Raw genomic sequence first — 55,029 nt, forward strand, 5'->3', positions numbered from 1 at the left:
GCGCCAGCCTAGGGCGGTCAGCCCCGCTTGGCGTTGGCCTTCTGCTGCATGCCGCGCGTCTTCGCGGCGGACGTCTGCATGTCCCTGTTCGCGGCCTTGGCTCGGGCCTCCGCCGCCGTGTTCTTCGCGATGGCCCGCTCGGAATCCTGGTGGCTGTGGTGGCCGGTGTGGGCCTTCTTCGCCATGATCGTTCCTCCTTGGGGTGCGAGTTCCACTGTGCGCCCGTATGGAGCAGTCGGCATCCCGGGGCCCGTGGCGGCCACAATGGGCGCATGACCAGCGACAGCGAGATCACCCCCGAGATGCCCGACTGGGAGAAGCGTTTCCGGGCGCCCCGCGTCGGCCTGCCCGACTGGGCCGAGGACGCCCCGGACCGGTCCCTCTTCGTGTCCAACGCGACCGGAACCTTCGAGCTCTACGCCTGGGACCGCGCCACGGGCGCACAGCGGCAGGCCACCGACCGCCCCAACGGCACCACCGACGGCACCCTCTCCCCCGACGGCGAGTGGATCTGGTGGTTCTCCGACACGGACGGCGACGAGTTCGGCACCTGGGTCCGCCAGCCCTTCGCGGGCGGCGCCGACGAGCCCGCCACTCCGGGGCTGGAGCCCTCCTACCCGGCCGGGCTGGCCATCGGCCGCGACGGGACGGCGGTCGTGGGGCGCTCCACCGACGAGGACGGCTCGACCATCCACGTGGTCCGCCCGGACGGCACCGCGCCCGCCGTGATCTACCGGCACCGCGAGTCGGCGGGCGTCGGCGACCTCTCCTACGACGGGACGCTCATCGCCGTCGAGCACACCGAGCACGGGGACGCCATGCACTCCGCGCTGCGCGTGCTCACCCTCGACGGGACCACCGTCGCCGAGCTGGACGACTCCCTGGGCGGTACGGAAGAGCTGGGCCTGGAGGTGCTCGGCTTCGCGCCGGTCGCGGGCGACACCCGGCTGCTCGTCGGCCACCAGCGGCGCGGCCGCTGGGAGCCGATGGTGTGGGACGTGGCCACCGGCGCCGAGGAGGAGCTGGCGATCGACCTGCCGGGCGACGTGAGCGCCGAGTGGTATCCGGACGGGTCCGCGCTGCTGGTCGAGCACGGCTACGAGGCGCGCAGCGAGCTGTGGCGCTACGACCTGGCCGCGCGGGAGCTCGTACGCGTGGACACGCCCGCGGGGACGGTCTCGGGCGCGACGGCGCGGCCCGACGGGACGGTGGAGTACCTGTGGTCCTCGGCCGCGGAGCCCTCGTCGGTGCGGTCCACCTCGGGCGGGGTCGTCCTGGACCCGCCGGGCTTCCGGCCGCCGGGCTCGGTGCCGGTGGAGGACGTGTGGGTCGAGGGCCCGGGCGGGCGGATCCACGCGCTCGTACAGCGGCCGGCGGGCCGCGGGGAGGGCCCCTTCCCGACGGTCTTCGAGATCCACGGCGGGCCGGCCTGGCACGACAGCGACGCCTTCGCGGCGACGCCGGCGGCCTGGCTGGACCACGGTTTCGCGGTGGTCCGGGTCAACTACCGGGGCTCGACGGGCTACGGCCGGGAGTGGACCGACGCCCTCAAGCACCGGGTCGGCCTGATCGAGCTGGAGGACATCGCGGCGGTCCGGGAGTGGGCCGTGTCCTCGGGCCTCGCGGACCCGGCGCGGCTGGTGCTGTCGGGCGGCTCCTGGGGCGGGTACCTGACGCTGCTGGGGCTGGGTACGCAGCCGGACGCCTGGGCCGTGGGCCTGGCCGCGGTGCCGGTCGCCGACTACGTGACGGCGTACCACGACGAGATGGAGGCGCTGAAGGCGCTGGACCGCACCCTCTTCGGGGGCACGCCGGAGGAGGTCCCGGACCGTTTCGAGGCCTCCTCTCCGCTGACGTACGTGGACGCGGTGAAGGCCCCGGTGCACATCGCGGCGGGCGTCAACGACCCGCGCTGCCCGATCCGGCAGATCGACAACTACGTCGACCGGCTGGCGGCCCGCGGGGCGGTGCACGAGGTGTACCGCTACGACGCGGGACACGGCTCGCTGGTGGTGGAGGAGCGGATCAAGCAGGTCCGGATGGACCTGGAGTTCACGCTGAAGCACCTGCCCCGCTAGGGGCCGCCCGGTGGTGACCGGTGCGCCCCCCGTACCGTGGTGGGGTGCACCGGTTTCTCCTGACCCCGCGCTGGTGGGGGATCAACGTCTTCGTCGCGCTCGCCGTCCCCTTCTGCCTGTTCATGGGGTCCTGGCAGCTCGGCCGCTTCGAGGACCGCGTCGACAGCCACCGGGAGGCGAGCGCCGAGCGGCCCGCCGACCGGGTGGCCGCACCGCTGGACTCGCTGCTGCCGGTGGACACGAAGACCTCCGGACGGCTGGCGTCCGCCTCCGGGGAGTACGGGGAGCAGCTGCTGGTCCCCGAGCGGCTGCTCGGCGGCGAATCCGGCTTCTACGTGCTGACCCTGCTGAAGACCGATTCCGGCAAGGCCGTCCCGGTGGTCCGGGGCTGGCTGCCGGGGGCGGCGGATCCGGCGAAGGCGCCGGCCGCGCCGACGGGCCGGGTCGAGGTCACCGGGGCGCTGCAGGCCTCGGAGAGCTCCAGCAGCAAGGGCGTGCACGCGGCGGGCGGTCTGCCGGCCGGGCAGCTGGGCGTGATCGGTGCCGCCTCGCTGGTCAACATCGTCCCGTACGACCTGTACGACGCGTGGCTGACGGTGCAGACGCCGACGGACGGCATGGTTCCGGTGCCGGCGCAGGCGCCGGTCAACACGGGGCTGGACCTGAAGGCCTTCCAGAACCTCGGGTACACCGGCGAGTGGTTCGTCTTCGTGGCCTTCGTGCTGTTCATGTGGGTACGGCTGTACCGGCGCGAGGTGGAGACCCTGCGGGACGCGGAGGCCGGACTGCTGCCCGCGGAGCCTGCGGCTCTGCCGGCCGAGGCGTCGGCCGAGCGGGGCTGAACCGGCCGGTCCCGTAGTGGCCCGGCTGCGGCGCCGCTGCCGGGGCTCCGCCCCGGACCCCGCGCCCCGATCGCCGGCGGGGCTTGATCGGGCTACGGCTTCGGCGCGTCCACCGGGATCGGTGCCGTGCGGTAGATCGTGCCGCCGCAGGCCTGGGGGATGGTCGTCTGGGTCGTCGGGGAGCCCGGCTGCGGGGTGTGCGAGACCTCGACGCCGGCCGGGGCCGCCGGGGGCGTGTTACCCGTCTGCGCCTGTCCGGGCGCGTCCGTGCCGCCGGGCGCCGTGACGGCGTCGGCCGGGGGCTTCGGATTGCCGCCCGAGGTCGCCACCGCGCAGGGCTCGCCGTTCGGCACCCACGCGAAGCGGACCTCGTACGCCGTGTTCGGCGGCAGCGTCAGCACCGGCGTCTGGTTCGCCGGGTCGGGCAGCAGGCTGCTCGCCGGGTCCCCCGCCGTGTGGCCGACCACCGGGACCGCAGCCCCCGGGCCGGTGGCTGCGCCGGCCGCGGTGACGGTGTCCGGGCCGGTGACGGAGCAGCCCTGCGCCGACACGTTGGTGACCTTGAAGCTGCCGTACACCTTGCCGTCGGCCTCCGGGGTGCGGGCCGAGCCCACCACGCCCAGCTGCGCGGCCCCGCATCCCGGCAGGCCGGGTGCGGCCACCGGGGGCAGCGGGCCCGAGCCCACGACCGCGCCGCCCGAGCCGACGCGTCCGGCCGAGCCAGCGCTGCCCGACGGGCCCGCCGTCACGCCGCCCGCCGAGGCGCCCGCGGTGGCGTCGGGCTGCCCGGTGGTGCCGCCGGCGACCGGGCCGATTCCGGTGGAGTGGGAGGACTTCGGGGTGGCTCCCGAGCCGTTCTGGTGCGGATCGGAGGGCTTCATGCCCGGCTTGGCGCCGGAGGAGGAGTCGTGCCCCGCCATCGTCGAGTGGTCCGGGGCGGCGCCCTCGCCGGAGGTCAGGTGCAGGGCCACCGGGATCGCGGTCCCGGCCAGCAGCGCCACCGACGCCGCGCCGATGAGGACCTGCCGCTTCAGGACCCGGCGGGCGGGGACCGCGTACCGCAGCCGCTCCAGTGCGTCCGCGGAGGGTTCGAGGCCCTCGACGGCTCCGCGCAGCAGGCCCCGCAGGGCCTGTTCCTCGCTCGCGCCGGCCGGCGCGGTGTGGTCGTCCATCATGACTGCGCAGCCTCCATCGCCACCCGCAGCGCGGCAATGCCCCGCGATCCGTACGCCTTCACCGAGCCGAGGGATACCCCCAGCGTCTCGGCGACCTGGGCTTCCGTCATGTCCGCGAAGTAGCGCAGCACCAGCACCTCGCGCTGGCGGCGCTGGAGTCCGCGCATCGCCTTGATCAGGTCGTCCCGTTCCAGCTGGTCGTACGCGCCCTCTTCGGCGCTCGCCATGTCCGGCATCGGCTTCGACAGCAGCTTGAGGCCGAGGATGCGCCGGCGCAGGGCGGACCGCGAGAGGTTCACGACGGTCTGGCGCAGGTACGCCAGGGTCTTGTCCCGGTCGCGCACGCGGTTCCGGGCCGAGTGCACGCGGATGAACGCCTCCTGGACGACGTCCTCGCAGGAGGCGGTGTCGTCGAGGAGCAGCGCGGCGAGGCCGAGCAGCGAGCGGTAGTGCGCCTGGTAGGTCTCGGTGAGGTGGTCGACGGTGGTGCCGGCCACCACTTCCTTCGCCTCGCCGGTGACGCCCTCCCCGGCGCCGCTCCCGTCCGTGCCGCTGCCGCCCGTGTCAGCGCTTTCGCGCGGTGCGGGCACGAGGCCGCTCCGGGTCGGGACGGCGGGCCGCACGGGCACCTCTGAGGGTCCGGCGGGCGGGACGGGCACGATCACGGAGACCCCACCGAGGGTCTTGCCGGGTGTGCGCAGACCCCGGGGCGACGGGATGAGCCCGGTGCGCACCGGCGGGACTGCCAGTTCGAGGAGTGCCTCTGCCACGCCTGTAGGACACCCGTCCCCCCGTCAGGGTTGTACGCGCGAGGCGGCCGGCCCGGCGAAATCCCTATTGCCCTCATGCGTACCCGCTCTTCCCGATTGCCCCGTCTTATCGAGACGGCAGTCGGGCCATCACCTTGATCAAGGGATCAGGTCCGATCCTACAAAGCGAATTACGCAAATTCACCTGTGATCAGTTCCGCGATCTGAGTGGCATTCAGAGCGGCCCCCTTGCGGAGATTGTCGGCGCACACGAAGAACTCCAGCGAGTGCGGGTCGTCGAGCGAGGCCCGTACGCGTCCCACCCAGGCGGGATCGGTCCCGGCGGCGTCCGCCGGCGTCGGGAACTCCCCCGCCGCCGGGTCGTCGACGAGCACCACGCCGGGGGCCGCGTCCAGGATCTCCCGGGCGTGTGCGGCGTCCACCACGTGCTCGAACCGGGCCCGTACCGTCAGCGAATTCCCGGTCAGCACGGGCACCTGTACGCAGGTCACCGCGACCGGGAGCCGGTCCAGTCCGAGGATCCGGCGGGTCTGCGCCCGTACGGCCAGCTCGTGCGAGGACCAGCCGCCCTCGCGCAGCTCGCCGGACCACGGGACGACGTTGAGGGCGAGCGGCGCCGCGAAGGGGCCGGTGTCCTCGCCGACGGCAGCGCGTACGTCTCCGGGCTGTTCGCCCAGGGAGGTCCCCGCGACCAGCGACAGCTGGCGGCGCAGCGTCTCGGTGCCGGCCCGGCCGGCGGCGCTCGCGGCCTGGTACGTGGAGACGGCCAGCTCGACGAGGCCGTACTCGGCGTGCAGCGCGCCGAGGGAGGCGATCATCGCGGCGGTCACGGTGTCCGGAGCGGCGACGATCCCGCGCGGCCGCATCCGTACGGCGTGGGCGTTGATCTCGGGCACCACCAGGGGCACCTCGGGATCCTCCCGGAAGGCGTCGGACTGGTCCACGACGACGGTGCCGCGCGCGGCGACCACGGGAGCCCAGCGCGCCGAGATGTCGGCCGGGGTCAGGAAGAGGGCGACGTCGCCCACGCCGAAGCCGTCGAAGGCGTCCTCGGTGAGGGCGAACACCTCGGTCTCCTCCGCACGGACGGCCAGCATGCGGCCGGCCGAACGCGCGGAGGCGATCAGGCGGATCTCGCCCCAGACGTCCGCCCTCAGGGAGAGCATCCGGAGCAGGACGGTGCCGACCGCTCCGGTCGCCCCGACCACGGCGAGCGCCGGGCCGGAGGACCGGGCGGAGGTCATCGTCCGGTGCCTCCGTAGACGACGGCTTCGTCGCTGTCGGAGTCCAGGCCGAAGGCCGTGTGCACGGCGCGGACGGCCTCGTTGACGTCGTCCTGGCGGGTCACGACCGAGATACGGATCTCGGAGGTCGAGATCAGCTCGATGTTGACGCCCGCGTCGGACAGCGCCTGGAAGAAGGAGGCGGTGACGCCCGGGTTCGTCTTCATGCCCGCGCCGACCAGGGAGATCTTGCCGATCTGGTCGTCGTAGCGCAGGGAGTCGAAGCCGATCTGGCCCTTCGCCTTCTCCAGGGCGTCGATGGCCTTGTGGCCCTCGGCCTTGGGGAGCGTGAAGGAGATGTCGGTGAGGCCCGTCGAGGCCGCCGACACGTTCTGCACGATCATGTCGATGTTGATCTCGGCGTCCGCGATGGCGCGGAAGATCGCCGCGGCCTCGCCCGGCTTGTCCGGGACGCCGACGACCGTGATCTTGGCTTCGGAGACGTCGTGAGCGACTCCGGAGATGATGGCGTGCTCCACCTGCTCGTCCCCTTGAGGCTGTTCGTTGCTGACCCAGGTTCCGCGCAGTCCGGAGAAGGACGAGCGGACGTGGATCGGGATGTTGTATCGGCGTGCGTACTCGACACAGCGGTGGAGCAGCACCTTGGAACCGGAGGCGGCGAGCTCCAGCATGTCCTCGGAGGAGATCCAGTCGATCTTCTTGGCCTTCTTCACGACGCGGGGGTCCGCGGTGAAGACGCCGTCGACGTCGGTGTAGATCTCGCAGACCTCGGCGTCCAGCGCCGCGGCGAGCGCCACGGCGGTGGTGTCCGAGCCGCCGCGGCCCAGGGTGGTGATGTCCTTCGAGTCCGCGGACACGCCCTGGAAGCCGGCGACGATGGCGATGTTGCCCCCGTCCAGCGCGGTGCGGATACGGCCCGGCGTGACATCGATGATGCGCGCTTTGTTGTGGACCGAGTCGGTGATGACGCCTGCCTGGCTACCGGTGAACGACTGGGCCTCGTGGCCCAGGTTTTTGATCGCCATGGCCAGCAGGGCCATGGAAATCCGCTCTCCGGCGGTCAGCAGCATGTCGAATTCGCGCCCGGCCGGCATCGGGGATACCTGCTCGGCGAGATCGATCAGCTCGTCCGTCGTGTCGCCCATCGCGGAAACCACGACGACCACTTGGTGGCCGTCCTTCTTGGTGTCCACGATCCGCTTGGCGACGCGCTTGATGCCTTCGGCATCGGCTACGGAGGAGCCTCCGTACTTCTGCACGACAAGGCCCACGTGCGCTCCTCGCTCAGTCCGTCTCATTGCTGGTGCAGTCTAACGAGCGACCGCGATCCGACCGCCTCGTACCACATCATGAGACGAAAGGATCAAATGGCGGCTACTTGCGGCCGAGACCGCCCAGTTCCTCCGCCATGACCTGCCCCGCCTGCTCCGCCAGATCGTCCTCGGTCAGGTCCTCGTCCGTGTCCAGGCCGTCCAGGGCGGCGAGCGGCTGGTCCAGCCGCACGTGCGCGATCAGCGACTGGAGGGCGCGCAGGGTGGCCGAGGCCGTCGGACCCCAGTTGGTGAAGTACGAGAACTGCCACCACCACAGGGCCTCGGTGATCCGGCCCGACTGGTGGTGGATGAGCCCGTGCCGCAGGTCGGCGACCACGTCGGCCAGGTCGTCGGAGATCCGGTGCGCCACCGGGGCCTTGCGCGGCTCGTACGGGTCGAAGACCTCGGAGTAGACGTCGACCGGCTCCAGCATGATCGCGAACCGCTCGCGCAGCTCGTCCACGTCCGGCTCCGGGCCCAGGTCGGGCTCGTAGCGTTCCTCGGGGAGCACGTCCTGGTACGCGCCCAGCCGGCCGCCCGCCAGCAGCAGCTGGGACACCTCCAGGAGGAGGAAGGGCACCGCGCTGTCCGGGTCCTCGCCCTTGGCGACCTCGGTGACCGCGACGATGAAGGACTCGATCTGGTCCGCGATCGAGGCCGCGAAGTCGTCCGGATCCTGTCCCAGGGCGTGCAGCGTTGCGTCAGACATCGAGAAGTCGCCTTCCTTCAAAGGCCCGCCCGAGCGTGACCTCGTCCGCGTACTCCAGATCTCCCCCGACGGGGAGCCCGCTGGCCAGGCGGGTGACCTTCAGGCCCATGGGCTTGATCATGCGGGCGAGGTAGGTGGCGGTCGCCTCGCCCTCCAGGTTCGGGTCGGTGGCCAGGATCAGCTCGGTCACCTCGCCGTCCGCCAGCCGCGCCAGCAGCTCGCGGATGCGCAGGTCGTCGGGGCCGACGCCCTCGATCGGGCTGATCGCGCCGCCGAGGACGTGGTACTTGCCCCGGAACTCGCGCGTCCGCTCGATCGCGACGACGTCCTTCGGCTCCTCGACGACGCAGATGACCGTGGTGTCGCGGCGCGGATCGCGGCAGATGTTGCACCGCTCCTCCTGCGCCACGTTCCCGCACACCGCGCAGAACCGGACCTTCTCCTTGACCTCCAGCAGCGCGTGCGCGAGGCGGCGGACGTCGGTGGGCTCGGCCTGCAGGATGTGGAAGGCGATCCGCTGCGCGCTCTTGGGCCCGACGCCGGGCAGCCTGCCCAGTTCGTCGATCAGGTCCTGGACCACGCCTTCGTACAACGGACTGCCTTCTTTCTCTGCGGCTTCTCTGGCTCGGGTGCTTGCTGGTCTGTGACGGTCGGTACCGGGCCGGTACCGACCGGTGCTAGAACGGGAGGCCGGGGATCCCGCCGCCGCCCAGACCCTGGGCGAGGGGTCCCAGCTTCTGCTGCTGGAGCGCCTGCGCATTCTCGTTGGCCGCCTGGACCGCCGCCACCACCAGGTCGGCGAGGGTCTCGGTGTCGTCCGGGTCCACGGCCTTCGGGTCGATCACCAGTGCGCGCAGCTCGCCGGAGCCGGTCACGGTCGCCTTGACGAGACCGCCGCCGGCCTGGCCCTCGACCTCGGCCTGCGCCAGCTCCTCCTGGGCCGCGGCGAGGTCCTGCTGCATCTTCTGGGCCTGCTGGAGCAGCTGCTGCATGTTGGGCTGGCCACCACCGGGAATCACAGGTAACTCACTCCATACCGTCGGGACGCTTGGTCAATCCGAGCCTACGTGCTCCCCGCGCGCCGCGCCCTACGCCGTGAGGACCAACTCTTTCGAGTGAGGGACGGGGCGCACACGTACCTGATGGAGCCCTCCTTGTGGGCGGAAATCCCGGGATTCGGCGCCCACTGCGCGCCATTCGAAGGTAGGAAGAGCATGCGCACCATTGCGCACACGCGCACCACCACACGTCAGCGCAGGCAGAGGGAGTGCCGGGTGAGCCAGCCGGAGATGCAGCCCGAGGGGCCACCCCGGGATCCCCGGGAGGAAGGCGGCGGGCCGATGGCGGCGGGCGATCTCACCGGCCGACCCTTCCCCCTGGGCGACTGGGGCGAGCCCGCGGAGCGGCTGGACGAGCTCTACCGGCGGGTCGAGGCCGACGCGCTGCGCACCGCCGAGTGGTACCTGTCGGACCGGGCGTGGAAGCGCCGTGGTGCGCGGGTGATGCGCGTCGGCGCGGCCGCAGGGGCGATCACGGGCGCCGCGATGCCGCTGCTGGAGCTGACGGGCTCGGCCCCGGGCGCGTCCTCGTACGGCTTCCTGGCGCTGCTGCTGGGCGCCGCCTGCCTGGCCTGCGACCGGTTCTTCGGCCTGACCTCGGGCTGGATGCGGGACGTCGCCACCGCGCAGGCCGTGCAGCGGCGCCTGCAGACCCTCCAGTTCGACTGGGCTTCGGAGAACGTGCGCGAGGTGCTCGGCCCGACGGAGGGCACGGCCAGCGAGGCCGCGGAGCGTTGCCTGACGGTGCTGCGGCGGTTCTCGGAGGACGTGACGGAGCTGGTGCGCTCGGAGACCGCGGAGTGGATGGTGGAGTTCAGCTCGGGCCCCGCACCGCTGGTCATGCAGTCGCTGGGCGGCGGCGGCTCGCGGCCGGACGCGTACATCCCCCCGGCCCGCTTCCCCCTCCCCCCGGGCACCCGCCCGAACATGCCCCGCCAGCGCCCCCCGGAGCAGCCCCGCTGAGGGGCCCGCGGGGGCCTGCCCTGCCCGTCCGGGGCCTCTCCAGCCCGTCCGGCGTTCGAGGACCGGGGTCCGGGGCGGAGCCCCGGGAAACGGAGAAAGGGCGGGGCGGGGAGCAGCTCCGCGCAGCGGAACCCGCACGCACCCCACCCCACCCCACACCCACACCCCGCACCCCACGGGGTCGGCCGCCCTCAGCTGAAGATGATCATCGAGCCCTGCCCGAGGCTCCGCGTGGCCGCCGCATGCAACCCCAGCCACACGTGCCGCTCCCGCGCGAAGGGACTGTCGTCGTACGGAATCGGCCCCGCCGGCTCCTCCAGCGACGTCGGCCGCCCCGGCGGCGCCGGCGGCGCCGGCGGGTTCCCCGGGTCTATCCCGATGGAGGGCGCCACGAACAGCAGCTCCCGCAGCAGCCCCTGCGCGGACCCCAGCGGCCCGCCCCCCGCGAGCAGCTCCTCATTGGCCAGCGGCGCCGCGAAGTCCACCGGGACGTACGCCCCCGCGTGGTCGTAGTGCCACACCAGGTGCGACTGCTGCGCCGTGGGCTCGAACATCTCCAGGAGCTGCTCGTAGTCCCCGCCCAGCTCGTCCACCGGGGTCACCGGCAGCCCGCAGAGCTGGAGCAGGTACGCCCGCCTCAGGAAATGCAGGGCGTCGTAGTCGAAGCCGGCCACCGGGGCCACGTCCCCGCTCAGGCCCGGCATGTACGCGAACACCGGCACGGACGGCAGTCCGGCCTCGCCCAGCGCCTTGTCGTACGAGGCGATCTCTTCCGCGAAGGGGTTGTCGGGGCTGTGGCACAGCACGTCGACAAGGGGGACCAACCACAGGTCACAGGCCACGCGGGCTCCGATCAGTCGTTGCCGCCGATCCGGCCAGAGTAATGCGCCGAACACCCTCCGCGAAGGGCTGCGGAAAACCTCGGCGAAGCAAGCCCCCGCGCAGGCCCGCCGCAGCCCCCGGCACGCGCGGACACCGCCCCGGCGCCGCCCGGGCCGGCTACAGCCTCGCGGCCCAGTCCAGCCCGTGCTGGTTGTACGCGTGCACGATGCCCCGCACCGCATCGGCGTCCGCCAGCGTCACCGCGTCCACCAGGTCGGTGTGCCCGTCCCACAGCGCGTCCCGCAGCCGCGGATCGCGCTGGAGGTGCGGTACGGCGAAGACCCAGCACTGCACCCGGATCCGGTGCAGGAAGTCGGAGATGTAGGCGTTGCCGACCAGCGCGCTCAGTTCCCGCCAGAAGCGCAGGTCGTAGCCGATCAGCACTTCGAGTGAACCGCTGCGCGCGGCCTTCTGCGCCTCCTCGGCCCGGCGGCGCACGGACACGAGCTTCTCGCCGCAGCCGGATCCGGTCCCCCGCTCGGCGAGCTGGCGGAATATCCCGTCGACGACCAGCGAGCGGGCCTCGACCATTCCGCGGAAGTCGTCCACGGAGAAGATCCGTACGCGGAAACCGCGGTGCTGGACCAGTTCGAGCAGCCCCTGCGCCGAGAGGTCTACCAGCGCCTCGCGGACCGGGGTCGCCGAGACCTCGTACTGCTCGGCGATCTGCTTGACGGTGAACTCGGTCCCCGGCGGCAGGCGTCCCGCCAGCACCTCGTCACGCAGCGCGTCCGCGATCTGCTGGCGAAGCGTGTTGCGGGTGACAGCTCCACTGCCTGGCATAAGGGTCCGTCTCCTGTAGTAGAACTCCGGACACCTTAGGCCAGACAGCGCGGCCGAAACCGATCGGTGGGCGGTCGATATGCGGATCCACCGCCCACCGGCCGCCCGCTACACGGACGTGGCCGACGTGGTGTGCCGGTCGGCGACCGTCAGCGCCTCGTCCAGGATGGCCAGGCCTTCCTTCGCCTCCGCCTCGGAGATGGTGCACGGGGGCACGACGTGGGTGCGGTTCATGTTGACGAACGGCCACAGGCCGGAGGCCTTGCAGGCCGCGGCGAATTCGGCCATGGGCGCGTTGTCCGCCCCGGCGGCGTTGTAGGGGACGAGCGGCTCGCGCGTCTTCTTGTCCCGTACGAGTTCCAGCGCCCAGAAGGTGCCGAGCCCGCGGACCTCGCCGACGGACGGGTGCCGCTCGGCGATCTCGGCGAGCGCGGGGCCGATCACGTTCTCACCGAGGTGGGCGGCGTGCTCGACGACGCCCTCCTCCTCCATCGTGTTGATGGTGGCGACGGCGGCGGCGCAGGCCAGCGGGTGGCCGGAGTACGTCAGTCCGCCCGGGTAGGGGCGGGTGGCGAAGGTCTCGGCGATGGCGCCGGAGATGGCGACGCCGCCGAGCGGCACGTAACCGCTGTTGACGCCCTTGGCGAAGGTGAGCAGGTCGGGGGTGACGTCCCAGTGCTCGGCGGCGAACCACTTGCCGGTGCGGCCGAAGCCGGCCATGACCTCGTCCAGGATGAAGACGATGCCGTGGCGGTCGCAGAGCTCGCGCACGCCGGCGAGGTAGCCGGGCGGCGGGGTCATGATGCCGGCGGTGCCGGGCACGCTCTCCAGGATGATCGCGGCGATGGTCCCCGGACCTTCGAAGGCGATCGTGTCGGCGAGGTGGGCGAGGGCGCGCTCGCACTCCTCGGCCTCGGTGGTGGCGTGGAAGGGCGAGCGGTAGAGGAACGGGCCCCAGAAGTGCACGACGCCGGCGGCGGCCGTGTCGGAGGGCCAGCGGCGCGGGTCGCCGGTGAGGTTGATCGCGGCGGCGGTGGCGCCGTGGTACGAGCGGTAGGTGGAGAGCACCTTGGCGCGGCCGGTGTGCAGACGGGCCATGCGGACGGCGTTCTCGACGGCCTCGGCACCGCCGTTGGTGAAGAAGATCTTGTCGAGGTCGCCGGGGGTCCGCTCGGCGATGAGGCGTGCGGCCTCGGAGCGGACGTCGACGGCGAAGCCGGGCGCCAGGGTGCAGAGCCGGGCGGCCTGCTCCTGGATCGCGGCGACGACCTTGGGGTGCTGGTGGCCGATGTTGGTGTTGACCAGCTGGGAGGAGAAGTCGAGGAAGCGCTTGCCGTCGTAGTCCCAGAAGTACGACCCCTCGGCCCCGGCGACGGCGAGCGGGTCGATCAGGGCCTGGGCGGACCAGGAGTGGAAGACGTGCTTCCGGTCGGCGTCCTTGACTTCGGCAAGGGTGTGCGGGGCGGCATGAGGGGTCATGTCGTCACGCTAGAAGTGCGCAGGTGGGGAGGGATATCGGCGGACTGTATGGGGGTGGGGGGCGGGTCTCGGCAGTCTGTCTGCGCCGCACCGCCGGATTCCTTGATTGACAGCATTCTGTCGATACGACAGAATGCTGTCATAAGGCAGTCGGTTGCTTCTCATACCTCTTGTCCCTCTCGCACCTCACCGGAGGCGAAGAACATGAACGAGACGACGCACGGATCCGGGCACGCTTCGCAGCAGGCGTCGGCGCACGCAGCGGCACAGGCACCGGAGCACGCAGCGGCACAGGCACCGGAGCACGCAGCGGAGCGCGATTCCGGGCGGAAGCCGGTCCGGAAGCCGGTCCACCTCGCGGTCTACGACACGTACGCGGACTGGGAGACCGGCCACACCACCGCCCACCTCACCCAGCGCGGCCACCGGATCCGCACCGTCGGCCCGGCCGCCGGGCAGCCGGTGACCACCATGGGCGGCGTGCGGGTCCTCCCCGACATGGCGCTGGCCGAGCTGCGGCCGCAGGACTCGTCGCTGCTGATCCTCACCGGCGCGGCCCTGTGGGACGAGGGCGACGAGCTGGCGCCGTTCGCGGCGAAGGCGGCGGAGTTCCTGGCCGCCGGGGTCCCGGTCGCGGCGATCTGCGGGGCCACCGCCGGGCTCGCGCGGGCGGGCGTACTGGACGGCCGGGCCCACACGAGCGCGGCCTCCTTCTACCTGGCGCCGCAGCCGGGGTACGGGGGCGCCGAGTGCTACGTCGAGGCCGACGCGGTCACGGACGGGGACCTGATCACGGCGGGCCCGACGGAGCCGGTGGCCTTCGCCCGGGAGGTCTTCGCGCGCCTGGACGTCTACAAGCCGGACGTGCTGGACGCGTGGTACCGGCTCTTCCACGACTCGGACGAGAGCGCGCACCCCGTGCTGATGGCGGCCGCGGAGTCGGGCGATGCCTGAGTCCGGGTCCCCGCGGGCCCGCCAGGACCTGCTGAGCCGCACCGCCCTCGGGGTGTTCCGGCTGAACGGCCAGTTCCTCGCCCTGTCGGAGGAGCTGGCCCGGCCGGCCGGGCTGACCGCGGCCTGGTGGCAGGTGCTGGGCGCAGTGCTGCGCGAGCCCCTCCCGGTGGCGGGCATCGCCCGCGAGATGGGCATCACCCGGCAGAGCGTCCAGCGCATCGCGGACCTGCTGGCCGCGAAGGGCCTGGCGGAGTACGCCCCGAACCCGGCCCACCGCCGGGCGAAGCTGCTCCGCCCCACGGAAGCGGGCCGCGCGGCCGTCGCCCGCATCGACCCGGGCCACGCCTCCCTGGCCACCCGCCTGGAAGCAAAACTGGGCGCAGCCGCCTTCGCGGAGACAGCCCGGGTCCTGGAACGCCTCTCGGCGGCCCTGGACGCGGTGGACCACGCCTCCACGGCAGCGGACGCGGCCGGCGGCTCCGACGTCTCCGACCCGTCCGGCCCGTCCGGCCCCTCTGGCGTGTCCGGCCCCGCTGGCCTGTCTGGCCTGTCCGACCCCGCCGGCCCCTCTGGCCCCTCTGGCCCGTCCGGCCCCTCCGGCCCCGTCGGCGGTTGAGGCGGGCGCGGGGGTCCGGTCCGGCGGCTCCAACAGGGCGCTGCCCGCGGGGGCTTGGAGCTCTCAGGTAGCCCCTGTCATACCTGAGAGCTACGCACAAACACGGCTCCCCAGCGTGACGCCGACGACGGGCCCCGATTTCTAACTTCGGATCAAGAGAAGGGCGCCGAGGGCTCTTCCGGACCGAAGGAAGACACCATGGCGGGGCGGACGACGGGAACGGCGCGAAGGACCGGCACGACGGGGAGGCCGGACACCACCGCATCGGCCGACCCCCGCATCAGCACGGCACGGCGCGGCAACGGCCGTGCGCGTCGCACCCTGCTGGCCGCGCTGGTCGCCGCGGCCGTCGCGCTCCCCGTCTCCGCCGCCGCCTCCGCCGACGTTCCCGCTCCCCCGCCCGCGGCGTTCGCCGCGGATGCCGCACCGCACAGCCGGTACGCGGCCAACCGGGCCGGTATCGCCGAGGCGGCCCGGATGGCCGAGGAGGCAGGCCGGACGGGCCGGGCCGCCAAGCTCCGCACCATGGAGGCGGCCGGGACCGCTCAGTTCCTCGCCTTCGACGGCCGCGGCAGGGGCAGGGCGGTCGAGGTGCTCGGGGAGCTGGAGACCGCGGACCGGATCGCCGTTCTGGTGCCCGGCTCCGATACGACCCTGGACACCTACCCAAGGTTCCGTGCCGGGGCTGTCGCCCTTCAGCAGCGCCTCCAGGCCGAGCATCCGCGCTCCGCCGTGGTCGCCTGGCTCGGGTACGACACCCCCGGCACGGTCAGCACGACCGTGCTGACCGCCGGCCGCGCGGACGAGGCCGCGGCCGAACTGGCCCCCTTCCTGGACCGGTTGAACCGCATGGCTGCGCCCGGGGCGCAGCTCTCGCTGCTCTGCCATTCGTACGGCTCCGTGGTCTGCGCCCGTACGCCGACCGGGCCCGCGGTCACCGACCTCGCACTGTTCGGCAGCCCGGGCACGGGAGCCGCATCGGCCGGTGAGCTGCCGACGGGCGCCCGCGTCTGGGCCGGGCGCGGTGGCGGGGACTGGATCGCCGATGTCCCGCACGTCCGGCTCGGCTCGATCGGCTTCGGCGCCGATCCCGTCGACCCCGCCTTCGGAGCGCGGCCGTTCGCCGCCGGTTCCGGCGGGCACAGCGACTACCTCAAGCCGGGCACCGAGTCCCTCGACAGCCTGGCCGCGATCGTCCTCGGCTCCGCCGGCTCCGGCTCCGGCACCTCCGCGCCCACGACCGCCCCGGAGGGCCGCCATGCGTGAGCTCCGCGCCCGCTGGGGCGTTCTGGCCGCCGGGATCGATGCGGACACCCCTGCCGACCGGGACCGGAGCGTGGATGCACTGCGGGCCGTCGCGATCCTGGGCGTGGTCCTCGGGCACTGGCTCGTCACCGCGCTGACCACCGCCGACGGCGGTCTGAGCACCACGAGTCCGCTGGCGCACATGCCGTGGCTGGCACCGGTGTCCTGGGTGTTCCAGACCCTGGCCGTCTTCTTCCTGGTCGGCGGTCACGTCGCCGCCAAGGGCTACGCCTCGGCGCGGGCCCGTGGGTGCTCGTACCGCACGTGGGTGGGGCAGCGGCTGGGGAGGCTCTTCCGGCCGGTCGCGGCCGTGCTCGTGCTGTGGGCCGTGGTGGGGGCCGGGATGCTGGTCGGCGGGGTGGAGCTGGACACCGTACGGACGCTGCTCAGGCTGGTCCTGTCGCCGCTGTGGTTCCTGCTGGTGTTCGCGGCGCTCACGGCGGCGACCCCCCTGGTGGCGCGGCTCGGCCCGGTGTGGCCGCTGGCCGTGGTGGCGGGCGTGGATGTGTGGAGGTTCGGCTTCGGCGGGCCCGAGTGGGCCGGCTGGGTGAACGTGGGGGCCGGCTGGCTCGTCCCCTACGCGCTGGGCGCCGCCTGGGCCTCGGGCTCGTTCGGCGGCCGCCGCTCGCCGGCCCTGCTCCTGGGCGCGGGGGCCGCGGCCACGGCCGCGCTGGTGCTCTGGGGCGGGTACCCGGCGTCCATGGTGGGGGTCCCCGGGGCCGCGGTGTCGAATCTGAACCCGCCGACGCTCGCCGCGGTCGCCTTCGGCCTGGCCCAGTGCGGGCTGGCGCTGCTCGTGCGCGAGCCGCTGGCACGGGCGATGCGGCGGCCCACTGCCTGGGCGAAGGTGGCCCTGGTGAACCTCTCCGCCATGACGGTCTTCCTGTGGCACCAGACCGCCATGATGGCCGTCACCTCCCTCGGGCTGCTCGTATCGGCCGATCTCCCGGGGCTGCACACGGTGCCCGGCTCCCCGGGCTGGATAGCGGTCCGCCTGCTGTGGCTGCCGGTGTTCGCCGCGGCGCTGACCCTCTGCTGGGCCGCGTTCCGCACCTACGAACAGGGTTCTCGTCCCCGCCGGCGACCGGACCGTGCCGCCCCGGCCTCCGGCACCGCCCGTGAGCGCCGCGTCCCGCTCGCCCGCTCCTCCGGCAAGGGAGTCGCCCATGTCTAGGCTGGCCGGTGTGATCAGACAGCCCGCGCCCCCGACCGACCGTTCGCATCCCGGCAGCGCCCGGGGAGGCGGCGAGGGCGGTGCCCGCGGGGACCGCTGGTCGCGCCTGCTGACGGTGGCGGCGGAACTGTCCACCCTGAGGCGGGATCCGCTTCCCCCGCTGTCCCGGCCGCGCTGGCTGGCCCGGCTGCCCCATGTGCTGGTCGTCTACCTGGCGTTGTTCTTCGGCTTCCTCACCACGGAGCAGCTCCAGGACCACTACCACGTCACGGGCGGGCCGCCGCTGGTGCTCGCGATCGGGACGGGCGTCTCCATCGTCCTCGCGCTGTTCCGCCCGATCGCGGCGTGGTGGCTCGGCCTGCTCTGCGCGGGCCTCATCGGCTGGGAGATACACGACCAGGTCGGGCAGGGGCAGTCCTGGCCCTGGATGCCGGGCGGGATGTTCGCGTTCGCCCCGCTGGTGCTGCTGGTCGCCCTCAGGGTTCCGGCCCGGGTGACCGTCGGCGTCACCCTCGTCCCGCTGGCCCTCGCCGGGCTCGCCGAGCTGTTCTTCAAGCCGGACCACAGCGCGACCACGATCCCCAGCACCGCTCTCCTCTTCGGCTTCGTCGGCCTCCTCGGCTACGCGCTGCGCGCCCTGCGGCTGGCCCGCGGCGAGCTGGTCGAGCAGGAGACCCTCACCGAGGAGGAGCGGGCCCGGCGCACCCTGCTGGAGGAGCGCAGCCGGATCGCGCGCGAGCTGCACGACGTCGTCGCGCACCACATGTCCGTCATCTCCATCCAGGCCCAGGTCGCCCCGCACCTCGTGGAGAACCCGTCCGAGGAGCTCAAGGAGAACCTGGCGGGCATACGGGAGAACGCGCTGGAGGCCCTGACGGAACTGCGCCGGGTGCTGGGCGTGCTGCGCTCGGAGCAGCCGGACGATCCGGCGAACCCGCATCATCCGCAGCCCACCCTCGCCGAGCTGGACGGCCTCGTGGACAACGTGCGGGGGGCCGGACTGGAGGTCGCCGTGGAAGTGGCCGGTGTGCGCAGGCCGTTGACGCCGGGTGTGGAACTGACCGCCTACCGCATCGTCCAGGAGGCGCTGAGCAACTGCCTGCGACACGCACCCGGTTCGCGGGTGGAGGTCGGTATCGCCTACGGGCCGCGGGATTTGCACCTGTGCGTCGCCAACTCCGCGCCGACCCGGTCGGCCCCGACCTCGCCCGGCGCGGGCCACGGGCTGCTGGGGATGCGGGAGCGGGCAGGCATGCTGGGGGGCGAACTGGCCGCCGGCCCACGTCCCGAAGGCGGGTACGAGGTGACCGCGGTGCTGCCGATGGATGCGCCGGCCCTGCCCGGCGGCTCCTCCCCCGAGACGAAGAGGAACTCATGACCACCCCGATCAAGGTGATGATCGCCGACGACCAGATGATGGTCCGGCAGGGCTTCACCGTGCTCCTCAATGCCCAGCCGGACATCGAGGTGGTCGGGCAGGCCGTGGACGGGGCCGATGCGGTGGCGAAGGTCGCCGAACTGGCACCGGACGTGGTCCTGATGGACATCCGCATGCCGGGGATGGGCGGGATCGAGGCCACATCCGTCATCACCGGCGTCCCGGGTGCCGAGGTGAAGGTGCTCGTGCTGACCACCTTCGACCTCGACGAGTACGTGTACGAGGCCCTGCGGGCCGGTGCCTCCGGATTCCTGCTCAAGGACGCGTCGGCGGACCAGCTCGCGGAGGCGGTGCGGGTGGTCGCGGCCGGGGAGGCGCTGCTCTCGCCGAACATCACGAAGCGGCTGATCACCGAGTTCTCACGGCTGGGAGCGCCGCGTGCGCCGTCGCGGGCCCGGATCGACGAGCTGACCGGCCGGGAGACGGAGGTGCTGTCGCTCGTCGCCCAGGGCCTGTCCAATGCGGAGATCGCGGCGCACCTGACCGTGGCGGAGCAGACGGTGAAGACCCATGTGGGCCGGATCCTGGTGAAGCTGGGCCTGCGGGACCGCACCCAGGCGGCGGTGTTCGCGTACGAGACGGGCCTGGTCCGTCCAGCGGGCTACTGATCTGCCCCGGGTAGTACCTGAGAGGGACGCCGGGAAATCCCCATCTGCGGCGACGCGGGCTACGGGGCCGCGGACCTACGGTTCTGCCATGACCGATACGACCACCGGGGGGACAGCCCGGACACCCGAGTTCCGACTGGCATCGGGGGTGATCGAGACCCTTCGCCAGGACCTCGTCACCGATGCCTTCGCCTACCGGCCGCTGCCGCTCCAGGAGGCGCCCGGGCGTTTCATGCGGCGCCTTCCCCGGGCGATACGCGGATACTTCCCGTGGTCGCGGTACGCGATGGTGGGGGCGCTGGCCCTCTTCGTCATCGTGTTCACGGCGGGCTCGCAGTCGAGCTACCTGGGGGATGCCGGCGAACTGCTGATGGGGATGATGGCCGCGGCCCCGGTCCTGATGACGCTGGTCCGGCCGGTGGCCGCGTGGTGGGCGGCCGTCGCGCTGACGCTGGTGTTCGCAGCGCTCGGCAGTGACCAGAGCTGGCCGTGGACCCCCGGCAGCTTCCTCGCCTACATCGCCGTGATGGTCCTCGTCACCCTGCGGACCGGGCCGCGGGTGGCGGCCTGGATGTGGACGCTGACCCTCGCCCTGGGCTTCTCCGTCTCGCTCCTCTTCAGGAACGGGTACGGGCTCGGGACGAATCTGCCCGAGATGGCGGTGACCTCGGCCTTCGCCCTGGTGATCGCCGCCAGCATCCAGATACGCCGGCATGCCAGGGCCGAGGTGAGCGCGCAGCAGGAGGTCACCGCGGTCGAGCGGGACAAGCGGACGCTGCTGGAGGAGCGGACGACGATCGCGCGGGAACTGCACGATGTGGTGGCCCACCACATGTCGGTGGTGGCGATCCAGGCGGAGGCCGCGCCGTACCGGGTGAAGAACCCGCCGCCGGAGCTGGAGGCGGCGTTCGCCACCATCCGGGAGAACGCGGTGGCGGCCCTGACCGAGCTGCGGCGGGTGCTCGGTGTGGTGCGCTCCGCGGACTACGAGGCGCCGGACGCCCCGCAGCCGACGCTGGCCTCGCTGGACGGGCTGCTGGCCAATGTGCGGGAGGCGGGGCTGAGCGTGGAGAAGACGGTGACGGGTGCGGTGCGGGAGCTGCCGCAGGGGGTGGAGCTGTCGGCGTACCGGATCATCCAGGAGGCCCTGAGCAACACGCTGCGGCACGCGCCGGGCGCGGCGGCCGGGGTGGATGTCAGCTACGTACTGGGCGGGCTGGGGATACGGATCGTCAATGAGGCGCCGACCGGGGACGTGCGGCCTTCGCCCGGGGCGGGGCACGGGATCACCGGGATGCGGGAACGGGTGGCCATGCTGGAGGGCGAGATGACGGTCGGTCCGACGGCCGCAGGAGGGTACGAGGTGGCGGTGTTCATACCCGTGCCGAACCGTCCGGTGCCGGCGGCGCCGGAGGAGGGCCCGGCATGACGATCAGAGTACTGATCGCCGACGACCAGATGATGGTCCGCGAGGGGTTCTCCGTCCTGCTCAATGCCATGGAGGGCATCGAGGTGGTCGGCGAGGCCGTCGACGGCCGGGAGGCCGTCGCGCAAGTGGCGGCGCTCCGGCCGGACGTGGTGCTGATGGACATCCGGATGCCGGAGATGAACGGGCTCGAGGCGACGCGGGAGATCGTGGCCGCGGCTGCGACTCCCGGAGCGGTGGACGCGAAGGTGCTGGTCCTGACGACCTTCGACCTCGACGAGTACGTGTACCAGGCGCTCAGGGCCGGGGCCTCCGGGTTCCTGCTCAAGGACGCGTCGGCCCGTCAGCTGGCGGACGGGGTGCGGGTCGTGGCGGCCGGGGAGGCGCTGCTGGCGCCGTCGGTGACCAAGCGGCTGATAGCGGAGTTCTCGAAGCTCTCGCAGGCGCGCCGGTTCACCGATCCGGCGGGGGTCGGGGAGCTGACGGAGCGGGAGACGGAGGTGCTGGTGCTGATCGCGCAGGGACTGTCCAATGCGGAGATAGCGGACCGGCTCGTGGTCGCCGAGTCGACGATCAAGACCCATGTGAGCCGGATCCTGGTGAAGCTGGGCCTGCGGGACCGCACCCAGGCGGCAGTGTTCGCCTACGAGACCAGGCTGGTCACCCCGTCGTAGGGTGCGGGGATGGTCTTTGATCCGTGGGACGCAGGGTTCGTCGCCGATCCTTATCCGGCGTACCGGGAGTTGCGGGAGCAGGGGCGGGCCCTGTGGTGGGAGGCCACCGGGCAGTGGCTGGTGCCGCACTACGACGACGTGAGCTCGCTGCTGCGGGACCGGCGGCTGGGGCGGACCTATCTGCACCGGTTCTCGCACGAGGAGTTCGGCCGTGAGGCCCCGCCGCCGGAACACGAGCCCTTCCACGTGCTCAACGGCAACGGGCTGCTGGACCTGGAGGATCCCGCGCACGCGCGGGTGCGCAGGCTCGTGGCGAAGGCCTTCACCCCGCGCACGGTGGAGCGGCTCGTGCCCGCCGTGCGGAGCCTCGCCGAGGGGCTGGTGCAGCAGCTGCTCGCGGACGGGGGCGGGGATCTGCTCACCGCCGTCGCCGAGCCGCTGCCGGTGGCGGTGATCGCGGAGCTGCTGGGGGTGCCGGAGGGGGACCGGGGGCTGCTGCGGCCCTGGTCCGCGGACATCTGCGGGATGTTCGAGCTCCGGCCGGACGAGGAGACGGCACGGCGCGCGGTGCGGGCGAGCGTGGAGTTCAGCTCCTACCTGCGGGGCCTGATCGCCGAACGGCGGGCGCGGCCCGGGGAGGATTTGATCTCCGGACTGATCGCCGCCCACGATGACGAGGGCCGGCTCAGCGAGCAGGAGATGATCTCCACCTGCGTGCTGCTGCTGAACGCAGGTCACGAGGCGACGGTCAACACGACCGTCAACGGGTGGTGGGCGCTGTTCCGCAATCCGGCTCAGCTGGCGGACCTCAGGCGGAATCCCGAAAAGTTGTCCACAGCTGTGGATGAACTCATGCGCTACGACACGCCCCTGCAGATGTTCGAACGCTGGGTGCTCGACGAGATCCGGATCGGGGACACGGTCGTCCCCCGCGGGGCCGAGGTCGCGCTGCTCTTCGGGTCCGCGAACCGTGATCCCGCGCGGTTCGCCGACCCCGATGTCCTGGACCTCGATCGGGCCGACAATCCGCACCTGAGTTTCGGGGCAGGCATCCACTACTGCCTGGGGGCGCCGCTCGCGCGCCGGGAGCTGGAGGCCTCGTTCGGGGCGCTGCTGGCGGACGGGGTCCCGCCGCTGCGGCTCGTCGAGGAGCCTCGGTGGCGGGACGGCTACGTCATCCGGGGGCTGGAGCGGCTGCTGGTCGAGTTCTGACCACGGGAGGGGACGGCTCAGGCCGGGAGGTCGCGGCGGCGCAGGGCCGCGAGGCCGACGGCCGTCAGGGCGACCGCCAGGGCCGTCAGGGTCAGCAGCGGGGCCCAGGCCGGGGACTGTGCGCCCGGGAGCTTCGGCAGGTGGGCGAAGGGCGAGAGGTCCAGGACGGACTGCGGGAGGTTCAGCGCGGGACCGATCCAGCCGAGGGCGAGCGCGGTCCCGGCGACCGCCCAGGCGGCCGCGGCGTACTGGGGGGCCGCGCCGTACAGCAGCGCGGCGAGGGCTCCGATCACCCAGACCGCCGGGAGCTGCGCGAGGGTGGCGCCGATCGTGCCCGGCAGGTCCTGCCCGTGCCCGATGCCCAGGCCGAGCCCCGCCAGCAGCAGGATCAGCGCCGACCCGCCGAAGGCCACGGCCAGGTGGCCGCCGGCCCAGCGGAGCCTGCCGACCGCGTTCGCCAGCAGCGGTTCGGCGCGCTGCCCCGACTCCTCGCCGCTCAGGCGCAGCACCGAGGCGACGATGTACAGGGCGGCGACCATCCCGAACATCCCGGCCATCGTGGCGAGGAAGGCGTCGGTGAGCCCGCTCTGCCCGCCCATCCGCTCGATGATCTCCCGGGTCTTCTCGTTGCCGCCGACCAGGTCGGCCGCGCCGTCCGCCATCCCGCCGAAGACGATCCCGGCGATCAGGAAGCCCGCGCTCCAGCCGATGACGCCGCCCCGCTGGAGCCGCCAGGCCAGCGCGCCCGCCGTGCCCAGCCGCCCCTCGGCGGGCCCGGGCCGGGCGGGGAGGAAGCTCATGCCCAGGTCACGCCGTCCGGCGAGGGCGTAGCCCGCGCCCGCCTGCACGACGACGGCGGCGGCGAGCAGGGCGAGCACCCACCAGCGGGTCGCGGCGAAGGCCCGTACGTTCTCCACCCAGCCGAGCGGCGAGAGCCAGGTCAGCGGTGAGGTCCCGCCCGCCGTGCCCGCATCTCCCGCCGCTTTCAGCACGAAGGCGGCGCCCAGCACGGCGGCCGTGAGCCCCTTCGCGGCGCGGGCGCTCTCGGTCAGCTGGGCGGCGATGGCCGCCGTGCCCGCGAAGAGCATGCCGGTGCCCGCGAGGGCCGCCCCGAGGGCGAGCGCGCCGCGCGCGCCCTGCCCGGCGAGGGCGAGCGTGACGAGCAGGGCCACGCAGGTGTTGGCGACGAACGCGGCGAGCAGGGCCGCGGTCAGCGGCGCCCGCCTCCCCACCATGGCTGCGGAGAGCAGCTCCTGACGGCCCGTCTCCTCTTCCTCGCGGGTGTGCCGGATGACGATGACCAGGCTCATGGCGGCCGCGAGGACCGCCCCGTAGACACCGGCGCGCCAGGCGGTCAGGCCGCCGAGGGAGTCGCTGAAGACGGGCCCGTACATGGCGCGCATCGAGCTGTTGGCGTTCATCGAGGCGGCGGCCGCGGCGCGTTCGGCGGCAGTGGCGTACACGCTCCCCAGTGCGCCCGGCATGCTCGCCACCAGCAGGGTGGTGCCCAGGACCCAGACCGGCATCATCACGCGGTCGCGGCGCAGGGCCAGCCTCAGCAGGGCTCCGGTGCCCGCCAGCCGGCCGTTCTTCGTCGCGGCGTTCATCGCGCCGCCTCTTCCGCGCTCTCGGTGTAATGGCGCAGGAAGAGCTCCTCGAGGGTGGGCGGTGTAGAGGTCAGCGACCGCACCCCGGAGGCGGTGAGGGACCGCAGTACGGCGTCCAGCTTGTCGGTGTCGGCCTGGAGGCGGACCTTCAGCCCCTGCACCTCGACGTCGTGGACGCCCGGCAGGTGCGCGAGGCCGTTGGGCGGGCCGGCGAGCTCGGCGCTGATGGACGTACGGGTGAGGTGGCGCAGTTCGGCGAGGGTGCCGGTCTCCACCGTGCGGCCCTTGCGGATGATGCTGACCCGGTCGCAGAGGGCTTCGACCTCGCTGAGGAGGTGCGAGCTGAGCAGGATCGTGCGCCCGGCGGCGCGCGCCTCGGCGACGCAGCTCTGGAAGACCTCCTCCATGAGCGGGTCGAGGCCGGAGGTGGGCTCGTCGAGGATGAGCAGTTCGGCGTCCGAGGCGAAGGCGGCGACGAGGGCGACCTTCTGCCGGTTGCCCTTGGAGTACGTGCGCCCCTTCTTCGTGGGGTCGAGCTCGAAGCGCTCCGTGAGCTCGGCCCTGCGGGCCCGGTCGAGGCCGCCGCGGAGGCGTCCGTACAGGTCGATGACCTCGCCGCCGGAGAGGTTGCGCCACAGGGTGACGTCGCCGGGGACGTAGGCGATGCGTCGGTGGAGGGGGACGGCATCGGCCCAGGGGTCCCCGCCGAGGAGTTCGGCGGTGCCGGAGTCGGCGCGCAGCAGGCCCAGCAGGACCCTGATGGTGGTGGACTTGCCGGCTCCGTTGGGGCCGAGGAAGCCGTGGACCTCGCCGGTGGTGACCGCGAGGTCGAGTCCGTCCAGTGCGTGGGTGCGGCCGAACGCTTTGCGGAGTCCGGCGACCCTGATGGCCTTCGTCATGCTTCCGAACGTACGCGACTTTCACAAATTTGTGAACTTAAGGAATCGTATAAAGTTTGGAGGGTGGCGGAAGAGATGGCAGTACCGACGGCACGGGACGAGGAAGCGGTCTCCCGCTTCGTGGAACGGTTCGCCGCACAGCTGACCGACGCGGGGATGCAGCGGATGGCGGCGCGCGTCTTCGCGCAGCTGCTGGCGAGCGACAGCGGCGCGATGACCTCGGCCGAGCTGGGCGAGGCGCTGCGCATCAGCCCGGCCGCGGTGTCGGGGGCCGTGTCCTATCTGACCCAGGTCAGCATGGTCAGCCGCGAGCGCGAGCCGGGCTCCCGGCGGGACCGGTACGTGCTGCACGACGAGCTCTGGTACGAGACCTTCACCCGGCGCGACCAGGTCCTGACCCTGTGGGAGAAGACCTTGCGCGACGGGGCGGCGAGCCTGGGCGCCGACTCCCCGGCGGGGGCGCGGGTCGCGGAGACGGCGGAGTTCTTCGAGTTCATGCAGAAGGAACTCCTCGGCCTGATGGACCGCTGGCGCACCCACCGCGCCACCCTGAACCTGGGCGCCTGACCCCGGGGCCCCGAGAAGACGCCCCGGGGCCCCGAACAGCCCACCGGGGCGCCCCCGACCGGCCTCCCCCCGGGCCCCGAGCAGGCCCGGCGAGCCCGACGGTCACCCCTGCCGCGGCACCGTCAGCCTCCACGCACCCGGCCGCAGGGTCCAGGTGCGCCGCCTGACCGGGCCGGTGACCGCCTGGTCCGCCCGGTAGCGGAAGTCCGCCCCCGACACCGTCACCGACCGCACCCGGGCCACCCGCGGCCCGCCCGTACCGCCCGGCCCGGAGCCCGAGCCGGCCCGGACCACCACCTCCGCCAGACCCTCCCGCGCCGCCACCGACACGTCGAGCACCGGCTCGTCCAGGTCCGCCAGCAGCACCCCGTCCGCCTCCACCCGCAGCCCGCCGCCCGCGGGCGGGCGCACCAGGGTGCGGACGAGCGAGCGGTACGCGTTCCACACCGACGGCGCCGCCGGGCGGGCCCCCGACCGCTCGGGCGAGGCGATCCGCAGGTCTCCCAGCACCACCCCGTCGCTGTCGTCGACCAGCAGGTCACGGACCCGGACCACACCGTCCAGGACCGCCCGCGCCGCAGCAACGGCCGAAAGCGGCACGCCGAGCGACTTCGCCAGCACCAGGGACCCCACGGGCCCCACCGGGATCAGGGAAACCGCCCCGCCCGCCAGCGCCCGCTCCCGGTGCAGCAGCCCGACGGCACGCACCAGCGCCCGGTCGTCGCCCACGATCACCGGCTGCCTTTGACCCCGGCGGGCAAGGGCCCGCGCGAACTCCTCCCTGGAGTCGGGAAGGCAGATCTTCGCCGCCGCGCCCGCTGACAACACATCCTTCGCGATCCGCACGGACTCGCCGTCAAGACGGCGGGCGACCGGGTCGACGAGCACGAGCAGGCCGCCTACCGGCGCGCCCGCGTGGCTCATGGTGGGCTCTGGAGCCGACACCTCGGTCCTTCCTCGGGTAGCATCTTTGTGCAAGAGGCCCTTGCGCTATTGCGCCAGGGCCTTCGTCTATTCCGGGGTACCGGTCCGACGGCTCAGCCTGCGGTGTACATCGTCGTACGCCCCCTGACCTTGGACATGCCCCATCCGGAAGAGGTGTACGCCTGTGCCCGCTCTTGTGCTGCTCGGAGCTCAGTGGGGTGACGAGGGCAAGGGAAAGGCCACCGACCTGCTCGGTGGATCCGTTGACTATGTAGTGCGCTACCAGGGTGGCAACAACGCCGGCCACACGGTCGTCGTGGGCGACCAGAAGTACGCGCTGCACCTTCTCCCTTCCGGCATCCTCTCCCCCGGATGCACCCCTGTCATCGGTAACGGCGTCGTCGTCGACCCGGCCGTCCTGCTCTCCGAGCTGCGCGGCCTGAACGAGCGCGGCATCGACACCTCCAAGCTGCTCATCAGCGGCAACGCGCACCTGATCACGCCGTACAACGTCACCCTCGACAAGGTCGGCGAGCGCTTCCTCGGCAAGCGCAAGATCGGTACGACCGGCCGCGGCATCGGCCCGACGTACGCGGACAAGATCAACCGCGTCGGCATCCGCGTCCAGGACCTCTACGACGAGTCGATCCTCACCCAGAAGGTCGAAGCGGCGCTGGAGGGCAAGAACCAGCTCCTCGCGAAGCTCTACAACCGTCGCGCCATCGAGGCCGGCGCGATCGTGGAGGAGATGCTCCAGTACGCGGACCAGATCAAGGGCTATGTCGCCGACACCACCCTGATCCTCAACAACGCGCTGGACGAGGACAAGGTCGTGCTCTTCGAGGGCGGCCAGGGCACCCTGCTCGACGTCGACCACGGCACGTACCCCTTCGTCACCTCGTCGAACCCGACCGCGGGCGGCGCCTGCACCGGTACCGGTGTCGGCCCGACGAAGATCAGCCGCGTCATCGGCATCCTGAAGGCCTACACGACCCGCGTCGGCGCCGGCCCGTTCCCGACCGAGCTGTTCGACCAGGACGGCGAGGACCTGCGCCGCATCGGTGGCGAGCGTGGCGTGACCACCGGCCGCGACCGCCGCTGCGGCTGGTTCGACGCCCCGATCGCGCGCTACGCGACCCGCGTCAACGGCCTGACGGACTTCTTCCTCACCAAGCTGGACGTGCTGACCGGCTGGGAGGAGATCCCGGTCTGCGTCGCGTACGAGATCGACGGCAAGCGCGTCGAGGAGCTCCCGTACTCGCAGACGGACTTCCACCACGCGAAGCCGATCTACGAAAACCTCCCCGGCTGGTCCGAGGACATCACCAAGGCCAAGACCTTCTCCGACCTGCCGAAGAACGCGCAGGCGTACGTGAAGGCCCTGGAGGAGATGTCGGGCGCCCCGATCTCCGCGATCGGCGTCGGCCCGGGCCGCACCGAGACGATCGAGATCAACTCGTTCCTCTAGGCAGCACCCCGTGACGGGGGCGGGCCGCGCACATCGCGCGCCCGCCCCCGTCGGCGTTCGCGGAGACCGTCGGAAATCATTTCCGGATCGCTGTCACATCGGTGCGCCCGCATACGTCAGTGCTGTGTGGACGCCAGACCGGCGGCCAGAAGGAGAGCAGCAGCCATGACGAAGACCCACATCTCGCGGATGCCGAACCCGGGCGAGTTCGTCCCCGAGCTCGCCGACATCAGCGCCGCCCTGTTCCGGGCGACGGGCAACCGCTCCGTGCCGCGCACCACGATGAGCCTCGTCCACCTGCGCGCCGGGCAGATCGTCGGCAACACCTACCTGACCGTCCTGAACACCGCCTTCCTGCGCAAGGCCGGGGAGTCCGAGGAGCGCATCACCGCCGTCTCCTCCTGGCAGGACGCCCCCTACTTCGACGACGCCGAGCGCGCCGCGCTCGCCCTGGTCGAAGCCACCCTCCAGCCCGCCCCGCACGGCAAGGAGCGCGTCTCCGACGAGCTGTACGCCGAGGTGGCGAAGCACTACGACCAGAAGGCGCTGGCCACCCTCACCATCGCGATCGGCCAGATCAACTTCTTCATCGCCCTGGCGGTCATCGGCAAGCCGCAGCCGGTCTCCTCGCTGGCCGACGAGCAGTGGGACTGAGTTCGGGTCCGGGTCGGGGGGACCGCCGGCGGCTTCACGCTCATGGCGGGCGACGCCGCAGGGGCGGCACGCGTGTGCGTGCCGCCCCTGCGGGTCGTGAAGGTCCTGCCGGGTGCTACTTCGTGTCGTAGAAGCCGAAGACGTCGACGACGAGGTCGGTCTGCTCCCAGCCCTGGTTGAAGAAGTCGATGATGCCGGTCGTACCGGTGCTCGCCTGGACCAGGTTCGGGACGGTCGCGCCCCTCGTCCAGTTCAGGTTCGACGAGTTCGGCGCCTGCGGGGGGACCGCGGTGCCGTTCTCGTACTGCTCGACCGTGTTCGGGTCCGGGGCGACGACGAGGTACCCGTTGCCGTTGGTGTTCGTGACGGTGGTGTTCAGCACGAAGCCCGAGATGCTCGGCTCCTCGTACGAGAGGCCCGCCGGGATGTAGTGGCGGCCCGGCAGCGCCCCGGAGAACGGGGTGTTCGGCTCGCGGGTGTCGAACATGCGCTGCGGGTCGATCGGCATGAAGGCGCCGGTGCTGCCGGGGCTGTAGTAGCCGACGACGTCGACGACGACGTCGGTGGCGGCCCAGGCGCCGTTGAAGACGCTGATCTTGCCGTCGGCGGAGACGGGCACGATCACCGAGTTGGCGATCGTCTGGCCGGCGGTGAAGTTCAGGTTGGACGAGGCCGGGACCGGCCCGCCGCCCGGGTAGACGGCCAGGTGGCCGGACTGCTGGGGGTTGGTCACCGTCACGTTCAGCGCCACCGCCTTGATGCCCTGGGGCACCGAGCGCAGGCCGCCGATCTGGGTGGTGAAGGACCCGCGGCCGGCGAGCTGGCCCTTGGCCGTACCGAGGCCCTCTCGGGTGTCGACGAAGCGGGACGGCGTCATCGGCGTGTAGCCGCTGGACGCGGACTTCGTGAAGTAGCCGGTGACGTCGGCGATGACGTCGACGGACTCCCAGCCGCCGTTGAACAGGTCGACGTAGCCGTTCTTGCCGACCGGCACGATCACCATGTTCGGGACGGACTGGCCGGCGACGAAGTTCACGTTCGACGAGGTCGGCTGCTTGCCGCCCTCCGGGAAGGCCGTGATGTAGCCGTTGCCGAGGGTGTTGGTGACGGTGACGTTGAGGGCGACCGCGGTGACCCCCTCCGGGATGCCCCCGTTGCCGGCGATCTTGACGCGGGTGGTGCCGCGCCCGGCGACCTTGCCCTTCGGGACGCCGGTGCCGTCCCGGGTGTCCAGGAGGCGGGTGGGGGCGTACGGGGTGAAGTCCGAGCCCGCGGTCGAGACCGGCAGGACGTTGTAGACGTCGGCCGCGTTGTTGATGTCCGTCACGGTGATCGTGACGTTGTACTCGCCGAGCTCCGCGTAGACGTGCTCGTTGTAGTGCTGGCCCGCGCCCGGGGCGTCGAAGGCCTCGATCTTCCCGTCGCCCCAGTCGATGGTGACCTTGAGCGGGGTGGTCTCGCTGATGATCTCGGTGCCCAGGCCGATGCCGTGCGCGGAGATGCTCTGCGCGTTGAGGACGAGCGCCAGGTTCGGGTTGGGCACACTGGCGCCCTCGGCCTGCAGGCTGGTCGCGCCCTTGGCCTTGGCGGCCGGCAGGCTGCGGCGGACCGACTTCTCGGCGGGGCTGCTGAACTTCTGGACGTTGCTCGACTTCACGGCCTTGGCCAGGTCGACGTCGGGAGCGGATATGCCTCGGCCGTCGTGCTTGACCGGGTCCGCGGCCTGGGCCGCGGACGGGATGAGACCAACACCGGCCGCGACGATTGCGGCAGCGGACATTACGAGACGGCGACTACGCACCGGCCCCCCCATTGGTTCGTTTTTGAACGCGATCAGAGCGTGAGCGTGCTCAGCGTACACAGCCTCCGGGCAGCCGGTGTCATGGGTTTCCCCCTGGACGGAACTGTCCCGCCGGACGCCGGCCCCGCCTGCGACGGCAGCCCCGCCCGGGCCGTGACCGCGCCCGCGAACGCAGCTCCGGCCGCGGCCGTCGCTACCAGGCCAGCTGCGAGATCTCCTCCGCCACCACCGCGCACGCGTCCGCCGCCGGGTCGATGAGCGGGAAGTGCCCGATGCCGTCCAGGAGGGTCAGCCCGACCGTCTCCCCCGCCTTCGCGGCCGCCGCCACGTACGACTCGGCCACCGCCGCCGGGACGACGATGTCCTCGCGCCCCTGCACCACCGTCGTGGCGATGCCGGTCGGCAGCAGCACCGCCGGGTCCGCGTACGGCAGGCGGGCCGCGAAGTGCGACTCCCCGCCCAGCAGCTGCCCCGAGGCGCCGCCGCACACGCCCAGCGCCTCCGCCACCGCGAAGTCCGCGATCGGGGCCAGCGCCACCACGCCGCGCAGCACCGGCGGGGCGGACAGCCGCCACGGGGAGTCGGACGGGAGCACGTGCCGGGCGGCGGCCCACAGCGCGAGGTGGCCGCCCGCGGAGTGGCCGGTGACGACCACGCGGCGGACATCGGCCTGCGGAAGGGCCGTGGCCGCGAGACCCGGGAGGGCGTCCATCGCGGCGGCCACGTCGTCGAAGGTCTCCGGCCAACGGCCGGCCACCGGCCCCCCGGCGTTCTGATGGGGCACGGAACTCCCGCGCCGGTACTCGACGTTGGCGACGGCGAAACCCTGCCGGGCCAGGAAGTCCGCGAGCGGGGTGACGTGCTGACGGTCGTACGGGGCCCGCCACGCCCCGCCGTGCAGCAGCACCACCAGCGGGGCGGGCCCCCGGTCCGCACCGCGCGGGGCGTAGAACTCCACGACCTGGTCGGGGTGTTCACCGTACGAAGCCGTCGCGTCCGGCGCGACGGCCGGATGGGAGAAGGCCGAGTCGGCCTCGGCGGCGTCCCGTTCCACGGCGGCGGGGTCCGTCATCGGCTCAACCTCTCGGTAACGCGTGGGACAGCGGGGACAGATGTTCCGGTGGTCCGGCAGAGCGGGACCGTATCAGTCTGGAACACGGCGTTCCGTGCGGGGGCCGGGATATGACGGGGCGGGCGGAGCCGTAGCCCCGCCCGCCCTGCGCCGTGACGTTTCGCTACCGCGTCACCCGAAAATGTGACCCAGCGTACGCGCGGCGCGCTCCGCGTCGGCGAAACCGACGTAGAGCGGGGTGAAGCCGAAGCGCAGGACGTCGGGGGCCCGGAAATCGCCGATCACGCCCCGGGAGATGAGCTCGCCCATGACCTCGCGGGCGTTCTCCGTGCGCAGCGACACCTGGCTGCCGCGCTCGGCGTGGCCGGCCGGGGTGACCGGTTCGACCTTGCCCTGCGGGACGTAGGCCGCCACGCATTCGAGGAAGAAGTCCGTCAGCGCGAGGGACTTGGCCCGTACGGCCTCCACGGAGACCCCGTCCCAGGCGTCGAGCGCCGCCTCCAGGGCGAGCATCGACAGGATGTCCGGGGTGCCGACGCGGCCGCGGCGCGCGCCGTCCGCCGGCCGGTAGTCCGGGGTCATCGCGAAGGGGTCCGCGTGGCCGTTCCAGCCGGGCAGCGGGGAGTCGAAGCCGGCCTGGTGCCGGGCGGCGATGTACAGGTACGCGGGCGCGCCGGGGCCGCCGTTGAGGTACTTGTACGTGCAGCCGACGGCCAGGTCGACGGCGTGGGCGTCCAGGCCCACGGGGAGCGCGCCGGCCGAGTGGCACAGGTCCCAGACCGAGATCGCCCCGGCCGCGCGGGTGGCGGCGGTGAGGGCGGGCAGGTCGTGGAGGCGGCCCGAGCGGTAGTCGACGTGGTTGAGGAGGACGACGGCGGTGTCGCCGTCGATCGCCTCGGCCGCGCGGCCCGGTTCCACCGGGACGACGGTGAGGCCGGTCATCCGGGCCGCCGATGCGGCGATGTAGCCGTCCGTGGGGAAGGTGGTGGCGTCGACCAGCAGCTTCGTCCGCCCCGGGAGGGCGAGGCGGGCGGCGCCGACGAGGGCCTTGAAGAGGTTGACGCTGGTCGAGTCGCCGACGACGACCTGGCCGGGGGCCGCGCCGATGAGCGGGGCGATCTTGTCGCCGATCCGCTCGGGGGCGGTCCACCAGCCGCTCTCGTCCCAGGAGCGGATGAGGAGTTCGCCCCACTCGCGGGAGGCGACGCCGGCGAGGCGGTCGGTGACTCCGGCCGGGAGCGCGCCGAGGCTGTTGCCGTCGAGGTAGACGACTCCGTCGGGCAGGACGAAGCGCTCGCGGAGCTTGCCGAGCTCGTCGGCGGCGTCCAGGGCGGCGGCCCGGGCCGGCAGGCCGGCCGCGGCGGGGGCCGGGGCCGGGGCCGGGGCGGCGGGTATCAGGGTCTCGTCAGACATGGCTGCGGGCCGTCCAGAGCTCCGGGAAGACGTTCTTCGTCGCGCGCTTCTCCAGCCAGGTGACCCCGGCCGAGCCGCCCGTGCCCGTCTTCGCACCCATCGCGCGACGGGTCGCCACCAGGTGGTCGTTGCGCCAGCGCCAGACCAGTTCGGCCACGTCCGTGAGGACCTCGCCGAGGCGGTGCAGGTCGAGGTGCTCGTCCGGGGCGGCGTACAGGCCGGTCCAGACGGCCTCGACCTCGGGCGAGGCCTCGTACCGCAGGGAGAGGTCGCGGTTCAGGACCTCCGCCGGGACGGGGAGCCCGCGGCGGGCCAGGAGGCGCAGGACCTCGTCGTAGAGGCTCGGCTCGTGGAGGGCCTTCTCCAGCTCGGCGTGGACGCGCGGCGCGCCGCGGTGCGGGACGAGCATGGACGAGGACTTCTCGCCGAGCAGGAACTCCATGCGCCGGTACATCGCCGACTGGAAACCGGAACCCTCGCCGAGCGCGGCCCGGTAGGCGTTGAACTGGCCCGGGGTGAGCTGGGCGAGCGGACGCCAGGAGTTGTTGAGGGCCTCCAGCTCGCGGAGGGATCGTTTCAGCGCGTCCATCGCGACCGGGATCCGGTCCTCGCGCAGCGCGCGGGCGGCCGTCTCCCATTCGTGGACGATGACCGTGAACCACAGCTCCATGACCTGGGTCGTGACCAGGAAGACCATCTCGCCCGGATCGTCCGAACGGAGGTGCTGGAGGTGGGTGAGGACGTCCGCCTGGACGTAGTCCTCGTACGGGGTCGTGCCGGCGAAGTCGAGGTTCGGGGTGTCCGAACCGGCTCCGGAGGCATCAAGGGTGTTCGACATCGCTGTCTCCTCGACACGTGCTTCCGGGTAGCGGTCCGCTCCTTCCGTGAGGCAAGTGGAGCCCCGGTCCCCTGCCCGCATCGTAAGACACGGGCGGGGCGGGGCTCCAGCGGAGAGTGATGCAGGTCACATCCGGACTGCGCCACACCCTGCGTACGGGCTCAGGCGGTCAGGACGTCCGCCGCCGTCGGGGAGGAGTCCCGCAGGAAGGTCGAGCAGCGCTCGTACTCCTCCTTCTCGCCGATCGCCTCGGCCGCGCGGGACAGCGCGTACAGGGCGCGCAGGAAGCCGCGGTTCGGCTCGTGCTCCCACGGCACCGGACCGTGGCCCTTCCAGCCGGCGCGGCGCAGGGCGTCGAGACCGCGGTGGTAGCCCGTACGGGCGTACGCGTACGACTCGACGGTGCTGCCGGCCGCGAAGGCCTCGTCGGCGAGGACCGCCCAGGCGAGGGAGGAGGTCGGGTGCGCGGCGGCCACCTCGACGGCGGGGGTGCCGGCCGCGATGGCCTCGCGGCCGGGCTCGTCGGGGAGGTGGGTGGGGGCGGGGCCCCCGAGCAGGTTCTGGTGAATGGACATGACCCAAGTCTGCCGGGCTCCGCGCCCCGGCGGCATCCGCCCCTCCCGGGCGGACGGCGCGGGCCGCACGCCGGCTTCGGGCGGGGTCAGCGCATGTGCGTGTGCCGCATCCGGCAGGCGGCGAGCCGGATGCCACGGTGGTCGGGGGCGGCCGCCGGCGCCGCGGTACGGGTGGACCCGCGGGCGGGGCGCAGCCGGTTCCACCCCAGGTCTCCCGCGGCGGCCGGCGCGAACTGCCGGGACGGCGACCGGAGTCCCGGCACGAGCACCGGCCCGCTCCCGCGCACCTCGTCGAAGGCCGGGCCCCGCTCTCCCGTCCCGTCGAAGGACCGGCGCAGGCCGTCGAGCTCCAAATGGGCCTCCACCCAGCCCTCCATTGCGGTCCGGCGGGCCGACTCCAGCTCCGCGATCCGCCCGGTGAGCAGGGGTCCGGGGGTCACCCCGTCGAAGGCCGGGCCCCTCCACAGGCGCAGCGCACCCCGCAGCCGGAGGGCCGCCGCCGCGTACTCCCCGCGGGCCAGCGCGAGGTGTCCCGCGTCGGCCTCGCGGGCGAACTCCCGTATGTCGAGGCGCCCTCCGCCGGTGTCGAGGCGGTAGCCGCCGGCCGTCTGCACGAGCACGCTCCCCGGCGTGCGGGTGCGGTCACCGCACGGGGCGACGGCTGCGGCCAGCCGTTCGCGCAGCCGGAGCACGGCGGCCCGCAGCTCCGGACGGGCCCGCTCGCGCGGCACTAACGCCCCCAGTTCCTCCGCGAGTACGGCGGCCGGCACCACGTGGTCCGCGTACGCGGCCAGGACCGCCAGGACCTGCCGTTCTGACGGTGTGGCAGGCGCGATGGGCACCCCGCCCTCGAGAACGTCCAGCCCTCCGAGCACGTCAATGTCCACAGTCTTCTCCCTGGCGGCGCGGAGTCCGCGCCGGCACGGACTCGACTCGAAAAAGAGTATCGAGGTTTTTTTTCCGGTCATCACCGGCCCCCGGAGCGGGAGTTCCTCCGGAACCGGGCCTGCGGACCGGCCTCAGCCCGCGCCGAGTGCCGCCACGGGCGGCCGCGCGGCGGACCCGGCCGCGCAGTCGCACGACAGCACCCCGTCCGGACCGTGCAGGACCCTGGCCCCGCGGCCCGGCGCGGTGTCGAGCCGGGCCGCCACGGCCGGGAACACCAGACTCTGCATCACACCCGTGTAGAGCACCGAGACCTCGCGCTCCAGGTCCAGCCCGAGCGTCTGCGACATCACGTTGAGCCCCGCGAAGGCCCCGACCACCATCCGCGCGGGCTGCGCCGGATCCACGTGCGGGAACAGCTCGCCGCGCTGCTTGGCCTCCACCATCAGGGCCGTGTGCAGGTCGATCCACGCCTGGTAGGGCGCCGTCCGGTGCAGTCTGCGGCCGCTCTCCTCCAGCGTGAGGCGCGTACTGCTCCGCGTCAGCACGTCGTGCCGGAGCCGGTGCGAGAAGACCATGCCGACGTCGACGAACTCCTGCGCCTTGGACTCCTGCGGGACGACCGGCGGGTGTGTGCTCACCTGCGCCTCGACGACCGCCTGCGCGAGCGCTTCCTTCGAGTCGAAGTGGAAGCGGAGCGCACCCTTGGTGACCTCGGCCAGCCGGGCTATGTCCGACAGCGTGGCGCCTTCGTAGCCCCGGTCCTCGAACACCGCTGCTGCGGCTTCCAGGATCGCCCGGCGCGTACGCAGCGCGGGCTCCTGCTTCACCTGCGGTCGGTCAGCCCTCATCACGAACATACCTCCAGGTACGTACCTTTGCGGACAGTCCACCCCATTGCGGGGCTGCCGTCCACAGGCGTCTCACCCCTGTACCGCACCCGTCCCACCCCTCAGAACGCGAAGGGCCCGGCCGCCGTCGCGAGACGGGGGCCGGGCCCTTCGGAGCGCTCGTGCGCGGGGACCGCGCCGCGGGTGCTACTTCAGCCGGGTACCGGTGGAGCGCAGGTTCGCGCAGGCCTCGGCGACGCGCGCGGCCATGCCCGCCTCGGCGGCCTTGCCCCAGGTGCGGGGGTCGTACTTGGACTTCGTGCCGACCTCGCCGTCGACCTTCAGGACGCCGGCGTAGTTGGTGAACATGTGGTCCACGACCGGGCGGGTGAAGGCGTACTGGGTGTCGGTGTCCAGGTTCATCTTCACGACGCCGTTCTCCAGCGCGGTGGCGATCTCCTCGGCCGTGGAGCCCGAACCGCCGTGGAAGACGAAGTCGAACGGCGAGGCCTTGCCGAACTTCTCCGCGACACCGGCCTGGAGGTCCTTCAGGAGCTCGGGGCGCAGGACGACGTTGCCCGGCTTGTAGACGCCGTGCACGTTGCCGAAGGAGGCGGCCAGCAGGTAGCGGCCCTTCTCGCCCAGGCCGAGGGCCTCGGCGGTGCGGATCGCGTCCTCGACGGTGGTGTACAGCTCGTCGTTGATCTCGTGGCTGACGCCGTCCTCCTCGCCGCCGGTCGGGGTGATCTCGACCTCGAGGATGATCTTCGCAGCGGCGGCCTTGGCGAGCAGCTCCTGGCCGATGGCCAGGTTGTCGGCCAAGGTCTCGGCGGAGCCGTCCCACATGTGCGACTGGAAGAGCGGGTTCTGTCCCTTGGCAACGCGCTCGGCGGAGATGTCGAGCAGCGGGCGGACGTAGCCGTCCAGCTTGTCCTTGGGGCAGTGGTCCGTGTGCAGCGCGACCGTGATGTCGTACTTGGCGGCGACGATGTGGGCGAACTCGGCCAGGGCCACGGCGCCGGTGACCATGTCCTTGTTGTGCTGGCCACCCAGGAACTCCGCACCACCGGTGGAGATCTGGATGATGCCGTCGCTCTCGGCCTCCGCGAAGCCGCGCAGGGCGGCGTGCAGGGTCTGGGAGGAGGTCACGTTGATGGCCGGGTAGGCGAACTTGCCTGCCTTCGCCCGGTCGAGCATCTCGTTGTAGACCTCGGGGGTTGCGATGGGCATCTGTCCGCTCCTTGGTTGTGCGGGGAGTGTGCTTATTGCGGGCCCTGACCTGGGGGCGACGTCATCGTCGCGCCTATCTTTCCAGACTCGGCGCGACCGTCCAGCCCACCCGCGTTCCGGTACGGGAACGGCCGGCCGGGACGTTTCACGTGAAACATTCCAGCCGGCCGCGAAAGACCAGGTCAGGACCTTGATCAGCACTCCACGGGACCTTGGTCACCAGTAGTCCTGGAGCACCGGACGTCCGGTCCCGGCACGCTGACGATCACCGGTCAGGAGAGGCCGAGGTCCTCGAGCTGGTAGCCGGTGAGGTACTGCAGGCCCGCTTCGGCGATGGCGTCGGCCGCGCCCCGGTCGACGATCGTGGCGACGGCGACGACCTCACCGCCGGCCTCGCGGACGGCCTCGACGGCGGTCAGCGGGGAGCCGCCGGTGGTCGAGGTGTCCTCGACGACCAGGCAGCGCTTGCCCTTGACGTCGGTGCCCTCGATGCGGCGCTGCATGCCGTGGGCCTTCTGCGCCTTGCGGACCACGAAGGCGTCCAGGCGCTGACCGCGCGCGGCGGACGCGTGCAGCATCGAGGTCGCGACCGGGTCGGCGCCCAGGGTCAGACCGCCGACGCAGTCGAAGTCGAGGTCTGCGGTCAGGTCGAGCATGACCTGACCGACCATGGGGGCCGCCTCTCCGTCGAGGGTGACCCGGCGGAGGTCGATGTAGTAGTCGGCCTCGCGGCCGGAAGAGAGGATCACCTTGCCGTGCACGACGGCCTTGTCCTTGATCTGCTGCAGAAGCGCATCGCGTACGTCAGTCATGGCTCCGAGCTTAATTGCGGGCTAGGAGAGCCGCCGCCAGGTCCACGTCGTGGAGATCTCCAGCGGATCCACCGGCGTGACCATGCGCGGCAGCGTGTTCAGGCCGTTCGGCGGGCCGGACTGCGGCTCCACGCAGACGGCCTCGGGCTGCTCGTCGTAGACGACCACCCATTCGGCCCGGCTGGTGACCCGCAGTTCCAGCGCCCCCGGCCAGGTGAGGGTGACGTCGACCCCGTCCGGCATGCCGAAGCAGTCGTCCCAGGGACCGGGCCGGGGCTCGATGCGGTGGCCGTTGGGGAGGTGGTCGGCGCCGCGCTCCTCCTGCCAGGCCGCCTCGAACCAGACCTCCACGTCCCCGCCGCCGGGCGTGAGCTCGCGGCGGAACCACGGGTGCCAGCCCGCCTGGGCCGGGAAGGAGTTCTCGTAGGTCTCGACGCCCAGGGTGAGGGTCAGCGAGTCCTCGGCGAGCTCGACGATCTGGGTGACCTTGCCCGAGTAGGGCCACGGGTCGGTGAGGTCGTACGTGAACACCGCCTCGGTGTCGGTGGCCCGGGCCGCGCGCCAGGGCGCGTCACGGGCGAAGCCGTGGAGGGCGTGCGGCGGGTGGTTGACCGGCATCTGGTGGAGCGCGGCACCGTCGCGGAAGCGGCCGTTCTCGATCCGGCCGCACCACGGGACCATCGGGAAGCACCCGTAGTGCGAGCCCTGGCGCAGCAGCTCGGTCCCGTCGATGCGCAGGCTGCTGACGCGGCAGCCGTTCTCCTGGTCGACGGTCACTTCGGCGCCGCCGGCCTTCAGTTGCGTAGTCATGCGACCGAGATTAGGCGGTGCGCCCTCTCAGCGGCGGCGGCGCAGCGCCCTCCCGAGGACCACGGCCGAGGCCAGGGCGAGGGCGGCGGCCGGTGCGATCCACCGCAGGCCCGCCCCGGCACTGGTGGCGGCCGGTGCGGGAACCGGGGCGTACCGGCCGCGCGGCGGCGCGTGGTCCACCTCCTCGGCACTGCGGCCGATCATCGTGCGGCGGGCGTGGGCGGCTTCGGCCGGGGGGCGGGGGGCGCCGTCGAACTCCTCGAACTCCCCGGCGAGGAAGGGGTCGAGGGAGGGCGGCGGCACCTCGGTCTCGAACACCGAGGCCGGGTCGACTGCCGGTTCGGCTGCGCCGGGCTCGGCGGGGTGGGCTGCGCCCGGCTCGGCCGGGTCGGCTGCGCCGGGCACGCCCTGGTCGGCTACCGCGTCGGCTCTGCCGGGGAGGCTCTGGTCGGCTCCGCCGGGCAGGCCCTGGTCGGCCGACGGTTCGGCGGCGCCCGGGAGGGGCTGGTCTGGCGACGGTTCGGCGGCGGGCTCGGCCTCCTCGTGGAGGGCGGCCTCCTCCGCCTCGGCGACGGGGTCCGAGACCCCGGCGTCGTCCAGGTCCGCGGTGATGCTGCCGAGCGGCAGCCCCGAGCCCCCGGCGCCGGAACCGGCCGCGGGGCGCCCGGGCTCCGTACCCGCCGGGCCCGGGGACAGGCGGGCGGCCGTGCGGTCCAGGATGCGGCGGACGGCCGCGGCCGAGGACTCCGGGGTGAAGGCGGCGGCGCGGCCGTCGGCGGCGGCCTCGGCGGCGAAGTCCAGCCGGGTCCCGTCGCCCTCCGGCGTCAGCCGCACGTCGAGGGAGAGCTTCACGGTCCCGCTGCCCCGGACCTCGGTGCCCTCGCCTTCGAGGACGAAGTGGTCGCGGTCCCGCTCGGTGAGGGCCAGCGCCCCCCGGTAGGTCACGGTGTGCCCGTCGACCCGGACCTTGAGCCGGCCGGCGAGCGGCCCGGACTCGGTGTCGGCGTCCTGCTGGAGCCCCGGTACGCACCGGGCCACCCGGGCCGGGTCGCGCAGCACGGCGCGGAGATCGTCTGCAGGTACCGGAACGAACACCTGATGCTCCATGCGGTCGAGCCTAGCGAGTAGCTCCTTTCCGGTCGACAAGGCCACGGGCCCGGCCTCGCCGGCCGGGCAGGACCCGGGCCCGCTCCCGGCCGGCGGGGCCGGGCCCGTGGTCACGAATACCGCGGGTGCGGCAGCGTCGACGGCGGGAGTCCCGGCACCCTGGTCCGTTCTGCGTCGCGCGCGGAGTCCTGCAGGGACCCCGTCGACAGCGAACGCAGCCCCGGCGTGTCGCGGTCCACGCGCAGGGCCGGCGCCGCATCGCGGGCGGCGAGTACGAAGCCCCAGTCCTGCGGCGGTGTCCCGGTCACCCCGAGCGGGCTGCGGTCGGGGCCGGCGGAGAAGCCCGAGAGGCGGCCGCCGGCGCTGTACGGCGCGGTGCGCAGCCCGGCCGCGCGCAGCGTGGACTCGACGGTCCAGTAGGCCCGGGGGCGGGTGGCCATCGGTCCGGCGTGCACGGCGATCCGGCCGCCGGGGGTCAGGGCCCGCGCGGCCAGGCCGTAGAACTCCTGCGAGTACAGCTTCGTGCTGGGGGTGATGCCCGGGTCGGGGAGGTCGGAGACGATGACGTCGAAGCGGTCCTCGGCGGCCGGTCCCCGCAGCCAGCGGAAGGCGTCCTGGGTGACGACGCCCAGGCGCGGGTCCTCGTAGACCCCCGCGTTGAGCGCGGAGAGCATGGGGTCGGTGCGGGCGAGGCGGACCACGCCCGGGTCGAGCTCGACGACGGTGACGGAGTCGACGTCCCGGTAGCGCAGCACCTCGCGGGCGGCGAGCCCGTCGCCGCCGCCGAGGACCAGGACGCGGCGGTGCGGGCCCGTCATCGCGGGGTGCACGAGGGCCTCGTGGTAGCGGTACTCGTCGTAGCCGCTGACCCGCAGCCGCCCGTCGAGGTAGAGGTCGAGGGAGCGCGGTGAGCCGTTCGAGGGGCCGGTGAGCACGAGCTCCTGCACCCCGGTCTGCACGGCGACCCGTACCTCCGCGCCGTAGACGGCGCGCCGGGCGACCCGCTCGAAGTCGCCGGCGAGGAGGGTCGCGGAGGCGAGCACGGCGAGGACGGTCAGGTTCGCGGCGATCAGCATCCAGCGGCAGCGCCGGCTCAGGTCGTGGCGGAACAGCCACAGCACCAGGACGCCGCCGACGGCCGCGTTGACGGTGCCGGTGAGCATGGCGCCGGTGAGCTGCCCGAGCAGCGGGAGCAGCAGGAAGGGGAAGGCCAGCCCGCCGACGAGGGCGCCCACGTAGTCGGCTGCGAACAGGTCGGCGACGGCTCCGCCCGCGTCCTGTCTGCGGATGCGCTGGATGAGGACCATCAGCAGCGGGATCTCCGCGCCGATGAGCACCCCGATGGCGAAGGAGAAGGCGACGAGCGCCGGCCTGGATTCACCCAGCCAGGCGAAACTCGCGTACAGCGCCATGGCCGAGAGCCCGCCGAGGAGCGCGAGCGCGGCCTCGATGGCGCCGAAGCCGAGGGCCGGGCGGCGGCGGAGCCGTTTGGCGAGCAGGGAGCCGACGCCCATGGCGAAGACCATGACGGACAGCACGACCGACGCCTGGGTGACGGAATCACCGATGAGGTAGGAGCCGAGGGCGAGCAGCTCCAGTTCGTACACGAGCCCGCAGGCGGCGCAGACGAACACGGTGGCCAGGACGAGGAGTCGGCCGGTCCGGGGCCGTACGGGCAGGGCGGCCGGGACCGCCGACGCGCCCCCCGGCTCCGGAGCCGGGAGCACCCGGCGCGGGACGGAACGGTCGATCATGAAGCGAACCGTACGTCACCACCCACTCGCACCCGGTCACCCACATGGGTGCAAGTGGCGTACCGATCCACCCGGTTGGCGTAACCACGGCGCGGGCCCGCGCCCCGAACGGCAGATCTAGAGCAGTGCGGGGGATTCCGCGGACACGGGCGCCGGAGCACCCATGCGCACCCCGACCCTCGTACGGGTGGCGACCAGTTGGCCCTCCTGCGGGTACGCGTGCCAGGTGCGCCACCGCACCTGGCCCTCCCAGCGCTGCGCGAGCATGGCGGTGAAGGCGTGGGGGCTGCCCGGGAAGGTGCCCGCGAGCCCGTTCGGGTGATCCGCCACCAGTGCGAGCAGTTCCTGCGCCCGCCCGGCGAAGGACCCGCGGGAGAGGGTCTCGACCCGCGCGGCGAACTCGTACTCCCAGTCGCCCACCCGCTTCGCCACGCCGAGCGGCAGCGGCGTGCTGCTGCCGGGCATGCAGGCGACCGTCTCCGAGCAGAGCACCTCGCCCTCCTCCAGGAGCACCTGATGGGAGGCTCCGAGCAGGCGCAACTCCACTTTGGCGTCCGCCAGTTCGAGGTTCAGTACGGCCAGGGCGGGCAGCCGGTCCCGTCCCAGGGCCCAGGCGAGATCGGCGGCACGCGTGTCGGTGTAGGAGGTCTGGAGGGTCGTGAGCATGAGTCGGCTCCGCAAACGCGCGAGGGAGATGGGCCGGGGTCCGCCAGCGGTGGCAACGGGTGGGGGGACACCGGCACGGGTCCACAGGAAGTCCAGGTAGGTCCGAGGACTGGTCTACTCAACCGAGGGAATCATGAAAGGCACGGCACTCACAGCGTTTTTACCCAACTTGACGGGGTTTACATCCCCCCGGGGGCCCCACAGTTCACGTGTTCAGCCTGCCCCCTTCAGCGCGTCGTGGTGCGGTGGTGACGGAGAGGGCGCCCGACGGTCCTCGGACCCCCGGACGCCCTCCTCCCTGCGGTGCCCCGCTGCCCCGTGTCAGCTGGAACCGCCGCACCCTCCGCCGCCGCCGCACGAGGACGACGACCCGCACGAGGACGACGACCCGCAGGAGGAAGAGTTGCCGCAGCCGGAGGAGGAGCCCGAGTCGCCTCCCGCCCACCAGCTGCCGCTGCTCCTGCCGCCGCTGCGCGAGCCGGAACCCGAGTACCCCTTGCGGAACGAACGGATTGCGATGTTCCCCAGGACGACGAGCACCACGAAGCCGATCGCAATGAAGACGAACGTCATGTCCGCCTCCTCTCTCACGCCCCGGTCCTCCCGGGGAGCGGGATCCCCGCGTCCCGCGTGCAGGGGGGATGCCCCCGGGCCACGCGGCCCAAAGCACACTTGAGCAAGTCCAGAGGTTGCCCCCAGGATGGCGCCCATGAGCGCACCCCTGAGCAGCGACCGCCCCTTCCTGAACCGCCGCCTCGCGGCCTTCGGCACGACGATCTTCGCGGAGATGTCGGCGCTGGCCGCCCGCACCGGTTCGATCAACCTGGGCCAGGGCTTCCCCGACACCGATGGCCCCGCGGCCATCGCCGAGGCGGCCTCCCGCGCGGTCCTCACGGGTCTCGGCAACCAGTACCCGCCCGGCCCCGGGGTCCCCGAGCTGCGCACCGCGATCGCCGCCCACCAGCAGCGCTTCTACGGCCTGTCCTACGACCCCGACACCGAGGTGCTGGTCACCGCGGGGGCCACCGAGGCCATCGCCGCCACCCTCCTGGCCCTGCTGGAACCGGGTGACGAGGTCATCGCCCTCGAGCCGTACTACGACTCGTACGCGGCCTGCATCGCGATGGCGGGCGCGGTCCGCGTCCCCGTCACCCTGCGCCCGCACGGCGGAGCCTTCGCCCTCGACCTCGACGAGCTGCGCGCCGCCGTCACCCCGCGCACCCGCCTGCTGCTGCTCAACACCCCGCACAACCCGACGGGCACCGTCCTGACCGGCGAGGAGCTGGCCGCGGTCGCCGGCCTCGCCGTGGAGCGCGACCTCCTCGTCGTCACGGACGAGGTGTACGAGCACCTGGTCTTCGACGGCGCCCACACCCCGCTGGCCGGCCTGCCGGGCATGCGCGAGCGCACGGTCACCATCTCCTCGGCCGGGAAGACCTTCTCCTTCACCGGCTGGAAGGTCGGCTGGGTCACCGCGCCCCCGGAGCTGGTCACGGCGGTCCGCTCGGCGAAGCAGTTCCTCACCTACGTCTCCTCGGGCCCCTTCCAGTACGCGATCGCCGAGGCCCTCGCCCTCCCCGACTCCTACTACGAGGGCTTCCGCGCCGACCTGGCCGCCAAGCGCGACCTGCTCTCCGAGGGCCTGGCGGCGGCCGGCTTCGAGGTCTTCCGGCCGCAGGGCACGTACTTCATCACCACCGACATCACGCCGCTCGGCGAGAAGGACGGCCTCGCCTTCTGCCGCGCCCTGCCCGAGCGCTGCGGGGTCGTCGCCATCCCCAACCAGGTGTTCTACGACGACGAAGCCGCCGGGGCCACCCAGGTGCGCTGGGCCTTCTGCAAGCGGACCGAGGTGCTCCAGGAGGCGGTTTCCCGACTGGGCGGCCTCTAGTGCTGTGGCCGGAAAGGTTTGCCGGTCGCGGTGTCCGGTGCGGTGCATCGCAAGGCGGAGGGCCACGTCTCGTACTGGACGTACTTGCGCGGTCCGAACGCGGTCACAGCACTAGGGCGCATCCGTGCGTGCTTGCGGGGTGGCTGAGGCCGGTGTGAAGCTGGCGGTCCGAACGTGCCCGAAGCCACTCACGACGGCGTGAGCGGAACAACCACGAGCCGAAAGCCGGGAGACATGGCAACGGGCAGAGCGACGGTGACCTCGTCGCCCCTGGAGATCCGCGCGCTCAAGGTCGTACGGTCGGCCGCGCCGACGAGCCTCATCGCACTCGCCCTCTTCGCCGCCGTCCGCGGGGCCGGGGTGCTGGTCCTCGCCATCGGGTCCTGGTGGGCCGGGCGGTCTCCGCTGAAGGTGCTCGGATCCTCCTGGGACTCCGTCTGGTACCTGAAGATCGCCGCCAACGGCTACGGGCGGACCCAGATGTGGCCGAGCCCCCACGGCACCGGCACCGGGCTGATCCAGAGCGACTTCGCCTTCTTCCCGCTCTACCCGACGCTGATGCGGCTCCTCGGCTCCGTGCTGCCCGGCGGGCTCGTCCCCGCCGGAATCCTCATCGCCTGGGTGTCGGCCGCCGCGGCCGCCGTCGGGGTGTACAAGATCGGCGAGCGGGTCATCGGGCCCCGGGCCGGGCTGCTGCTGGTGGGGCTCTGGGCCGCCCTGCCGCACGCCGTGGTGCTGTCGCTGGCCTACACCGAGTCCCTGCTGGCCGCGCTCGCCGCCTGGGCCCTGTACGCCCTGCTGCGCGGCCGCTGGATGTGGGCCGCGGGCCTCGCCGTGCTCGCCGGGCTGACCCGGCCCACGGGGCTGGCGGTCGCCGCCGCCGTCTCCGTGACGGCGCTGCACGAGATCGCCGTACGGAAGTCCCGCGCGCCCGAGGTGTGGGCGGCCGGGCTGCTGGCGCCGGCGGGCTGGGCCGCGTACGTCCTGGCCGTCGGGGTGCGCGTCGGCGATCCCCTCGGCGGCTACTTCGCCGTGCAGCGGCACTGGGGGTCGAGGTTCGACTTCGGCGTCGGGGCGCTGCGCTCGGCGGAGCAGGTGCTGACCGGCGGGCACGTGCCGCTGGCGACCACCGTGACGGTGGTGCTGCTGGCCGCGGCCGGGCTGCTCGCGATGCTCCTCGTACTGGACCGCACCCCGCTGCCGCTGCTCGCGTACACCGGGATACTGCTGCTCATCGCCTTCGGCGGGGCCGGCTACTTCGAGTCGAAGCCGCGGTTCCTGCTGCCGGCGTTCCCGCTGCTCCTGCCGATGGCCGCCGTCATGGCGCGAGCCCGGCCGCGCACCGCGATCGTGGTGACCGCGGTGCTGGCCGGGCTCGGCTACGGCTACGGGCTGTACCTGCTGCTGATCGCCCGCGTGCCGCTCTAGTTGTTGTCGTCGCCTTCGCCGTCGTCCTCGGAGGAGTCGATCTCCTTCTCGAGGCCGAGCTGCTCGACGAGCCACTTGTCGAACTCGATGGAGGCGCGGACCCAGCTGACCGTGGAGGACACGAAGTGCTCCAGGTTGACGCCGGTGCCGATCAGCATCTGCGCCTCACCGATCAGACGGACCGAGCCGTCGTCGTGCGTGTGGCTGTAGACCTTGGGCCACAGGGTGCGGCGGTTCCAGTCGTCGATCGACTCGAGAAGCTGCGGCTTCTCGTCGATCTTGTGCGGACGGTCGTAGAAGGTCCGCACCGAGAAGACCTGCTGCTCGTCCTCGCCGCGGAACATGAAGTACGTGCGGAAGTCCTCCCACGGCGCCGCGAGGTCACCCTCGTCGTCGACGACGTACTTGAGCTCCATCTGCTCCAGCAGCTGCTTGACCAGATCCTGGTCGGGGACGACGGGGCCCGCCGGTCCTGAGGCCTGCGGTTCGGGCTGCTGCCCTCCGAAATTCGGAATCGAGGCCGGGTCGATGCTCACCGTGTTCTTCCCTTCGTGCGGATACCTGCATCCTCCCCCATCCGTCCCACCCCATGTCCAGCCCCGCACGCACGATCCGCGCAGGGCGGACAGGACCGGGCCGCCGTAAGGGTGAACATGTCCGGATCACTCCTGGTCACGGCGGCCCGGAGGGGCCCACGGATCACAGGGCCTTGCCGACCAGCAGGTCCTCTCCCGCCACGTCCACGCGCACGGTGTCGCCGTCGCGGACCTCGCCGGCCAGGATCTCCTTCGCCAGCCGGTCGCCGATCGCGGTCTGGATCAGGCGGCGCAGGGGCCGGGCGCCGTACGCCGGGTCGTTGCCCTTGTCCGCCAGCCAGGCCAGGGCCCCGGGGGTGACGTCCAGGGTCAGCCGGCGGTCGGCCAGCCGCTTGGCGAGGCGGCCGATCTGGAGCTCGGCGATGTGGGCCAGCTCCTCCTCGCCGAGGGCGGAGAAGACCACGAGGTCGTCGAGGCGGTTGAGGAACTCCGGCTTGAAACTGGCCCTGACCACGTCCAGGACCTGCTTCTTCTTCTCGTCCGCAGGTGTGGCCGGATTCATCAGGAACTGGCTGCCCAGGTTCGAGGTGAGGATCAGGATGGCGTTGCGGAAGTCCACGGTGCGGCCCTGGCCGTCCGTGAGGCGGCCGTCGTCGAGGACCTGGAGCAGGACGTCGAAGACCTCGGGGTGGGCCTTCTCCACCTCGTCCAGGAGGACGACGGAGTACGGGCGCCTGCGCACGGCCTCGGTCAGCTGGCCGCCCTCCTCGTAGCCGACGTACCCGGGAGGGGCGCCGACGAGGCGGGCCACGCTGTGCTTCTCGCCGTACTCCGACATGTCGATGCGGACCATGGCCCGCTCGTCGTCGAAGAGGAAGTCCGCGAGCGCCTTGGCCAGCTCCGTCTTGCCGACGCCCGTGGGGCCGAGGAAGAGGAAGGAGCCGGTCGGCCGGTCCGGGTCGGCGATGCCGGCCCGGGTGCGGCGCACGGCGTCGGAGACGGCCCGCACGGCCTCGGTCTGGCCGATCAGGCGGCGGCCCAGCTCCTCCTCCATGCGGAGCAGCTTCTGGGTCTCCCCTTCGAGGAGGCGGCCCGCCGGGATGCCGGTCCAGGCGCCGACCACGTCGGCGATGTCGTCAGGGCCGACCTCGTCCTTGACCATGCTGTCCTTGGCCGGACCGGCCTTGGAGGCCTCCTCCTCGGCCTCGGTGGCCTCGGCGAGCTCGCGCTCCAGGGCGGGGATCTCCCCGTAGAGCAGCTTGGAGGCGGAGTCGAAGTCGCCGTCGCGCTGGGCGCGCTCGGCCTGGCCGCGCAGCTCGTCCAGGCGCTCCTTCAGCTCGCCGACCCGGTTGAGGGACTGCTTCTCCTTCTCCCAGCGGGCGGTCAGGCCGCGCAGCTCCTCCTCCTTGTCGGCGAGGTCCTTGCGGAGCTTGTCGAGGCGTTCGCGGGAGGCCGGGTCGGACTCGTTGTTCAGCGCCAGCTCCTCCATGCGCAGCCGGTCGACCGAGCGCTGGAGCTCGTCGATCTCCACGGGCGAGGAGTCGATCTCCATGCGCAGCCGGGACGCGGCCTCGTCGACGAGGTCGATGGCCTTGTCGGGGAGGAAGCGGGAGGTGATGTACCGGTCGGAGAGGGTCGCGGCGGCGACCAGTGCGCTGTCGTTGATGACCACCTTGTGGTGGGCCTCGTAGCGGCCCTTGAGCCCGCGCAGGATGGCGATCGTGTCCTCGACGGACGGCTCGGCGACCAGTACCTGCTGGAAGCGCCGCTCCAGCGCCGGGTCCTTCTCGATGCGCTCGCGGTACTCGTCGAGGGTGGTCGCGCCGACCATGCGGAGCTCGCCGCGGGCCAGCATGGGCTTGAGCATGTTGCCCGCGTCCATGGCGGAGTCGCCTCCGGCGCCCGCGCCGACGACGGTGTGCAGCTCGTCGATGAAGGTGATGATCTGGCCTTCGCTCGACTTGATCTCGGCGAGGACGGTCTTGAGGCGCTCCTCGAACTCGCCGCGGTACTTGGCACCGGCGACCATCGCGCCGAGGTCCAGGGAGACGAGGCGCTTGTTCTTGAGGGACTCGGGGACGTCGCCCTTGACGATGCGCTGGGCCAGACCCTCGACGACGGCCGTCTTGCCGACGCCGGGCTCGCCGATGAGCACCGGGTTGTTCTTGGTGCGGCGCGAGAGCACCTGCACGACGCGGCGGATCTCGTGGTCACGGCCGATGACGGGGTCGAGCTTGCCCTCGCGGGCGGCGGCCGTGAAGTCGGTGCCGAACTTCTCCAGGGCCTTGTACTGGCCCTCCGGGTCGGGGGTGGTCACCCGCCGTGCTCCTCGTGCGTTCTGGAAGGCGTCCAGCAGCTTCTTCGCCGTCGCGCCCTGGGTGGAAAGGACCTCACCGGCCGCGCCGCCCTTGGCGGCGATGGCGATGAGCAGGTGTTCGGTGGAGAGGTACTCGTCGCCGAGCCTGCCCGCCTCGGCGTCGGCCTCGGCGAGGACGGCGAGCAGGTCGCGGCTGGGCTGCGGGGGCGCGACGGTGGAGCCGGTGACGCTGGGCAGGGCGGCGAGCAGCCGTTCGGCGCCGCTGCGGACGGCCGCCTGGTCGGCCTCGGCGGCGACGAGCAGGTCGATGACGTTCTCGTTGTCCTCGCCGGCGAGCAGTGCCAGCAACAGGTGTGCGGGGGTCAGGTCGGCGTGGCCGTCCTTGACGGCCCTGCTGGTGGCCGCGTTCAGGGCGTCCCTGCTCTTGTTGGTCAGCTCGGCGTCCACTGCGTCTTCTCCTCTCCGGAGGGCTACACGGTTACACGAACAATTCTGACAGGAGCAACGTATGCAAAGTTGAGTCTATTCCACTCAAGGGCGTTCGGGGGACGCGCTGCCCGTACCCTTCGGGCCATGTCCCATGACGTACTCAACCCGACGCCCGAGTACCTCGCCTTCTGGCGGGAGCGGCACGTCTGCACGCTGACCACCCCGCGACCCGACGGCTCCCCGCACGTGGTCCCGGTGGGCGTGACGTACGACCCGGAGGCCGGCCTGGCCCGGGTCATCAGCAACAAGCACAGCAAGAAGGTCCGCAACGTCCTGGCGGCCCAGGCGGCCGTGCCGGGCGGGGCCCGGGTCGCGGTCTGCCAGATGGAGGGGCGCCGCTGGGCCACCCTCGAGGGGCGCGCGGTGATCCGTACCGACGAGGCCTCGGTCGCCGAGGCGGTGGCGCGCTACGCGCAGCGGTACGGGCGCACCCCCTCGCCCAATCCCGACCGGGTGGTCCTGGAGATCACCCTGGAGCGGGCGATGGGCCGGGCCTGAGCGGCGGAACCGGCGGGGTGCGGGCCGGAAACCGGCCCGCACACATTGTCCCGTTCAACCACTGGACGCGGACATCACAACGGCGCCATCGTGGTCAGGTCCACGATGGCGCCGTTGTGTGGGGGTAGCACCTGAGCGATCTGCAACGACGGGGGAATCGCTTCAGGCACTGCGGGGGGTGGCGGTGGTGATATCGGGTTCGAAGAGCTGGTGGTCGCGCTGATCGAGATTGACGAAGACCATTCCGTAGCGCACCTCGCAGCGGACGGGCTGCGGCGCGCCGCGCGGACGGCGCAGGCACCTGTAGGCACGTACGTCCTCGTCCTCCTCGCGCACGACGACGATCGGCTGTCCGAAGAGCGTGACCATCAACGAATCGCCAGGGTGGGGGATGGCCGTGGCGAGGTCGATGAACTGCCAGCCGGAGCGGTAGGCAGAGGCCATTTCGCGGCGGAACCCGCGGTCGTCGGGGGTCATCAGGAGACCTTCGCCGGTGCGGTGTTCCAGCCGAGGTCGGCGGGAGCGGTGTTCCAGCCGAGATCGGCAGGAGCCGTGTTCCAGCCCAGATCGGTCTTACCTGTCGGCTCGGCGGATGCACCGGTGACAGTTGCGGCCTGAACGCTTCCCGCGTCCCCGTTGAAGGCGACGACTGCCCCGTAGACCGCGACGACGGAGAAAACAACGGCAAGCACCGAGCGAAGCATTCTCTTATACATGGTCGGCTTCGTCCTCACTTGATGGAATCCTCTCCCCCGCGTGACTGACGATGGCTCATTCAGGCACGTCAGTGCCACAGGGACGATGCATCATGTTCTTACATGTTCAGGACCCTGGGGGGTGGAGATTTGCCCAAGAGCGACACAAACCCGACACATCCCCACCCGGTCACGGCCATGTGCCCCGAGGGAGCCCGGCTCTACGCGGCGGCGCTGAGCACCGGCCGCGTGGCCCGCGGCGAGGTGGAGAACGCCCCCTGCCTGCTCGAATTCGCCCTTCTGCGACCCGACCCGGATGACGCGAACCAACTCCGGGCGGTTCCACCGTCCGTCGCGCTCGCGCAGCGCCTGCATCCGCTCGAACGCGAGATCAGGGACCGCCGTCGAAGCGCCGTAGATCTCGCCGATGCATTCGAGCCGTTCCTGACCATCAGCGCCCAGACCCCCGCGACCACCCACGCCATCACCGTGCTGGAGGGCTTCGACCAGATCAACGCCGCCCTCGACCTGGCCACCGCGGAGTGCCACACCGAGGCCCTGACCGTCCAACCGGGCGGCGCCCGGCCCAGCTTCGTCCTCACCGAGGCCCTGGAGCGCGCCGCGCCGCTGATCGACCGCGGGGTGAGCATCCGGACGCTCTACCAGCACACGGTACGGCACAGCCAGGGCACCCTCGCCTACGTGGACCGGATCTCCACGGGGAAGGTGGAGATCCGCACGCTCGAAGAACTCATCGAGCGACTCATGATCTTCGACCGCACGGTGGCCTTCATCCCCGCCAGCGACGACCGGACGGTGGCGCTGGAGCTGCGGCACCCCGGGCTGGTCGACTACCTCATCAAGGTCTTCGAGCAACTGTGGCGCCGAGCGGTCCCGTTGACCGAAGAAGTGACGTACACGCACGCCCCGGACGGCATCTCCGGCGTGCAGCGCTCCATCGCCCAGCTCCTCGTCGAGGGACACGTGGACGAGGCCATCGCGCGCCGCCTGGGGATGAACGTACGCACCTGCCGCGCGCACATCGCCAAGCTCGCCACCGCCCTGGGCAGCGGCAGCCGCGCCCAACTCGGCTTCCTCATCGCCCAGTCCGGCATCCTGGGGCGCCCCGGGGACCCGTCGAAGCCCGGCGGCCCGGAGGCCTGAACGGGCCGTACACGGAGCACGTGAAGGGCCCCTGGCCGGACGGATGTCCGGCCAGGGGCCCTTCCCGTACGCGTGTGCGCGGGATGCACTCAGTCCATCGGCCGCTTCGGCGCCGGCCGCCACACCACCAGGGCGTTGCCCGGCTGCGGGGGCTGGTACGGGACCAGGTCGCGCCGGTAGGAGGCGTGCACCTGGGCCTCGCGGGCCCGGAGGGTGGCCGCTGCACCGTCGACCGCCGCGGCGAGCTCGGCCACGCGCTGCTGGAGCGCGGCGACCTGGTTCTCCAGCTCGATGATCCGCTTGATGCCCGCCAGGTTGATGCCCTCGTCCTGGGACAGCGCCTGCACCGTGCGGAGCAGCTCGATGTCCCTGGCCGAATACCGCCGGCCGCGCCCGGCCGTACGGTCCGGGGAGACCAGGCCGAGGCGGTCGTACTGGCGGAGGGTCTGCGGATGCAGGCCCGAGAGCTGGGCGGCCACCGAAATCACGTAGACCGGGGTCTCGTCGGTGAGCTGGTAGCCCCCGCCGAGGCGGGAGGACTGTCGTCGGCGGCCGTCCATGGTCATGCTCCCTTCGCGGACTCGAACAGCGCGGAGCGCGGGTCCTCGGACTCCGTCGCCTCGCGGTACATCTCCAGCGCCTCACGGGCCTTGTCCGACAGCTGTGCGGGGACCGCGACCTCCACGGTGACCAGCAGGTCGCCGCGGGTGCCGTCCTTGCGGACCGCACCCTTGCCGCGGGCCCGCATCGTGCGGCCGCCCGGGGTGCCCGGCGGCAGTTTCAGCGTCACCGCGGGGCCGTTCAGGGTCGGCACCTTGATCTCGGCGCCCAGCGCCGCCTCGGCGAAGGTCACCGGGACGGTCACCGTCAGGTTGTCGTCCCGGCGGCCGAACACCGGGTGGGAGTCGACGTGCACGACGACGTAGAGGTCACCGGCGGGACCGCCGCGCTCGCCCGGGGCGCCCTTGCCGCGCAGCCGGATCCGCTGGCCGTCGGAGACGCCCGCCGGAATCCGGACCTGCATGGTGCGCGAGGAACGGGCCCGGCCGCTGCCCTTGCAGACCTCGCAGGGGTTCTCCGCGATCAGGCCGCGGCCCTTGCAGTCGGCGCAGGGGTCGGTCAGCGAGAAGCCGCCGCCGCTGCCCCGCGAGACCTGGCCGGTACCGACGCAGGTCGGGCACACGCGGGGCGTGCCGTTCTTGTCGCCGGTGCCCGAACAGGCCTTGCAGGGCGCCTGGGAGGACATCCGGAGCGGGACCGTGGCCCCGTCCACCGCCTCCGTGAAGGAGAGGGTGACCTCCGACTCGATGTCCTGGCCGCGGCGCGGCTGGGTGCGGGTGCCCGCACCCGGACCGGCGCCGCGGCCGCCGAACAGGCCGCCGAAGACGTCGCCCAGGCCGCCGCCGAAACCGCCGGCGCCGGCGCCACCCGGCTGGGTGCCGCCGAAGAGGTCGCCCAGGTCGAAGTTGAACGAGCCGCCGCCCGCGCCGGGACCGGGGCGGAAGCCGCCGTTCCCGAACAGCGCGCGGGCCTCGTCGTACTCCTTGCGCTTCTTAGGGTCGCCGAGGACGTCGTTCGCCTCGGAGATCTCCTTGAAGCGCTCCTCGGCCGAGGCGTCGCCCTTGTTGGCGTCCGGGTGGAACTCGCGGGCGAGCTTCCGGTACGCCTTCTTGATCTCGGCCTCGGTGGCGTCCTTCGGGACACCGAGGACCTTGTAGTAGTCCTTCTCGACGAAGTCCTTCGTGCTCATCCCCGGTGTCCCTCCTCTCGTGCCCCTACGTGTTCAACCTCAGCCGTTGTCGGCTGCATCCGCGTCCTTGTCGGACGACGCGTCGCCTTCCGACGACTCGGACTTGGGAGCCGCGCCCGGCTGGGGCTCGGCCACCGCGACCCGTGCGGGGCGGATCGTACGCTCGCCGATCCGGTACCCCGGCTGAAGGATCGCCACGCAGGTCGTCTCGGTGACGTCCGGCGCATACGAGTGCATCAGGGCCTCGTGGACCGTCGGGTCGAAGGGCTCGCCCTCCTTGCCGAACTGCTGCAGGCCCATCTTGGCGGCGACCGTCTCCAGCGATTCGGCCACCGACTTGAAGCCGCCGACCAGCTCGCCATGCTCCCGCGCCCGGCCGATGTCGTCCAGGGTCGGGAGCAGCTCCGTCAGGAGGGACGCGACCGCGATCTCCTTGACGGTGATCCGGTCCCGCTCCACCCGGCGGCGGTAGTTCTGGTACTCCGCCTGGAGCCGCTGGAGGTCCGCGGTGCGCTCGCTGAGCGCGGTACGGGCCTGGTCCAGCTGCGCCAGCAGCGCTACGTCCTGGCCTGCGGCCTGTGCGGTGCTGTCGTCCCCGGCCGGGGCCTCTGCGTCCTTGGCGGACTCGGCGGACCCGGCGGCCTTCGGCTCCTCGGGCTTGCCGTCGGCGGGGACTTCGGGCTTCTCCTCGAAGCCCGGGGTCTCCTCCGACATCAGGCAGCGCCGCCCTTCGGCTTCTCGTCGTCGACGATCTCGGCGTCGACGACGTCGTCGTCGGCCTTGGCCTGGCCCGCGTCACCGGCGGCACCGGCGGCGCCCTGGGCGGCCTGCGCGTCGGCGTAGATCGCCTGGCCCAGCTTCTGGCTGACCGCGGCGAGCTTCTCGGTCGCGGTGCGGATCTCGGCGGTGTCCTCGCCCTTGAGCTTGTCCTTCAGCTCGGTGACCGCGGCCTCGACCTCGGCCTTGACCTCGGCCGGGACCTTGTCCTCGTTGTCCTTGACGAACTTCTCCGTCTGGTAGACGAGCTGCTCGCCCTGGTTGCGGGACTCGGCCGCCTCCTTGCGGCGGAGGTCCTCGTCCGCGTACTGCTCCGCCTCCTGGCGCATGCGGTCGACCTCGTCCTTGCCGAGCGAAGAGCCGCCGGTGACGGTCATCTTCTGCTCCTTGCCCGTGCCGAGGTCCTTCGCGGTCACGTGCATGATGCCGTTCGCGTCGATGTCGAAGGAGACCTCGATCTGCGGGACGCCACGCGGGGCCGGCGGCAGGCCGGTCAGCTCGAACATGCCGAGCTTCTTGTTGTACGCCGCGATCTCGCGCTCGCCCTGGTAGACCTGGATCTGCACCGACGGCTGGTTGTCCTCGGCCGTCGTGAAGATCTCGGACCGCTTGGTCGGGATCGTGGTGTTGCGCTCGATGAGCTTGGTCATGATGCCGCCCTTGGTCTCGATGCCGAGGGACAGCGGGGTCACGTCGAGGAGCAGGACGTCCTTGACCTCACCCTTGAGGACACCGGCCTGGAGGGTGGCGCCGATGGCGACGACCTCGTCCGGGTTGACGCCCTTGTTGGCGTCCTGACCGCCGGTGAGCTCCTTGACGAGCTCGGCGACGGCCGGCATGCGGGTGGAGCCGCCGACCAGGACCACGTG

55 protein-coding genes (1 of these 55 only partly in view) are annotated in these 55,029 nt (G+C 72.3%); 19 read left to right on the forward strand and 36 right to left on the reverse strand.

Annotated features, from left to right (window positions below; translation table 11 throughout):
- Positions 1-17: 17 nt before the first annotated feature.
- Complete coding sequence (locus ACIGFK_RS11410) at positions 18-185, reverse strand: hypothetical protein (RefSeq protein ID WP_376656609.1); 168 nt, start codon at positions 183-185, stop codon at positions 18-20.
- Between the two features lie 87 nt (positions 186-272).
- On the opposite strand from ACIGFK_RS11410, the gene ACIGFK_RS11415 reads away from it, so the two are divergent.
- The gene (locus ACIGFK_RS11415; RefSeq protein WP_376656608.1) at positions 273-2,078 is read left to right on the forward strand and encodes a prolyl oligopeptidase family serine peptidase; all 1,806 of its coding nucleotides are present in this window, start codon (positions 273-275) and stop codon (positions 2,076-2,078) included.
- Positions 2,079-2,122: 44 nt separating this feature from the next.
- Positions 2,123-2,920: an SURF1 family protein gene (locus ACIGFK_RS11420; protein ID WP_376656607.1), complete on the forward strand. Its 798-nt coding sequence runs from the start codon at positions 2,123-2,125 to the stop codon at positions 2,918-2,920.
- A 92-nt stretch (positions 2,921-3,012) separates the two neighbouring features.
- Here the strand turns inward: ACIGFK_RS11420 and ACIGFK_RS11425 are convergent, their stop codons facing one another.
- From ACIGFK_RS11425 to ACIGFK_RS11455, 7 genes are all read right to left on the reverse strand, one after another.
- A complete protein-coding gene (locus ACIGFK_RS11425; protein WP_376656606.1) occupies positions 3,013-4,095 on the reverse strand; it encodes a hypothetical protein in 1,083 nt (360 codons plus the stop codon).
- Positions 4,092-4,865 (reverse strand): SigE family RNA polymerase sigma factor, encoded by a 774-nt coding sequence (locus ACIGFK_RS11430; RefSeq protein WP_376656605.1) that lies wholly within the window; start codon positions 4,863-4,865, stop codon positions 4,092-4,094. Before ACIGFK_RS11430 ends, ACIGFK_RS11425 begins: the two co-directional genes overlap by 4 nt.
- 170 nt (positions 4,866-5,035) lie before the next feature.
- Positions 5,036-6,109 (reverse strand): aspartate-semialdehyde dehydrogenase, encoded by a 1,074-nt coding sequence (locus tag ACIGFK_RS11435; protein WP_376656604.1) that lies wholly within the window; start codon positions 6,107-6,109, stop codon positions 5,036-5,038.
- Positions 6,106-7,380 carry an aspartate kinase gene (locus ACIGFK_RS11440; RefSeq protein ID WP_376656603.1) on the reverse strand — a complete coding sequence of 425 codons (1,275 nt, stop codon included), beginning with the start codon at positions 7,378-7,380 and terminating at the stop codon, positions 6,106-6,108. The genes ACIGFK_RS11435 and ACIGFK_RS11440 overlap by 4 nt, the downstream gene beginning before the upstream one ends.
- Positions 7,381-7,483: 103 nt before the next feature.
- Entirely contained in the window at positions 7,484-8,131 is a 648-nt protein-coding gene (locus ACIGFK_RS11445) for a DUF5063 domain-containing protein (protein WP_376656602.1), read from the reverse strand.
- On the reverse strand, positions 8,124-8,723 hold the full coding sequence (gene recR, locus ACIGFK_RS11450) for a recombination mediator RecR (RefSeq protein ID WP_376656601.1): 600 nt from the start codon (positions 8,721-8,723) through the stop codon (positions 8,124-8,126). Before recR ends, ACIGFK_RS11445 begins: the two co-directional genes overlap by 8 nt.
- A gap of 85 nt (positions 8,724-8,808) precedes the next feature.
- Entirely contained in the window at positions 8,809-9,150 is a 342-nt protein-coding gene (locus tag ACIGFK_RS11455) for a YbaB/EbfC family nucleoid-associated protein (RefSeq protein WP_376656600.1), read from the reverse strand.
- Between the two features lie 255 nt (positions 9,151-9,405).
- Between ACIGFK_RS11455 and ACIGFK_RS11460 the strand changes: the two genes are divergently transcribed.
- A complete protein-coding gene (locus tag ACIGFK_RS11460) occupies positions 9,406-10,152 on the forward strand; it encodes an SLATT domain-containing protein (protein WP_376656599.1) in 747 nt (248 codons plus the stop codon).
- Positions 10,153-10,343: 191 nt separating this feature from the next.
- Here ACIGFK_RS11460 and ACIGFK_RS11465 read toward each other — a convergent pair whose 3' ends face one another.
- The 3 genes from ACIGFK_RS11465 to ACIGFK_RS11475 form a co-directional block, all read right to left on the reverse strand.
- Positions 10,344-10,994 carry a hypothetical protein gene (locus ACIGFK_RS11465; RefSeq protein WP_376656598.1) on the reverse strand — a complete coding sequence of 217 codons (651 nt, stop codon included), beginning with the start codon at positions 10,992-10,994 and terminating at the stop codon, positions 10,344-10,346.
- 157 nt (positions 10,995-11,151) lie between these two features.
- Positions 11,152-11,817: a GntR family transcriptional regulator gene (locus ACIGFK_RS11470; RefSeq protein WP_376656597.1), complete on the reverse strand. Its 666-nt coding sequence runs from the start codon at positions 11,815-11,817 to the stop codon at positions 11,152-11,154.
- Positions 11,818-11,925: 108 nt separating this feature from the next.
- Positions 11,926-13,296 (reverse strand): aspartate aminotransferase family protein, encoded by a 1,371-nt coding sequence (locus tag ACIGFK_RS11475; protein WP_386464570.1) that lies wholly within the window; start codon positions 13,294-13,296, stop codon positions 11,926-11,928.
- A 204-nt stretch (positions 13,297-13,500) separates the two neighbouring features.
- Between ACIGFK_RS11475 and ACIGFK_RS11480 the strand changes: the two genes are divergently transcribed.
- The 9 genes from ACIGFK_RS11480 (at position 13,501) to ACIGFK_RS11520 (ending at position 22,703) form a co-directional block, all read left to right on the forward strand.
- A complete protein-coding gene (locus ACIGFK_RS11480) occupies positions 13,501-14,250 on the forward strand; it encodes a DJ-1/PfpI family protein (RefSeq protein WP_400051345.1) in 750 nt (249 codons plus the stop codon).
- On the forward strand, positions 14,243-14,866 hold the full coding sequence (locus tag ACIGFK_RS11485) for a MarR family winged helix-turn-helix transcriptional regulator (RefSeq protein WP_400051346.1): 624 nt from the start codon (positions 14,243-14,245) through the stop codon (positions 14,864-14,866). Before ACIGFK_RS11480 ends, ACIGFK_RS11485 begins: the two co-directional genes overlap by 8 nt.
- A gap of 198 nt (positions 14,867-15,064) precedes the next feature.
- A complete protein-coding gene (locus ACIGFK_RS11490; RefSeq protein WP_376656593.1) occupies positions 15,065-16,132 on the forward strand; it encodes an alpha/beta hydrolase in 1,068 nt (355 codons plus the stop codon).
- On the forward strand, positions 16,125-17,345 hold the full coding sequence (locus ACIGFK_RS11495) for an acyltransferase (protein WP_376656592.1): 1,221 nt from the start codon (positions 16,125-16,127) through the stop codon (positions 17,343-17,345). Before ACIGFK_RS11490 ends, ACIGFK_RS11495 begins: the two co-directional genes overlap by 8 nt.
- 10 nt (positions 17,346-17,355) lie before the next feature.
- Entirely contained in the window at positions 17,356-18,723 is a 1,368-nt protein-coding gene (locus tag ACIGFK_RS11500) for a sensor histidine kinase (protein ID WP_400051348.1), read from the forward strand.
- Positions 18,720-19,391 carry a response regulator gene (locus ACIGFK_RS11505; RefSeq protein ID WP_376656590.1) on the forward strand — a complete coding sequence of 224 codons (672 nt, stop codon included), beginning with the start codon at positions 18,720-18,722 and terminating at the stop codon, positions 19,389-19,391. Before ACIGFK_RS11500 ends, ACIGFK_RS11505 begins: the two co-directional genes overlap by 4 nt.
- A gap of 88 nt (positions 19,392-19,479) precedes the next feature.
- Positions 19,480-20,820, forward strand: coding sequence for a sensor histidine kinase (locus ACIGFK_RS11510; protein WP_400051350.1), 1,341 nt, complete (start codon positions 19,480-19,482; stop codon positions 20,818-20,820).
- Positions 20,817-21,491, forward strand: a complete 675-nt coding sequence (locus ACIGFK_RS11515; protein WP_376656588.1) for a response regulator — start codon at positions 20,817-20,819, stop codon at positions 21,489-21,491. Before ACIGFK_RS11510 ends, ACIGFK_RS11515 begins: the two co-directional genes overlap by 4 nt.
- Positions 21,492-21,500: 9 nt before the next feature.
- Positions 21,501-22,703, forward strand: a complete 1,203-nt coding sequence (locus tag ACIGFK_RS11520; protein WP_376656587.1) for a cytochrome P450 — start codon at positions 21,501-21,503, stop codon at positions 22,701-22,703.
- A gap of 17 nt (positions 22,704-22,720) precedes the next feature.
- Here ACIGFK_RS11520 and ACIGFK_RS11525 read toward each other — a convergent pair whose 3' ends face one another.
- Complete coding sequence (locus tag ACIGFK_RS11525) at positions 22,721-24,310, reverse strand: ABC transporter permease (protein WP_400051352.1); 1,590 nt, start codon at positions 24,308-24,310, stop codon at positions 22,721-22,723.
- Positions 24,307-25,209, reverse strand: a complete 903-nt coding sequence (locus tag ACIGFK_RS11530) for an ATP-binding cassette domain-containing protein (protein WP_376656585.1) — start codon at positions 25,207-25,209, stop codon at positions 24,307-24,309. Before ACIGFK_RS11530 ends, ACIGFK_RS11525 begins: the two co-directional genes overlap by 4 nt.
- 75 nt (positions 25,210-25,284) lie before the next feature.
- Here ACIGFK_RS11530 and ACIGFK_RS11535 point away from each other — a divergent pair, with 75 nt between their 5' ends.
- Entirely contained in the window at positions 25,285-25,776 is a 492-nt protein-coding gene (locus ACIGFK_RS11535) for a GbsR/MarR family transcriptional regulator (RefSeq protein ID WP_376656584.1), read from the forward strand.
- A gap of 102 nt (positions 25,777-25,878) precedes the next feature.
- On the opposite strand, the gene ACIGFK_RS11540 is transcribed toward ACIGFK_RS11535, so the two are convergent.
- Positions 25,879-26,700 (reverse strand): diacylglycerol kinase, encoded by an 822-nt coding sequence (locus ACIGFK_RS11540; RefSeq protein WP_376656617.1) that lies wholly within the window; start codon positions 26,698-26,700, stop codon positions 25,879-25,881.
- 184 nt (positions 26,701-26,884) lie between these two features.
- Between ACIGFK_RS11540 and ACIGFK_RS11545 the strand changes: the two genes are divergently transcribed.
- Together ACIGFK_RS11545 and ACIGFK_RS11550 are read left to right on the forward strand one after the other, a co-directional pair.
- The gene (locus ACIGFK_RS11545) at positions 26,885-28,168 is read left to right on the forward strand and encodes an adenylosuccinate synthase (RefSeq protein WP_376656583.1); all 1,284 of its coding nucleotides are present in this window, start codon (positions 26,885-26,887) and stop codon (positions 28,166-28,168) included.
- Positions 28,169-28,333: 165 nt separating this feature from the next.
- A complete protein-coding gene (locus ACIGFK_RS11550; protein ID WP_376656582.1) occupies positions 28,334-28,822 on the forward strand; it encodes a carboxymuconolactone decarboxylase family protein in 489 nt (162 codons plus the stop codon).
- 115 nt (positions 28,823-28,937) lie between these two features.
- Here ACIGFK_RS11550 and ACIGFK_RS11555 read toward each other — a convergent pair whose 3' ends face one another.
- From ACIGFK_RS11555 to ACIGFK_RS11620, 14 genes are all read right to left on the reverse strand, one after another.
- Complete coding sequence (locus ACIGFK_RS11555; RefSeq protein WP_376656581.1) at positions 28,938-30,602, reverse strand: hypothetical protein; 1,665 nt, start codon at positions 30,600-30,602, stop codon at positions 28,938-28,940.
- A 214-nt stretch (positions 30,603-30,816) separates the two neighbouring features.
- Entirely contained in the window at positions 30,817-31,695 is an 879-nt protein-coding gene (locus tag ACIGFK_RS11560; protein ID WP_386464598.1) for an alpha/beta hydrolase family protein, read from the reverse strand.
- Positions 31,696-31,866: 171 nt separating this feature from the next.
- A complete protein-coding gene (kynU, locus tag ACIGFK_RS11565) occupies positions 31,867-33,108 on the reverse strand; it encodes a kynureninase (RefSeq protein WP_376656579.1) in 1,242 nt (413 codons plus the stop codon).
- The gene (locus ACIGFK_RS11570; RefSeq protein ID WP_376656578.1) at positions 33,101-33,946 is read right to left on the reverse strand and encodes a tryptophan 2,3-dioxygenase family protein; all 846 of its coding nucleotides are present in this window, start codon (positions 33,944-33,946) and stop codon (positions 33,101-33,103) included. Before ACIGFK_RS11570 ends, kynU begins: the two co-directional genes overlap by 8 nt.
- A gap of 161 nt (positions 33,947-34,107) precedes the next feature.
- Positions 34,108-34,521, reverse strand: coding sequence for a DUF3151 domain-containing protein (locus tag ACIGFK_RS11575; RefSeq protein ID WP_376656577.1), 414 nt, complete (start codon positions 34,519-34,521; stop codon positions 34,108-34,110).
- A gap of 86 nt (positions 34,522-34,607) precedes the next feature.
- Positions 34,608-35,408 carry a BTAD domain-containing putative transcriptional regulator gene (locus ACIGFK_RS11580; RefSeq protein ID WP_376656576.1) on the reverse strand — a complete coding sequence of 267 codons (801 nt, stop codon included), beginning with the start codon at positions 35,406-35,408 and terminating at the stop codon, positions 34,608-34,610.
- Between the two features lie 132 nt (positions 35,409-35,540).
- Complete coding sequence (locus tag ACIGFK_RS11585; protein ID WP_376656575.1) at positions 35,541-36,257, reverse strand: ScbR family autoregulator-binding transcription factor; 717 nt, start codon at positions 36,255-36,257, stop codon at positions 35,541-35,543.
- A gap of 186 nt (positions 36,258-36,443) precedes the next feature.
- Positions 36,444-37,466, reverse strand: a complete 1,023-nt coding sequence (fbaA, locus tag ACIGFK_RS11590; protein ID WP_376656574.1) for a class II fructose-bisphosphate aldolase — start codon at positions 37,464-37,466, stop codon at positions 36,444-36,446.
- Positions 37,467-37,738: 272 nt separating this feature from the next.
- Complete coding sequence (gene pyrE / locus ACIGFK_RS11595; protein WP_376656573.1) at positions 37,739-38,278, reverse strand: orotate phosphoribosyltransferase; 540 nt, start codon at positions 38,276-38,278, stop codon at positions 37,739-37,741.
- A gap of 21 nt (positions 38,279-38,299) precedes the next feature.
- Positions 38,300-39,088, reverse strand: a complete 789-nt coding sequence (locus ACIGFK_RS11600; protein WP_376656572.1) for an aldose 1-epimerase — start codon at positions 39,086-39,088, stop codon at positions 38,300-38,302.
- Between the two features lie 27 nt (positions 39,089-39,115).
- Positions 39,116-40,195, reverse strand: a complete 1,080-nt coding sequence (locus ACIGFK_RS11605) for an SRPBCC domain-containing protein (RefSeq protein WP_376656571.1) — start codon at positions 40,193-40,195, stop codon at positions 39,116-39,118.
- Between the two features lie 110 nt (positions 40,196-40,305).
- Positions 40,306-41,949, reverse strand: coding sequence for a polyamine aminopropyltransferase (locus ACIGFK_RS11610; protein ID WP_400051358.1), 1,644 nt, complete (start codon positions 41,947-41,949; stop codon positions 40,306-40,308).
- 117 nt (positions 41,950-42,066) lie between these two features.
- A complete protein-coding gene (locus ACIGFK_RS11615; protein WP_376656569.1) occupies positions 42,067-42,615 on the reverse strand; it encodes a DUF2617 family protein in 549 nt (182 codons plus the stop codon).
- A gap of 321 nt (positions 42,616-42,936) precedes the next feature.
- Complete coding sequence (locus tag ACIGFK_RS11620) at positions 42,937-43,188, reverse strand: hypothetical protein (protein ID WP_400051360.1); 252 nt, start codon at positions 43,186-43,188, stop codon at positions 42,937-42,939.
- Between the two features lie 127 nt (positions 43,189-43,315).
- Here ACIGFK_RS11620 and ACIGFK_RS11625 point away from each other — a divergent pair, with 127 nt between their 5' ends.
- Both ACIGFK_RS11625 and ACIGFK_RS11630 read left to right on the forward strand, forming a co-directional pair.
- On the forward strand, positions 43,316-44,506 hold the full coding sequence (locus tag ACIGFK_RS11625; protein ID WP_400051362.1) for a pyridoxal phosphate-dependent aminotransferase: 1,191 nt from the start codon (positions 43,316-43,318) through the stop codon (positions 44,504-44,506).
- Positions 44,507-44,740: 234 nt separating this feature from the next.
- Complete coding sequence (locus tag ACIGFK_RS11630) at positions 44,741-45,934, forward strand: hypothetical protein (RefSeq protein WP_386464612.1); 1,194 nt, start codon at positions 44,741-44,743, stop codon at positions 45,932-45,934.
- On the opposite strand, the gene ACIGFK_RS11635 is transcribed toward ACIGFK_RS11630, so the two are convergent.
- Positions 45,931-46,470, reverse strand: coding sequence for a YbjN domain-containing protein (locus ACIGFK_RS11635; protein WP_376662354.1), 540 nt, complete (start codon positions 46,468-46,470; stop codon positions 45,931-45,933). The two genes, ACIGFK_RS11630 and ACIGFK_RS11635, sit on opposite strands and share 4 nt — an antisense overlap.
- A gap of 163 nt (positions 46,471-46,633) precedes the next feature.
- Positions 46,634-49,234, reverse strand: coding sequence for an ATP-dependent chaperone ClpB (gene clpB / locus ACIGFK_RS11640; protein ID WP_376662355.1), 2,601 nt, complete (start codon positions 49,232-49,234; stop codon positions 46,634-46,636).
- A gap of 126 nt (positions 49,235-49,360) precedes the next feature.
- Between clpB and ACIGFK_RS11645 the strand changes: the two genes are divergently transcribed.
- Positions 49,361-49,774 (forward strand): pyridoxamine 5'-phosphate oxidase family protein, encoded by a 414-nt coding sequence (locus ACIGFK_RS11645; protein WP_376662356.1) that lies wholly within the window; start codon positions 49,361-49,363, stop codon positions 49,772-49,774.
- Positions 49,775-49,936: 162 nt separating this feature from the next.
- Here ACIGFK_RS11645 and ACIGFK_RS11650 read toward each other — a convergent pair whose 3' ends face one another.
- Together ACIGFK_RS11650 and ACIGFK_RS11655 are read right to left on the reverse strand one after the other, a co-directional pair.
- Positions 49,937-50,251: a hypothetical protein gene (locus tag ACIGFK_RS11650; RefSeq protein WP_030383724.1), complete on the reverse strand. Its 315-nt coding sequence runs from the start codon at positions 50,249-50,251 to the stop codon at positions 49,937-49,939.
- The gene (locus ACIGFK_RS11655; RefSeq protein ID WP_376662503.1) at positions 50,251-50,466 is read right to left on the reverse strand and encodes a hypothetical protein; all 216 of its coding nucleotides are present in this window, start codon (positions 50,464-50,466) and stop codon (positions 50,251-50,253) included. Before ACIGFK_RS11655 ends, ACIGFK_RS11650 begins: the two co-directional genes overlap by 1 nt.
- Before the next feature lie 126 nt (positions 50,467-50,592).
- Between ACIGFK_RS11655 and ACIGFK_RS11660 the strand changes: the two genes are divergently transcribed.
- On the forward strand, positions 50,593-51,633 hold the full coding sequence (locus ACIGFK_RS11660; protein ID WP_376662504.1) for a helix-turn-helix transcriptional regulator: 1,041 nt from the start codon (positions 50,593-50,595) through the stop codon (positions 51,631-51,633).
- Positions 51,634-51,722: 89 nt separating this feature from the next.
- Here ACIGFK_RS11660 and ACIGFK_RS11665 read toward each other — a convergent pair whose 3' ends face one another.
- The 4 genes in view from ACIGFK_RS11665 to dnaK are tightly spaced (at most 39 nt apart) and all read right to left on the reverse strand, a layout consistent with a single transcriptional unit that may run on beyond the window.
- A complete protein-coding gene (locus tag ACIGFK_RS11665; RefSeq protein ID WP_376662523.1) occupies positions 51,723-52,193 on the reverse strand; it encodes a heat shock protein transcriptional repressor HspR in 471 nt (156 codons plus the stop codon).
- 2 nt (positions 52,194-52,195) lie between these two features.
- Positions 52,196-53,383, reverse strand: a complete 1,188-nt coding sequence (dnaJ, locus tag ACIGFK_RS11670; RefSeq protein ID WP_386464619.1) for a molecular chaperone DnaJ — start codon at positions 53,381-53,383, stop codon at positions 52,196-52,198.
- A 39-nt stretch (positions 53,384-53,422) separates the two neighbouring features.
- Positions 53,423-54,097, reverse strand: coding sequence for a nucleotide exchange factor GrpE (gene grpE / locus ACIGFK_RS11675; RefSeq protein WP_376660029.1), 675 nt, complete (start codon positions 54,095-54,097; stop codon positions 53,423-53,425).
- Positions 54,097-55,029, reverse strand: partial view of a molecular chaperone DnaK gene (dnaK, locus tag ACIGFK_RS11680; protein WP_376660030.1) — the 3' portion only. It continues 915 nt past the right edge of the window; the window shows 933 of its 1,848 coding nt (coding positions 916-1,848); the start codon falls outside the window, past its right edge; the stop codon is at positions 54,097-54,099. Before dnaK ends, grpE begins: the two co-directional genes overlap by 1 nt.

Source organism: Streptomyces sp. NPDC085524 (genome assembly GCF_044541755.1).
In the GTDB taxonomy this organism is placed as follows: domain Bacteria; phylum Actinomycetota; class Actinomycetes; order Streptomycetales; family Streptomycetaceae; genus Streptomyces.

What these genes read in the sequence shown, in the direction of transcription:
- ACIGFK_RS11505 (WP_376656590.1), top strand. Translation starts at nt 18,720, where the DNA reads ATGACCACCCCGATCAAGGTGATGATCGCCGACGACCAGATGATGGTC.
- ACIGFK_RS11410 (WP_376656609.1), bottom strand. Translation starts at nt 185, where the DNA reads ATGGCGAAGAAGGCCCACACCGGCCACCACAGCCACCAGGATTCCGAG.
- fbaA (WP_376656574.1), bottom strand. Translation starts at nt 37,466, where the DNA reads ATGCCCATCGCAACCCCCGAGGTCTACAACGAGATGCTCGACCGGGCG.
- pyrE (WP_376656573.1), bottom strand. Translation starts at nt 38,278, where the DNA reads ATGACTGACGTACGCGATGCGCTTCTGCAGCAGATCAAGGACAAGGCC.
- ACIGFK_RS11605 (WP_376656571.1), bottom strand. Translation starts at nt 40,195, where the DNA reads ATGGAGCATCAGGTGTTCGTTCCGGTACCTGCAGACGATCTCCGCGCC.
- ACIGFK_RS11620 (WP_400051360.1), bottom strand. Translation starts at nt 43,188, where the DNA reads ATGACGTTCGTCTTCATTGCGATCGGCTTCGTGGTGCTCGTCGTCCTG.
- ACIGFK_RS11665 (WP_376662523.1), bottom strand. Translation starts at nt 52,193, where the DNA reads ATGGACGGCCGCCGACGACAGTCCTCCCGCCTCGGCGGGGGCTACCAG.
- ACIGFK_RS11630 (WP_386464612.1), top strand. Translation starts at nt 44,741, where the DNA reads ATGGCAACGGGCAGAGCGACGGTGACCTCGTCGCCCCTGGAGATCCGC.
- ACIGFK_RS11560 (WP_386464598.1), bottom strand. Translation starts at nt 31,695, where the DNA reads ATGACGGACCCCGCCGCCGTGGAACGGGACGCCGCCGAGGCCGACTCG.
- ACIGFK_RS11550 (WP_376656582.1), top strand. Translation starts at nt 28,334, where the DNA reads ATGACGAAGACCCACATCTCGCGGATGCCGAACCCGGGCGAGTTCGTC.
- ACIGFK_RS11660 (WP_376662504.1), top strand. Translation starts at nt 50,593, where the DNA reads ATGTTCAGGACCCTGGGGGGTGGAGATTTGCCCAAGAGCGACACAAAC.
- ACIGFK_RS11490 (WP_376656593.1), top strand. Translation starts at nt 15,065, where the DNA reads ATGGCGGGGCGGACGACGGGAACGGCGCGAAGGACCGGCACGACGGGG.
- ACIGFK_RS11610 (WP_400051358.1), bottom strand. Translation starts at nt 41,949, where the DNA reads ATGATCGACCGTTCCGTCCCGCGCCGGGTGCTCCCGGCTCCGGAGCCG.
- ACIGFK_RS11585 (WP_376656575.1), bottom strand. Translation starts at nt 36,257, where the DNA reads ATGAGGGCTGACCGACCGCAGGTGAAGCAGGAGCCCGCGCTGCGTACG.
- ACIGFK_RS11485 (WP_400051346.1), top strand. Translation starts at nt 14,243, where the DNA reads ATGCCTGAGTCCGGGTCCCCGCGGGCCCGCCAGGACCTGCTGAGCCGC.
- ACIGFK_RS11495 (WP_376656592.1), top strand. Translation starts at nt 16,125, where the DNA reads ATGCGTGAGCTCCGCGCCCGCTGGGGCGTTCTGGCCGCCGGGATCGAT.
- ACIGFK_RS11525 (WP_400051352.1), bottom strand. Translation starts at nt 24,310, where the DNA reads ATGAACGCCGCGACGAAGAACGGCCGGCTGGCGGGCACCGGAGCCCTG.
- ACIGFK_RS11470 (WP_376656597.1), bottom strand. Translation starts at nt 11,817, where the DNA reads ATGCCAGGCAGTGGAGCTGTCACCCGCAACACGCTTCGCCAGCAGATC.
- ACIGFK_RS11480 (WP_400051345.1), top strand. Translation starts at nt 13,501, where the DNA reads ATGAACGAGACGACGCACGGATCCGGGCACGCTTCGCAGCAGGCGTCG.
- ACIGFK_RS11555 (WP_376656581.1), bottom strand. Translation starts at nt 30,602, where the DNA reads ATGTCCGCTGCCGCAATCGTCGCGGCCGGTGTTGGTCTCATCCCGTCC.
- ACIGFK_RS11575 (WP_376656577.1), bottom strand. Translation starts at nt 34,521, where the DNA reads ATGTCCATTCACCAGAACCTGCTCGGGGGCCCCGCCCCCACCCACCTC.
- kynU (WP_376656579.1), bottom strand. Translation starts at nt 33,108, where the DNA reads ATGTCTGACGAGACCCTGATACCCGCCGCCCCGGCCCCGGCCCCGGCC.
- ACIGFK_RS11510 (WP_400051350.1), top strand. Translation starts at nt 19,480, where the DNA reads ATGACCGATACGACCACCGGGGGGACAGCCCGGACACCCGAGTTCCGA.
- ACIGFK_RS11535 (WP_376656584.1), top strand. Translation starts at nt 25,285, where the DNA reads ATGGCAGTACCGACGGCACGGGACGAGGAAGCGGTCTCCCGCTTCGTG.
- dnaJ (WP_386464619.1), bottom strand. Translation starts at nt 53,383, where the DNA reads ATGAGCACGAAGGACTTCGTCGAGAAGGACTACTACAAGGTCCTCGGT.
- ACIGFK_RS11625 (WP_400051362.1), top strand. Translation starts at nt 43,316, where the DNA reads ATGGCGCCCATGAGCGCACCCCTGAGCAGCGACCGCCCCTTCCTGAAC.
- grpE (WP_376660029.1), bottom strand. Translation starts at nt 54,097, where the DNA reads ATGTCGGAGGAGACCCCGGGCTTCGAGGAGAAGCCCGAAGTCCCCGCC.
- ACIGFK_RS11540 (WP_376656617.1), bottom strand. Translation starts at nt 26,700, where the DNA reads ATGAGCCACGCGGGCGCGCCGGTAGGCGGCCTGCTCGTGCTCGTCGAC.
- ACIGFK_RS11425 (WP_376656606.1), bottom strand. Translation starts at nt 4,095, where the DNA reads ATGATGGACGACCACACCGCGCCGGCCGGCGCGAGCGAGGAACAGGCC.
- ACIGFK_RS11645 (WP_376662356.1), top strand. Translation starts at nt 49,361, where the DNA reads ATGTCCCATGACGTACTCAACCCGACGCCCGAGTACCTCGCCTTCTGG.
- ACIGFK_RS11615 (WP_376656569.1), bottom strand. Translation starts at nt 42,615, where the DNA reads ATGCTCACGACCCTCCAGACCTCCTACACCGACACGCGTGCCGCCGAT.
- ACIGFK_RS11600 (WP_376656572.1), bottom strand. Translation starts at nt 39,088, where the DNA reads ATGACTACGCAACTGAAGGCCGGCGGCGCCGAAGTGACCGTCGACCAG.
- ACIGFK_RS11445 (WP_376656602.1), bottom strand. Translation starts at nt 8,131, where the DNA reads ATGTCTGACGCAACGCTGCACGCCCTGGGACAGGATCCGGACGACTTC.
- ACIGFK_RS11415 (WP_376656608.1), top strand. Translation starts at nt 273, where the DNA reads ATGACCAGCGACAGCGAGATCACCCCCGAGATGCCCGACTGGGAGAAG.
- ACIGFK_RS11515 (WP_376656588.1), top strand. Translation starts at nt 20,817, where the DNA reads ATGACGATCAGAGTACTGATCGCCGACGACCAGATGATGGTCCGCGAG.
- ACIGFK_RS11650 (WP_030383724.1), bottom strand. Translation starts at nt 50,251, where the DNA reads ATGACCCCCGACGACCGCGGGTTCCGCCGCGAAATGGCCTCTGCCTAC.
- ACIGFK_RS11530 (WP_376656585.1), bottom strand. Translation starts at nt 25,209, where the DNA reads ATGACGAAGGCCATCAGGGTCGCCGGACTCCGCAAAGCGTTCGGCCGC.
- ACIGFK_RS11435 (WP_376656604.1), bottom strand. Translation starts at nt 6,109, where the DNA reads ATGACCTCCGCCCGGTCCTCCGGCCCGGCGCTCGCCGTGGTCGGGGCG.
- ACIGFK_RS11520 (WP_376656587.1), top strand. Translation starts at nt 21,501, where the DNA reads ATGGTCTTTGATCCGTGGGACGCAGGGTTCGTCGCCGATCCTTATCCG.
- ACIGFK_RS11475 (WP_386464570.1), bottom strand. Translation starts at nt 13,296, where the DNA reads ATGACCCCTCATGCCGCCCCGCACACCCTTGCCGAAGTCAAGGACGCC.
- ACIGFK_RS11570 (WP_376656578.1), bottom strand. Translation starts at nt 33,946, where the DNA reads ATGTCGAACACCCTTGATGCCTCCGGAGCCGGTTCGGACACCCCGAAC.